Source organism: Pseudonocardia sp. CA-107938 (assembly GCF_050936315.1).
Lineage (GTDB): Bacteria > Actinomycetota > Actinomycetes > Mycobacteriales > Pseudonocardiaceae > Pseudonocardia.
In genome coordinates, this window is record NZ_JBNJNA010000001.1 from 559,458 (window position 1) to 614,746 (window position 55,289).

Below are 55,289 nucleotides of genomic sequence, written 5' to 3' on the forward strand. Positions count from 1 at the left end.
CGCTCCCCCCACCGACGACGCTCACCGAGTCCAGTGCCGAGAGACCGAGGAACGTGACCGTCCAGCTCCGCCGGGCGGGCACGACGGCGGGGTTCGACGCCGGCCCGATCGTCAGCACGTCGGCGGCGTCGTCCCAGGTCAGAGCGGTGCGGGAGGTCGGGATGTCGCGCACGGTGGTGCCGGTGCCGTCGTCCTCGACGAGCTCGCGGTGCCCGTCCGCGCCGGGGAGCAGGAGCAGCTCCAGCGCGTCGGGGTTGGTGTCCGTACGGGTGTCGGCCGACCTGGTCAGCGGCAGCACCGCGCCCGCCCTGAGCAGCGCCGGGATCGACCGTTCGTCGCGGTGCAGGGTGAGTTGCTCGCCGCCCGACCGGGCGCGGTAGACCACGCCCGTGGCGATGTCGCCCCACGTCCCCTCGGGCAGCCACGCGCGGGTCGCGCCCATCAGCGTGACCGGGTCGTCGGGGTCGGTGATCGGCGCGACGAGCAGCGAGTCGCCGAAGAGGAACTGGCGCGGCACGTCGTAGGCGACGGGAAGCTCGGGGTGGTCGTGGTACATCGGGCGCACCAGCGGGTCGCCGTGCGCCGCCCGGTGGTTCATGGAGTGCAGGTAGGGCACCAGCCGGTGGCGGAAGCGCAGCGCCTCGCCGATCACGTCGCGGGCCTGCCGCGGATAGGCCCACGGCTCCTTCTGCAGGAACGGGTTCGACGACGAGTGCAGCCGGTTGATCGGCGAGAACACGCCGAGCTGCATCCAGCGGGTGGTCAGCCGGTCGTCGCGCTCCCCGAACACGTGCCCGCCGACGTCGTGGCTCCACCAGCCGTACCCGATGTTGGCCGCGGTCGCGGTGAACTCCGGCTGGAACCGCAGCGAGTCCCACGTGATGAACGTGTCACCGGAGAACCCGACCGGGTAGCGGTGGCTGCCCGGGCCGGCAAACCGGGAGAAGGTCAGGCCGCGGCGCCCGTCCCGGCCCGAGTCGAGGAAGTGCAGGTGGTTCAGCATCCACAGCGGGTCGACGCCGGGCACCGACGAGAGGTGGCCCTGCTGCCAGTCCACCCACCAGAAGTCGACGCCCTGCGCCTCCAGCGGGTGGTGCAGGACGTCGAAGTACGCCTCCGCGAACCCCTCGTCGGCGATGTCGAAGGGGACGCCGAGATCAGCGGCCGGATCGACGCCCATCGCCTTGCACATGTCCGGGTAGGCGTCCTCGAAGGGCTGCACGCCCTCGTGCGGGTGCACGTTGAGCGTGACGCGCAGGCCCCGCCGGTGCAGCTCGCGCAGGAAGCCCTCCGGGTCGGGGAAGAGCGTCGGCTCCCAGGTGTAGCCGGTCCAGCCGGTGCCGTAGCGCTCCGGCACCGACGCCACGCGGTGCCAGTCCATGTCGAGCACGCCGACCGAGAACGGGACGCCCTCGGCGGCGAACCGGTCCATCAGCTCCAGGTACTCGTCCGCGCTGTAGGCGTGGTAGCGGCTCCACCAGTTCCCGAGCGCCCACCGCGGCAGCACCGGCTGTGCCCCGGACACCGCATACAGCGCGCGGATCGCGGCCGGGTAGTCGTGCCCGTAGGCGAACACGTAGACGTCGGCGCGGTCCTGGACCCGAGTGCCGATCCAGCCGTCCTCGGTGAACAGGAACGACGCCGAGTCGTCCACCACGGCGATCCCGTCGCGGGACACCACCCCGGGTTCGAGCGGGATGGCACCGTCGGCCCCGTCGAGGGTGCGGCCGGTCCCGCCCAGCGTCTCCGGGGTCGTCCCCCACCGCCACGTCGAGCGGTGGTCGGTGACCCGACCCCTGACCTGCACCGTCAGCCCGGCCGCGCTGAACGGCTGCAGGTCCCACGTCAGGTGCAGGCGCTCGGTGACGATCTCCAGCCGGGAGTCCGAGCGGTTGACCTCGAACTCCGGCGTGGGCAGGTCGCGGTGCACGGCGAACGTGGACGCGCGGTCCTCGAAGCCGCCGTCGGGGCTCCACTCCAGGCGCAGCAGTCCGTCGAGGAGCACGGTGATCCGCCAGTGGTCGCCGGCGAGGACGGACGCGGCCGGCGCGGCCGGTCGGGTGTCGGGCAGGGCGAAGCGGGCAGCAGGCACGCACCCGAGCTTGCCCGACGGAGCGTCAGCTCTTCAGCCAGGCCTCGAAGCCGGTCGCCGTCGTGATGTCCGGCTCGCCGGCCGGCACGAGCGACGCCGCCGCCACAAGTGTCCCGAAGTACTGCGCATCGGCGCTGGTCACGACGGTACGGCTGTCGCCGCGGGCGGCCAGGGTCGCCTCCACCAGCTCGGCCATCGGCCGGCGGTCGGGGCCGGCGATCTCCAGCGTTCCGTTCACGGGCGCCGACGTGGCGATCTCGACCAGCGCCGCGGACAGGTCCGCGGCGGCGACCGGCTGCAGCAGCGTCTCCGGCAGCGTGACGGTGTCGCCGTCGGTGGCCGTGTCGGCGATCGGCCCGAGGAACTCGAAGAACTGCGTCGCCCGCAGGATCGTGAACGGCACGCCGGACTCGCGCACCAGCTGTTCCTGGGCGACCTTCGCGCGCAGGTAGCCCGAGTCGGGCAGCCCGTCGGCACCGACGATCGACACGATGACGTGGTGCCCGACGCCGGCGGCGCGCTCCGCGGCCACCTGGTTCTCCGTCGACGTCGTGAAGAACCGCAGCACGTCGTCAGGCGCGAACGAGGGCGAGTTCGTCACGTCGACGACCGCCTGCGCCCCCTCCAGCACCTCGGCCAGCCCGGCCCCGGTGAGCGTGTCGACCCCCGTGGACGGGGCCGCCGCAACCGCCTCGTGCCCGGCGGCGCGCAGCCCGTCCACGAGCCCGCGACCGACCAGCCCGGTACCTCCGACGACGACGACCTTCATCCCGACCACTCCTCAGACTCGGACAACTTGTGTCCGAGACAATACCCGGATGACTTCTGTCCGAGTCAAGTAGGATGTGCCGATGAAGCTCTCGGGCGGCGTGGAGTGGGCACTGCACTGCTGCGTCGTGCTCACCGTGGCGGCCGAACCCGTTCCGGCCGCCCGGCTCGCCGAGCTGCACGACGTCTCGCCGACCTACCTGGCGAAGCAGCTCCAGGCCCTCTCCCGGGCCGGGCTGATCCGGTCGGCACAGGGCAAGGCCGGCGGCTACACGCTCACCCGCGCGCCCGCGTCGATCACGGTCCTGGACGTCGTGGAGGCCGTCGACGGCACGAGCGCCACGTTCACCTGCACGGAGATCCGCCAGCGGGGGCCGCTGGCCACCCCGCCCGAGCAGTGCACCGCGCCGTGCCCGATCGCCCGCGTGATGATCGAGGGCGACCGGGCGTGGCGGGCGTCGCTGCGCGGCGTCACGATCGCCGACCTCGCCGCCGACGTCGCGCGCACGTCGGGACCCGAGGCACTGCCGCGCGTCGCGGCGTGGATGGCCGGCGAGTGAGCGTCAGCTGCGGGCCGCGACCGGGGAGCGCCGCTCGAGGAGCGCGTCGACGCTGAACCGACCGGCGCCGACCGCACCGAGCACCAGGGCGAGCGCGAGGATCAGCCCGACGAGCTCCCAGCCGCCGCCGGCGACGAAGACACCGTTGCCGGCGTGCACGAACAGGAGTGCCCCGACCATGTCGAGGGCGACGAGCACGGCGACGATCGACGTCACGGCGCCGAGGAGGAGCAGCGCGCCACCGCCCAGCTCGACGACGGCGGCGTAGAGCGCGGCCGCCGGCGCGCCCGGGATGCCCATGTGCTCGAACGCCGCGGCGGTGCCGGCGATCCCGTTCTGCACGAACTTCTGCAGTCCGTGCGCGATCAGGACGACGCCGAGCACGACGCGCGCGAGGAGCAACGCGGCGTCCCGAACTGCGGGCGAGGGGGTGAAGGACATGGGCAACCTCCGGTCTGGGGAGCAGGTACGCGACCCAGCAAACCGGCGATCGGATGTGAACGCTCAACAAAGTGGCCGAGGTCATGCTGCGCCGAACGGCCGTTGACGACCCTCAGGGTGACAACTATGGTTTCCGGGCCAGGGTTTCCGCTGAAGCCCGCGCCGTGCTGAACAAGTACATAGCGGACAAGCAGTGAACCACCCGTGTGTGTTCGTCCACGGGGCCCGGCGCTCCGCCACGCGGCAGTCATCGCATGGACCGCGCCGCGGATCCGTTCACCACGCAGGCATCAGCCGCGCCGTGAACACGTCCCCATCACCATCGGCGACCAGGATCCGTCATGCCCCCCGCAGTATCTCAGGCAACAACCACGTCGTACGTGACCAGCCACATCCACGTCGACGGGCCGATCCCCGGCCCACATTCCCTGCTCACCGTCACCTCCGTCGCGCACACGGCGGACGGCGACCCGATCGGTACGTTCTCCACGAACGTACGGGAGCTGCCCGGTGCCAGCCTGCACCCCGACGCCCTCCGAGCCTGGAGGCGACGGGCCGACGACTGGCTCTGCACCCGCCGCGGCAGCCGCCCACCCGCCCAGGCGATGACCGCCTACGCCGGATGGATCTCCGATCTGCCCGGGGAGAAGGTCTTCGTCACCGACCCCGACGAACCCGACTACCTGTTCCTCCGCTGGTACCTCCAGCGCTTCGCCGGGCACTGGCCCTACGCCCGCACGAGCACCGAGGCACCAGCAGGCACGCTCGTCCCCACCGGGCTCTGCCCGCTCGGCGGCTGCAGGCTTCCTCAGCAGGCGCCGGCACTGGCCGGCACCGGTTAGGGACGCGACTCGACGGCCGGCGCGCCACCCGCGCGCCGGCCGTCGTCGTGCCACCATCTGCGCGTGATCTCCGACGACGAGCGGATCGCCCTCTTCCTCGACTACGAGAACCTCGCCATCGGCGCGCGCGACGGGCTCGGCGTGAGCCCGTTCGACTTCGGGCCGGTCGCCGACGCGCTCGCCGAACGCGGTCGCGTCGTGGCGCGCCGCGCCTACGCGGACTGGTCGGCGTTCGACCCCGACCGGCGGCTGCTCGCCCGCGCCCAGGTCGAGCTGATCGAGATCCCGCAGCGCCTCGGCGTCTCCCGCAAGAACGCCGCCGACATCAAGATGGCGGTCGACGCGATCGAGATGGCCTTCGAGCGCTCGTTCGTCACCACGTTCGCGATCGGTACCGGCGACTCCGACTTCACCCCGCTCGTGCACAAGCTGCGCGAGCTGGACAAGCGGGTGATCGGGATCGGCGTGCAGTCGTCGACGTCGCAGCTGCTACCGCCCGCGTGCGACGAGTTCCTGTTCTACGACCGGCTGCCCGGTGTCGAGCGCGCACCGGTGGAGCAGCCCGCCACTGCCGCACCCGTCGAGGCGCCGGAGGGCGATGTGGGCAAGCTCGTCGCGTCCACCCTGGCCGGACTGTCCCGGCACGCCGACGGGCCCGTGCTCGCGTCGCGGCTCAAGCGCGCGATCCTGCGCAAGGACCCCACGTTCGACGAGGCCGACCACGGCTTCCGCGCGTTCGGCGAGCTGCTGCGGCACCTCGCCGAGCAGCACATCGTCGCGCTCAGCACGGGCACCGGCCACGGCGATCCCGAAGTGTCGTTCCCCGCCGACAGCGGCGAGGACGAGGCGTTCCGGCTGCTCGTCGACGTGGTGCGCGACCTCGGCGGCACCCAGCTCTCGGGGCTCAAGGACCAGCTGCGCAAGCGCTCCCCCGGGTTCAGCGAGAAGCGGTACGGCTACAACACGTTCTCGGCGTTCGCGAAGGCGGCACAGGCCCGCGGCCTCGTCACGATGACGTTGGACGAGGCCACGGGCGACTACCGGTTGACCGTCAGCCCTTCGGGGCGGTGATCCCGCGGCCGGCCACCGCGCCGGCCACGCCCGCGACGATCGTCAGGCCGGCCAGCAGGATCGACACGACGCCCAGCCCCCCGATCAGCAGGCCGACGACGGCCGATGTGACGCCGACCGCGAGGCCGGTGCGGGCGATCGCCGCGCCACTGGAGTTGCGGCTCACGTAGCGGGCGACGCCGGCGGTCAGCAGCGGCGCGAGGACCCAGGTGAACGGGAGGAGGACGGCGACGACCTGCGCCCCGACCCCGGCGACGAGCACCGGAACGGCGGGCACCTGGGTCGCAGGCGTGCGGGAAGGGGCGGGCTGGATCGTCATGCCCCGAGCATGCGCCGCCGCAGGCACCGCGACCTCAGGGTTGCCCCGGACCGGACCCCTGGTACTGCATCGCGCCGACGGCGTTGCCGTCGGGGTCGGCGAGCCACACCAGCGTGCCGACGCCCTCGATCGCCGTCGGCTGCATCAGCACGCGACCACCGGCGACGACGGCCGACCGCATCGCCGCGCGCACGTCGTCGACGGCGAACGTGCACTCGAACCCGCGGGACGGTCCGTCGCCGAGGTCGCGCCCCTGCTGCAGCGCACCCTGCACGCCGTCGGGGCCGGAGTCGAGGTGGAAGAACCCCGGCGGCCCCCACGGCGTGCAGTGCAGGTCGAACACGGCGCCGTAGAAGCGGCGGGCGGCGTCGAGGTCGGTGGCGTTGATCGCGAAGTGGCGCAGCTCGGCGGGCATGGTGCTCAGGATGGCCGGTCTGGCACTGGCGCGCTGTCGCTGGTCCGGCGCAGACTGTCGCAGATGCGACAGCTGACGGACGACGACCTCGTGGCCCGCAGCTACGCCGTCACCCACCCGCCGGGCGCCGTGGTGCTGCCGGGTGCGTGGGGCTGGGATCAGCTGCTGCACGCGTCCAGCGGGGTGATGCGGGTCGAGGACGGCGGCAACGTGTGGGTCGTGCCGCCCGACCGCGCGTTGTGGCTGCACGACGGCGCGCGGCCGCGGATCGTCATGCAGGGCCGGGTCGCCGTCCGCACGCTGTACCTGCGCGCGACCGACGCGTTCACTCCCGGGCCGGTCGCGCTGGAGGTCTCACCCCTGCTGCACGAGCTGATCCTGCACGCCGTACGGCTCTGCCCGTTGGAGAGCGCAGAACCGGCCCACCGACGGATCGTCGACATGATCGGCGACCTGCTCGCCGTCGCGCCGGAGGCCCCCGTCGGGCTCCCGCGACCGCGTGACCCGCGCGCCGCGCGGCTCGCCGACGCGCTCGCCGCCGACCCCGGTGCGGACCGCTCGCTCGACCGGCTCGCCGAGGCGGCCGGGGCGAGCCTGCGCACGATGGAGCGGATCTTCGCCGCCGAGACCGGCGTCGGCATCGCGCAGTGGCGGCAACGGCTCCGACTGGTCCACGCGCTGGAGATGCTCGGCGCCGGCGTGCCCGTCACCGAGGTCGCCGCGGCGGTCGGCTACGCCACGCCCAGCGCGTTCACCGCCATGTTCCGGGCGCAGCTGGGCGCGCCGCCCACCCGGTACCTGCGGCTGCGAGACTGACCCGCATGCGGCTGACGCCCGGCGCCAACCTGCCCGTCCCGACGGTCCCGGTGCGCGCCGTGCTGAGCCGTGGGGCAGGGCCCGACATCGACGTGTCGGCGCTGCTGCTCGGCGCGTCCGGGACTGTTCGCGACGACGCCGACCTCGTGTTCTACAACCAGCCCCGGCACCTGTCCGGGGCCGTCCGGCTCGACGGCGGGGAGATCGAGGTCGACCTGGCCGGCGTCGAGCCGGAGATCGAGCGGATCGTGCTGGCCGCCTCCGCGGACGAGGGCACGTTCGGGCAGGTCGAGGGGCTCGTCCTGCAGCTCACCGGCCTTGACGGCGCCCCCCTCGCCGAGTTCGGGATGAGCGCGACCACCGAGACCGCGCTCATCGCCGGGGAGCTGTACCGGCGGGGCGACGGCTGGAAGTTCCGCGCGGTCGGGCAGGGCTACGACTCCGGGCTCGCCGGGCTCGCCACTGACTTCGGCATCGCGGTCGACGAGGAGCCCGCACCACCACCCGCCGCACCACCGGCACCCGCCACACCGCCCTCACCGGCCGCGCCATCGGAACCTGCCGCGCCACCCCCACCTGCCGCATCACCCCCACCTGCCGCTCCTCCGCCTGCCGCTCCACCCCCACCTGCCGCGCCGCCTCCACCCGCCGCGCCGCCTCCACCTGCGGCGCCTCCGGAACCTGCCGCGCCACCCTCACCTGCCGGACCGCCGCCGCCCACCGCTCCGGACTTCTCGGAGTGGCCCGCCCACCTCGCGCCGCTCCCGTTCGCCCAGCAGGAGGCGCCGGTCGACCCACGGCTGGAGGGACGGAAGGCGCTGGTCGCGGCCACGCTGGCGCGCAACGGTGCCCCGGACGCGCGGGCGCGGGTCGTGCTCGTGCTCGACGCGTCGGGGTCGATGTCCGTCGCCTACCTCGACGGGGTGGTGGCCAGGATCGTGGAGCGGGTCGCGCCGATCGCGGCGCAGCTGGACATCGGTGTGCTGTCCGTGTGGAAGTTCGCCGACACGGCCGCGCGCCTGCCCGACCTGCACGTCGACCAGCTCGCCAACTGGCTCGGCGGGCTGGACTACCACGGCGTCGGGCTGCAGAACGACGAGCCGGCAGCCATCGAGGCCGTGCTGGAGCACGTCGGCGCGCAGACCGACCCGACGCTCGTGCTCTTCTTCGCCGACGGTGACGTGCGGCGCAGCACCCGGACCAGCGCGCTGCTGCGCGCGGCCGCAGCGAAACCGGTGTTCTGGCAGTTCGTCGGGCTCGGCCCGGCCGACTTCACGCGGTTCGAGAAGCTCGACCGGATGTGGCTGCGCAAGGTCGACAACTGCGGGTTCGCCGCCGTCCGCGAACCCGACCGGATCCCCGACGGCCGCTTCTACGACCTCCTGCTGGCCGAGTTCCCGCGCTGGCTCGCCGCCGCGCGGGCGAAGGGGATCCTGACCCGTTAGTCCAGGTCCTAGTCCAGGTCGCCGTGGCGCATGAGCTGGCGCCCGGCCTCGGTGATCGAACCGGAGAGCGACGGGTAAACGGAGAACGTGTAGGCGAGGTCGTCGACGGTCAGCCCGTTCTGCACGGCGAGCGCGATCGGCAGGATCAGCTCGCTCGCCACCGGCGCCACCACCACGCCGCCGATCACCACACCCGTGGCCGGGCGGCAGAACAGCTTCACGAACCCGCGGCGCAGGCCCTGCATCTTGGCGCGCGGGTTTGTCGAGAGCGGCATCATGATCGTGCGTGCCGGCACCTCGCCCGCGTCGATCGCGCGCTGGCTGATGCCCACCGTCGCGATCTCCGGGCGGGTGAACACCGCCGCGGCCACGGTCTTCAGCTTGATCGGCGCCACGCCCTCGCCGAGCGCGTGCCACATCGCGATCCGGCCCTGCATGGCCGCGACCGAGGCGAGCATGAGCACGCCGGTGCAGTCGCCGGCGGCGTAGATGCCGGGCACGCTCGTGCGGGAGACCCGGTCGACCGGGATGAACCCGCCACGGCCCGTCTCGATGCCCACCGACTCCAGCCCGAGATCGGACGTGTTCGGCACCGACCCGACCGTCATCAGCGCGTGCGAACCGCTCACCTGCCGGCCGTCGGCCAGCGTCACGACCACGCCGTCGCCCTCGCGGCGCACCGACTCCGCGCGCGCCTGCGCCAGGATCTCCACACCGCGCGAGGCGAACACGTCCTCCAGCACTGCGGCCGCGTCGGCGTCCTCGCCGGGCAGGACCCGGTCACGGCTGGACACCAGCGTGACCCGGGAGCCCATCTCCACGTAGGCGGACACGAACTCCGCGCCGGTCACCCCGGAACCCACCACGACGAGGTGCTCGGGCAGCTCCTGCAGGTCGTAGAGCTGGCGCCAGGTGAGGATGCGCTCGCCGTCCGGCTTCGCGTCGTCGAGGATCCGCGGCGTGGCGCCCGTCGCGATCAGCACGACGTCGGCAGGCAGCTCCTCGCGGGCGCCGTCGGTCAGCTGCGCCACGACCGTGTGCGGTGCCCGGCTCGACGTCTCGTCGCTGAACGCCGCCGTGCCGCGCAGGATGCGCACGCCCTCCCGCTCGACGCGCGTCCGCACGTCCGCCGACTGCGCCCGGGCCAGCCCCTTCACGCGCTCGTTGACGACCGGGAGATCAACGGCGATCGCCTGCCGGTCGGCGGTGAGTCCCAGATCCGGGGCGCGGTGCAGGTCCACGCGCACCCCGGCGGAGGAGATCAACGTCTTCGACGGCACGCAGTCGTCCAGCACGCACGCGCCGCCCATGCCGTCGCGTTCGACGACGGTGACGTCACTGCCGTGCTGCGCGGCCACCAGCGCCGCCTCGTAGCCGGCCGGGCCGCCGCCCATGATCACGATGCGGGTCACCCACATACCGTACGCATCAGGCAGCGCCGTACCCTGTCCCGGTGCCGCTCTACGCCGCCTACGGGTCGAACATGGACCCGGCGCAGATGAAGGAACGAGCCCCGCACTCGCCGATGGCGGGTACGGGCTGGCTCGTCGGCTGGCGGCTGACCTTCGGGGGCGCCGACTTCGCCTGGGAAGGCGCCCTCTCCACCGTCGTCGAGGACCCGGACTCGCAGGTCTTCGTCGTCCTCTACGACGTCACCGACGCCGACGCCGCCCAGCTCGACCGCTGGGAAGGCGGCGAGCTCGGCCTGCACAAGAAGCTCCGCCTGCGCGTGCACACCCTCGAAGGCGACGTCCTGGCCTGGATCTACGTCCTGGACGACTACGAAGGCGGCCTCCCGAGCCCCCGCTACCTGGGCGTACTGGCGGACGCAGCAGAACAGGCCGGCGCCCCAGACGACTACGTCCAGGCACTGCGCAACCGCCCGAGCGGCTGACCCACCCCGCCCCGCGAGTCCCGCGTTCCGCCGGGCGAGTCCCGCGTTCCGCCGGGCGAGTCTTGCGTTCCACCGGGCGAGTCTTGCGTTCCACCGGGCGAGTCCCGCGTTCCGCCGGGCGAGTCCCGCGTTCCGCCGGATGCCGGTGGTCTGCGATCAGCCGGCGATCGGGCGGCGGATCGACGGGTAGCCGCGGAGGGCGAAGGCGGCCTCGAGTTCGCGCAGGACGCGGTAGAGGGCGCGAATGTCGTGCTTGTCCACTCGGATGACGATCCATCCTCGCTGCCGTAGGTCCGCAGCGCGCGCCTCGTCCTCCTCCGCGCGGCCCACGTGTGCCTCGTAGCCGTCGTACTCGATCGCGATCCGCAGGTCCGGCCATGCCAGGTCCACCCGCCAGAGTCGCCGGCCGTCGAGATCGTGCACCCAGTGGTTGACCTCCGGAACCGGGAATCCCTCTTCGACCAGCACGAGGCGGAGCCGGCTCTCAGGCGGAGACTCGGCGCGGGGTGACGCCAGGACGAGCAACCGCATCGCCCGAACCGTTCCACGGGGATCGGCTCGCGCTGCGATCCGCCGTGCGATCGCGCGCCTGGCCCGTTCATGGTGTTTGCCAGCCATCCGCAGCACTTCGTCCGCGACGGCGATCCCGTCCTGCGGTCTGGACGAGCAGAGCAGGTCGGCCGTGGCTCGCTCCACATTGACGACCCGCAGTCCGCGGAGCTCCACGACGTCGCCGCGCAGGAACCCACCGTGGTGGACGACCAGACCGTTCCGGCTGCGCGTCCCGCACCCGTACGGCAGCAGGATGTGCGTCCGAGAGGAGCGGACCGACCTGCACCCGTGCAGGACGGCAGCCGTCTCGAGTGTGACGACGGCTCGCGGGTCGGTGGTCAGCAGTGCGGCCGCGGCTCTCGTCCAGATGTCGGTGAATCGGGCGGACTCGACGACGACACCTCGCCACAGCGGTCGCAAGGACCCGGTGGCGAGGCCGTTGTCGAGCCATGCCCGGCCGCGAGCGGCCACGAGATCGGACCTGAGGTACGCACCATGCTGGTCAGCCGGACTCTCACCCATGCCGGAACTGTCCCGCAGATCAGCACGTCATGGGGCCGCGGAGATCAACATGTGGATAGCGGCGGGAAATGTGGACAACTCCCCGCAGCACACGAGTTCCGGTCGGTCCGGTCGGTACGATGCGCGGCCGACCGCAGGGCTCGCCCCGCGAAGCGCGCGACTCGCGCCGCGAAACGCGCGACTCGCGCCGCGGAACGCAAGACTCGCCCCGCGGAACGCAAGACTCGCCCCGCGGAACGCGCGACTCGCCCCGCGGAACGCGCGACTCGCCCCGCGGAACGCAAGACTCGCCCCGCGGAACGCAAGACTCGCCCCGCGGAACGCAAGACTCGCCCCGCGGAACGCGCGACTCGCGGAGGGAGTCGCTAGTCGGTCAGGGCCGTCAGGGCCGCGTTCGTCAGGATGCGGACGCCGAAGGGGAGGGCGCGCTCGTCCAAGTCGAACGTGGGCTGGTGGATGTCCTTCATCGGGGCGCCCTCGCCTGCCCACACGCCGAGGCGGGCCATGGCACCCGGGACCTGCTCCAGGTACCAGGCGAAGTCCTCGCCGCCGCTGGACTGCTCGGTGCCGGCGCTGGCGTCGGGGCCGAGGATGGACGCGGCGGAGTCGGCGAGCATGCGCGAGCTCGTCTCGTCGTTGACGACGGGCGGGACGCCGCGCGTGTAGATCAGCTCGTACCCGACGCCGAACGGGGCGAGGACGGACTCGACGATCGCCTTGACGCGCTCTTCGAGCTCGCCCCAGGTGTGCCGGTCGGCGGTGCGCAGGGTGCCGCGCAGGACGCCGTGCTGCGGGATGGCGTTGGCGGCCTCGCCGGCCTGCACGGCGCCCCACACCAGCACGGTGCCCGAGCGCGGGTCGACCTGGCGGGTGAGCAGCAGCGGTAGCTGGCTGATCAGCACCCCGATGGCCTCGACGAGGTCGGCGGTGAGGTGCGGGCGGGCCGTGTGGCCGCCGGGCGAGGTGAGCTTGACCTCGACGATGTCGCACGCCGAGGTGATGGGCCCGACGCGGGTGCCGAGCTTGCCGACCTCCAGCCGCGGGTCGCAGTGCAGCGCGAAGATGCGCTGGACGCCTTCGAGCGCGCCGTCGGCGACCATGTCGATGGCGCCGCCGGGCTGCACCTCCTCCGCCGGCTGGAAGATCAGCCGGACGCGGCCGGGCAGCGCGGGCGCCGACGCGAGCGCGAGGCCGGCGCCGAGCAGCATGGCGGTGTGCGCGTCGTGGCCGCAGGCGTGCATGACGTCGGGCACGGTGGACGCGTACGGCAGGTTGGTGTCCTCCTGCAGCGGCAACGCGTCGAGGTCGGCGCGCAGGGCGACGCAGCGGTCGCCGTAGCCGACGTCGCAGACGAGGCCGGTGCCGCCGGGCAGGGTGCGCGGCTCGAGCCCGACGGCCATGAGCTCGCGGGCGACGAGCGCCGTGGTGCGGTGCTCGGCGCGGCCGAGCTCGGGGTGCGCGTGCAGGGTCCGCCGCCAGGCGACGACGTCGCTGCGGTGCGCGGACAGCCACGAGTCGAGCCAGGCGGGACCGCTGCCTGCGCCCATGTCGACGACCGTCGCGGCACCGGACGCGACGAGATCGGTGTGCGCTTCTAGCAAGGTCACCGCTTCCTACCCCCCGCGGCGGGCACTGCTGTGCTGTCGTGCATCTCCCAATGGTGCTCACCCGGACGGCGGTGTACCAACCGGAAAGAGGCTCTCTCGGGGGTCTTGGCGCCAAGGGGTGGCTGATCTGCTGCGGGCGGGCCCACCCGCCGCGACGAGCGGTGGAGCGGCGTCACACGTTCGGCGTCACCGACCGTTCGTCGCGCACGAGCGGGCAACCGGGGGGTCAAGAGCGTTGGGTGATCGGTGGCTGGTCAGAATGGGTGGCGTGTCCAAGGCCGGAGCCCATGACGAGCCGCAGCGGCGGATCGGTGGTCGCTACCGCCTGTCCGCTCAGCTCGGCAGCGGCGCCATGGGCACGGTCTGGGCGGGCTACGACGAGGTCCTGCAGCGCCGGGTCGCGGTCAAGGAGCTGAAGGTGCCCCCGGGCGTGCCCACGCAGGAGGCGCTCGACATGCGCGAGCGCATCATGCGCGAGGCGCGGGCGCTGGGCGGGCTGTCGCACCCGAACGTCATCACCGTGTTCGACGTCGTCGACGTCGACGGCGAGCCGCTCGTGGTGATGGAGCTGGTGCCGTCGCGGAACCTGGCCGAGCTCATCGGCCAGACCGGCGCGTTGGACGTGCAGCAGGCTGCGGTCGTGGGGTTCGCGACGGCGGGCGGGCTGCGCGCTGCGCACCGGGCCGGCATCACCCACCGCGACGTGAAGCCCGGCAACGTCCTGATCGGCGACGACGGCCGCATCAAGCTCACCGACTTCGGCATCGCCCGCAACGTCGCCGACGCCCCCATGACCAGCGCGGGACTGGTGCTCGGCTCCCCCGCGTACATCGCCCCGGAGGTGGCGGCCGGGCAGGCGGTCACACCGGCCGCCGACCTGTGGGGGCTGGGCGCAACGCTGTTCGCCGCCGTGGAGGGCCGCCCGCCCTACGACGTGCACGGCGACCCGGTGTCCACGATCACCGAGGTGGTCGACGGAGAGGTGCCGCGCCCGCACGGCTCCGGTCCGCTCCAGGACGTCATCGCGGCGCTGATGGTGAAGGACCCGGACGCCCGCATGCCGCTGGAGCAGGTGCGGCTGCGGCTGCGACCGCTGCTGGACGACCCGGACGACCCGTCCTACCCCGCCTCCGCGGACGCGCCGACGATCGCGTCGGCGATCACGCTGCCGGCGCAGGCCGGCCGCCCGGCACCGCGCGCGGTGACGGCCTCGCAGGCTGCCCCGCTGGCGGCCGCGTCCTCGGCGCCGCTGTCGGCCGCGCCCGGCCCGCTGCCGGCGGCGCTCTCGGGGTCGCTGTCGCCCGATCCGGGCCCGCTGCCCGGCGGGTTCGGCACCGGCGGCACCCCGCGCAAGCTGCTCACGGCGGCGAGCCCGGAGCCGGAGTCGTCGGCCGGCCGGACGATCGGGCTGGTGCTGGTCGGGGCGCTGGTCGTGCTGGTGGGGATCGCCGGCGGCTGGACGGCCGTGCGGGCGGCGGGCGGCCAGTCGCCGCTCACCACGCTGAACGTCACCCACGTCTCGGCGCCGACGATCGAGCACCGCGACCAGTACGGGTTCGCCATCCGCGTGCCCACCGGGTGGACGCAGTACCGGGACGAACCGGCGGATCTCCCGCCCACGATCACGTTCGTCTCACCGGACGGCACCGAGGCGCTCAGCATCAAGCCGGCCCCCGACACGAGCACGGCGGTCGCCGCGCCGGGCGCGGAGAACGCGCAGGTCACCCCGGTCGACGGAGGAGCGTCGGAGCTCACCTGGACAGCGGACGCGCGCACGTCGTGGCGGCGCGTCGTGCCGGCCGGCCCCGGCCAGGCCCCGCGCGCGTTCTGGACGATCACCCTGACCGTGCCCAAGGCCGCCGCCGGACCGGCGTCGCGCGACCTGTTCGACCGGCTCGCCGACGGGTTCGTGCCTCCGCGGCAGCCGTGACGCAGGGGCGGCCGGCCCGCACCACATAGGCTGCGCCGCATGAACGCTCCCGACCCCGCTGCGGACGCCCGGGCGGCCGCGGCCGCCATCGCCGAGGCCACCGGACGCGACCGTCACGACGTGGCCGTCGTGCTGGGTTCCGGCTGGCGGCCGGCGGCCGACATGATCGGCACCGCCGAGCACGAGCTCGCGATGGCCGACCTGCCCGGTTTCCTCCCGCCGATCGTCGCCGGCCACGGCGGCACGATCCGGTCGGTGCTGGTCGGGGACCGTGCGGTGCTGATCCTGCTCGGCCGCACGCACCTCTACGAGGGCCGCGGGATCGACGCGGTGGTGCACGGCGTGCGCACGGCGGCCGCGGCCGGTTGCGGCACCATCGTCCTGACGAACGCGGCGGGCGGGCTGCGCGAGGGCATGGCCGTCGGCGACCCGGTGCTGATCTCCGACCACCTGAACCTGACGGCGTCGTCGCCGCTGGTGGGGCCGCGGTTCACCGACCTGACCGACCTGTACTCGCCCGCGCTGCGGAAGACGGCGCAGGAGATCGACCCGTCGCTCGCCGAGGGCGTCTACGCGGGGCTGCCCGGCCCGCACTTCGAGACGCCGGCGGAGATCCGCATGCTGCGCACGATGGGCGCCGACCTGGTGGGCATGTCGACCGTGCTGGAGGCGATCGCGGCGCGCGCCGAGGGCGTGGAGGTGCTGGGGTTGTCGCTGGTCACGAACCTTGCGGCCGGCATGACGGGGGAGCCGCTGAACCACCAGGAGGTGCTGGAGGCGGGTGCCGCAGCGGCCGGTCGGATGGGCGAGCTGCTGCGCGAGCTGGTCGCCCGGTCATGACGCTCGCCCCCGCGCTGCGCGACGCCGCGATGCGCTGGATCGCCGACGATCCCGATCCGGCCACCCGCGACGAGCTGATGCAGGTGCTGGCGGCCGCGATGGGCCGCACCCCGGGCGCCGAGGAGGAGCTGGCCGAGCGGATGGCCGGCCAGCTGCGGTTCGGCACGGCGGGGCTGCGCGGTGTGGTGCGCGCCGGTCCGGCCGGCATGAACGTCGCCGTCGTGCGCCGGGCGACGGCCGGGCTGGCCGCATGGCTGGCCCGCGGTGGCGAGCGCGGTACGGTCGTCGTCGGGCGCGATGCCCGGCACGGCTCGGCGGCGTTCGCCGAGGCCGCGGCCGGGGTGCTGACCGCAGCCGGGTTCACGGTGCGGGTGCTGCCCGGTCCGCTGCCCACTCCCCTGCTGGCGTTCGCGGTGCAGGAGCTGCGTGCGGTGGCGGGCGTGCAGGTGACGGCATCGCACAACCCGCCCGCCGACAACGGCTACAAGGTCTACCTGTCCGACGGCGCTCAGCTGGCGCCGCCGTCCGACGCCGAGATCGAGGCGGCCATCGCCGCCGCCCCGGCCGCGGTGTCGGTGCCGGTCGCCGCCGGCGCGACGCCCGTCGACGTCACCGAGGCCTACTTGGACCGGGTGGCCCGGCTCCCGCGCGGCACCGCGCGCACGCTCCGGGTCGCGCTCACCCCCATGCACGGGGTGGGCGGGGAGACCGCCGTGCTCGCGCTCGCCCGTGCCGGGTTCACCGACGTGCACGTCGTGGCGAGCCAGGCCGCGCCCGACCCGGACTTCCCCACGGTCGCGTTCCCGAACCCGGAGGAGCCGGGCGCCACCGACGAGCTGCTGGCGCTCGCCGCGCGCGTCGACGCCGACCTGGCCGTCGCGCTCGACCCGGACGCGGATCGGTGCGCGCTGGGCGTGCCGACACCCGAGGGCTGGCGGATGCTCTCCGGCGACGAGACCGGCGCGCTGCTCGGCGACCACCTCCTGCGCACCGGCACGTACACCGATCCGCTGGTCGCGACGACGGTGGTCTCCTCGTCGATGCTGCAGCCGATCGCGGCGAGCCACGGTGCCCGCTACGCCGAGACGCTCACCGGCTTCAAGTGGATCGTGCGCGGCGGACCGGGGCTGGTGTACGGGTACGAGGAGGCGCTGGGCTACTGCGTCGACCCCGACACCGTCCGGGACAAGGACGGGATGGCCGCCGCCGTCGTCGCGTGCGACCTGGCCGCCGGGCTGAAGGCGGCGGGCCGCGGCCTGCAGGACCGCCTCGACGAGCTCGCCACGGCCCACGGCGTGCACCTCACCGCCGGGGTGTCGCTGCGGATGGAACCCGCTGCCCGCGATGCGGCAGTCGCTCGGCTGCAGTCGGCGCCGCCGGAGGGATGGACGGTCGAGCGCCCGGCACCGGACGTGCTGCGGCTGCGCCGTCCCGGGGAGCGGCTGGTGATCCGCCCGTCCGGGACCGAGCCGAAGCTGAAGGCGTACCTGCAGGTCGTCGAGCCGGTGCCGGACGCGGCGGGGCTGGCGGCCGCACGCGCGACGGCGACCGAGCGCCTGGCCGCCCTCCGCGCCGAGGTGGAGCGGTTGCTGCAGGGCTGATCCTTCACGCGACTGCCTGGACGAGGACGTCGCGCAGCCGTGCGGCGAAGGCGCTCGGATGCTCGACGAACCCCGCGTGCCCGCCGGGGAACGTTACGACCGACGTACCGCGGATCCGGGCGAGCTCGGCCGCGCTGCGGGGTCCGACGAGTTCCGCGCCGACCTCACCGGCGGCCGGCACGATCCCGACGGGGCAGGCCGCGAGCGCGGCGCGATCGGGCCGGTAGCGGTGCAACGGCAGGGCCACCCGGGCGAGGAACGCCGCACGTGCCGCGTCGAGTCCCGCAGGTGGTGGCCGGCGCCGCGCGGGGTCGCCGGTGCCGGTCAGGTCGCCGAGGAGGTCGACGGCCTCGGTGATGCGCCCCGCGCGGATGCGGTCGTCGATGCCGCGCTGGGCCGCGGCGACGGCATCGCCGACCGCTGCTGGGAGGAGCGCCGGCAGCGGCGGCTCGTGGGCCACCAGCAGCCGCACCCGCTGCGGGTGGCGGATCGCCAGCTCCAGTCCCTGGACGGCGCCGTTGCTCGTTCCCGCGACCAGCGCGGGGCCGGCGGCCACGGCGGCGAGGACGGCTGCGGCGTCGTCGGCGTCCGTCCCGACCTCGACGGCCGCCTCCGGGTCGTCGGCCGGGCTGCCTCCGAGACCGCGCCGGTCGTAGGTCACCACGGTGAACGAGTCCTCGAGCAGCGTGCGGAGCTCCCCGAGCCCGCCGCCGTCCGCCGCCCCGCCGAGCAGGAGGAGCACGGGACCGGAACCGCTCGTGCGGACGCGGAGGCGGGCGCCGGGCACGACGACTGTGTGATCCATGCAGCCACGCTAGCGAAAACTGCGTGCCGCGCAAGTATGCGTGGCACGCTAGAATCGCGTCATGTCCGGACTGCGAGCGCGGAAGCGGCGCGAGACGAGGGACGCGCTCGCGCGCGCCGCGAGGTCACTGGCACTGGAGGTCGGGCCGGCGAACGTCCGCGTCGGCGACATCGCCGATCGCGCCGGCGTCGCTCCCCGCACCTACAACGGCTACTTCAGCAGCAGGGAGGAGGCGATCTGCGCGCTGCACGCCGACCGGGCCGACCGGATCGCGGCCGCACTGCGCGCCCGTCCTGCCGACGAAGGGCTGCACGACGCGCTCACGCAGGCGCTCGCGGCCGAGTTCCTCGGCCCGGAGCCGGACCGCGTCGCGTACCGGCTCATCAGCGGGGACCCGATGCTCCGCGGTGAGTTCCTGAAGGCGCTCGGCACGATCGAAGGGCCGCTCGCCGCCGCCGTCTCCGAGCGGCTCGGCACCGCGGAGGACCATGGGCTCGCGGCTGCCGCCGTGGCCGCCGCGGCGGTCGGGGCAGCCAGGGCCGCGCTGGTCCACTGGCTCGACCAGCGCGGCGACGAGCCCTTCGCCGACGTCGCCGTCCGCGCGCTGGCGGCACTCCGGTTCGCCCCGCACGACGACCCAGGAGCGCGCTGACCGCGTCAGCCGCGGACGCGCTGACGGAGGAAGAGCGCCGCCCGGTCGAGCGCCTCGCCGGCCTCGTCCAGCACGTGGGAGAACGACTGGAACACGTGCGGCACGTTCGCGGTGACGTCGAGGACGACGTCGACCTCCGCGTCGGAGGCGCGGAGGGCGAAGCGGCGGGCGTCGTCGAGGAGGATCTCGTTGGTGCCGACCTGCACGAGGACGAGCGGCAGGCCGGTCAGGTCGGCGGTGACGGCGGGGCTGAGCAGGGGGTCGCGCCGGTCGTGGTCGCCGACGTAGAGGGCGCTCCAGTGGTCGAGCGCGGCCCGGTCGAGCAGCGGGTCCGCGTCCGCCTTGGTCACCAAGGTCTCGCTGCTCCGGGTCGCGTCCACGCCCGACGAGAACGCGACGATCGCCGCCGGCACCGGGAGCCCGGCGTCGCGCGCGGCGAGCGCGCCGGCGATCGTCAGCCCACCGCCTGCGGAGTCCCCGACGAAGGCGACGGACTCGGGTGCGTGTCCCCGTTCGAGGAGTTCCCGATAGGCGGCGACGACGTCCTGCACGTCCGCCGGGAACGGGTGCTCCGGTGCCAACCGGTAGTCCAGCGAGATGCCGGGGATCCCGGTCCGGACGACCAGCCCCGCGGTGAGGCCGAGCGCCGTGCCGGGCGATCCGAACACGTGCGACCCGCCGTGGAGGTAGAGCAGCGTTCCGGAGCCGGTCGGGGCGTCCGGACTGACGCGCAGCGCGGGGCGTCCGCCCAGCGCGGTGTCCTCCACGCGGACACCGCCGGGCACGGGCATCTGGCTCATCATCGTCGCGAAGTCCGCGCGGGTCTCGCCGACGGACGATCCGGAGAGGGTGGCGGCGCCGCGCAGCTGGGTGTCGAGGCGGTCGCGCTGAATCCTGGACATGCCGCTACAGTACATGCCATGGCATGTAATGCTGCGGAAGATCCTGTGGCTCTCGACACGGTCTTCACCGACCTCGTCCGGGTCGAGACGCGGCTCTACAACGCGGTCGGCGAGCGACTGAAGGCGGAGACCGGCATCGGAGCCGGGCACTTCGAGATGCTGCGCTACGTCCGCGACCACCCGGACGCTCGGGTCGCCGACCTGGCCGCCGCGTTCGCCGTCGGCGTCGGGGCGACGAGCAAGATCGTCGACCGGCAGGAGAAGGAGGGCTGGGTGCAGCGCCGGCCGAACCCGGCGAACCGCCGCTCGTCCCTGCTCGCGCTGACGTCCGCGGGCGAAGCGGTCGTGTCCCGGGCCGAGCCCGTCTGGCAGGCGGCGATCCAGGAGCTCCTCGTCGGGTCCGTCACCCCTGGCCAGTTGCAGGCGCTAGCTCTGGCTCTCCACAGCCTGCGCGCCGACCTCGAACGACGCCGCCTGGGCCTGCCCACGGGCTAGTGGCGCGCCGCCAGGTACCGGCCGATCTCCCGGTCGAACATGCGCGCGACCAGCTCGTACCCCGCGGAGTTGGGGTGCAGCCCGTCGGCGACGTCGTCCGTGGCCAGCAGGCTCGACGTGTCGACGAACGTGACCGGGCGGCCCTGCGCGCGCAACGCACTCACCAGCGCGGCCGCGCGCATTGTGAAATCGGCCTTCGCCGCCTGCTTGGTGGCCATGGGGGCCCACACGCCCGCGACGACGACGTACGGGTCGGGCCGCCCGTCCTCGGCGTTCCAGATCGCCGTGAGGAGCTTCTGCAGCCGCGCCGCGACCTCGGCCCCGCTCGCGCCGCGGATCAGGTCGTTCGTGCCCACGTGGAGGAGCACGACGTCCGGGTGGGTGGCGGCGATCCAGCCCGGGGTCGACGGGAGGATCTCCGGGATGATCGTGCCGCCGTGACCTTCGTGGTCGCGGTCCGGCATCCACGCCGGGCCCTGCTGCTGGGAGCCCACGAAGTCGAACGGGACGCCGTCGTCGTTGAGCAGGTTCTCGAGGTAGCCGCGGTAGCCGCCGGTCTCCGGGCTGCGCGCGCCGACGGTGCTGGACGCGCCCAGCGGCATGATCTTCAACGGGGGCCCGCCCGGCATCCCGGCCTGCGCAGCCAGCGGCACCGGCGCCGGCCGCATCGGTTCGTCCGCCATCCAGCCGGCCATCAGAACGCCGGCGCACGCCGTCCAGACGAGCGCGCGCACGGCCCAGCGCAGCCGGGGCCGCCTGGCATGCTCAGCGGCGTGGCCCGCCTCCTGATCGTGCACCACACGCCCTCCCCCGCGACGGCCGACCTGCTCGACGCCGTGGTGCGCGGAGCGAGCGACCCCGACATCCCCGCTGTTGAGATCGTCCGCCGAGCGGCTCTCGTTTCCACCGCCGCCGATCTGCTGGCCGCGGACGGCGTGGTGTTGGGCACCCCGGCGAACATCGGCTACATGTCGGGGGCGTTGAAGCACTGGTTCGACACCGTCTTCTACGTGGTCGCCGACGACACGCGCGGGCTGCCGTTCGGCCTGTGGGTGCACGGCAACCTCGACGTCCGCGGAGCCGTCGACTCGGTCGGCACGATCACCGCCGCGCTGGGCTGGAACCAGGTGGCCGCGACCGTCGAGGTCGTCGGGGAGCCCGACCGGGAGGCGCGCGAGCGCTGCTATGAGCTCGGCGCCACCGTCGCGGCGACGGTGGCCGGCTGATCGCAGGCGGGGAAGCGCACCGCGACGGTCAACCCGCCGCCGGGGTTGGCGGTCACGGTCAGCGCGGCGTCGTGGGCGTCGGCGACCGCGGCGACGATCGACAGGCCGAGGCCGACGCCGGCCCTTCCCTGCATCCGCGCGTCGTCGAGCCTGCGGAAGGGCTGGACGAGGTACTCGACCTGGCCGGGCGGCACGACCGGACCCGTGTTGCGGACACGGAGACCGGACCCGTCGACCTGGACCTGCACCTGCCCGCCGGGGTCGTTGTGCCGGACCGCGTTGTCGAGCAGGTTCCTGACCAGGCGCTCGAGCAGCGCAGCATCCCCGGCGACGACGGCGGGTCGGAGCTCGGCCCGCACCCGCACGTCCGCCGGTTCCGCTTCGTCGATCAGCCGTGCGGTCAACGCGGTCAGGTCGACGGGTTCGCGTCGCTGGAGACCGCGCTGGCTGCGGGCCAGCGTGAGCAGCGCCTCGATGATCGTCTCCTGGTGGTGGTTGTTCTCCAGCAGCCGGACGCACGCTGCCCGCGCGGCAGCGGGATCGGGGTCGGCGAGAGTCACCTCCAGCAGGCTGCGCTCGAACGTCAACGGGCTGCGCAGCTCGTGGGACGCGTTGGCGACGAAGCGCCGCTGCGCCTCGAACGCGGCCTCCAACCGGCCGAGGAGCCCGTCGAACGTGTCGGCGAGATCCGCGATCTCGTCCCGCGGGCCGGCCATCGCCAGCCGCGCGTGGAGGTTCCCCGACGTGATCGCCGTGACCGCGGACGTCATCGTCCGCAGCGGGCGCAGCACCCGTCCTGCGATCAGCCAGGCCAGCCCGGCCGAGACGACGGCCATCAGCAGCAGCCCGATCACCGACGCCACCCGCAGCAGCCACAGGTCGTCCGCCCTGACCTGCACCTCGATGTCCGGCACGTCCGGCAGGTCCATGCCCGGCAGCGCCGGGACGGGCGGTCGCGCGGGCGGCTCGATCCCGAGTCCGGGCAGCGCGTGCGCGACCAGCACGTACGTGACGAGCAGCAGCGCCGCACCGGCGACCAGGAACAGCACGCCGAACCCGGCCGTCAGCCGCGCTCGGAAGCTCCAGCGCGCGACGCTCACGGGATCCGGTACCCGGCCTGCGGCACGGTCTCGACCGTGGGCGGGTCGCCGAGCTTGCGCCGCAACCTGCTGACGGTCACCTTCACCGCGGCGGTGAACGGGTCCGCCGCCTCGTCCCACGCCCGTTCGAGCAGCTCCTCCGCCGACACCACGCGACCATCCGCGCCGAGCAACAGCTCCAGCACCGCGAACTCCTTCGGGCTGAGGTCGAGCCGCCGGCCCGCCCGGCTGGCGACCCGTTGTCCGACGTCCAGGCGCAGGTCGCCGCGCACCAGCACCGGCGGGACCGCGGGTTGGGCACGGCGGGCCAGCGCCCTGATCCGCGCGACGAGCTCGGCGAACGCGAACGGCTTCGGCAGGTAGTCGTCGGCACCGGAGGTCAACCCGTCGACGCGGTCCTCGATCGTCGCGGCGGCGGTCAGCATCAGCACCCGGGACCCGACGCCGGACGCGACGACCGCGCGGCACACGTCGTCGCCGTGCAGGCCGGGCAGGTCGCGGTCGAGCACCACGACGTCGTAGTGGTTCACGGTGATCCGTTCGACCGCGGACGCGCCGTCGCCGACGACGTCGACGGCCATGGTCTCGCGGCGCAGACCGACCGCGAGGGTCTCGGCGAGCTCGCGATGGTCCTCGACGATCAGCACCCGCATCCGCCCAGCTTCACAGGCACCGGGTTGCGGCGAGGTAACAGCGATCGTTCCGCTGCTGCAACCACTCCTCCGGTGCACTCGTCGGCGTACCGACCCACGACACCACAGGAGGACCACGATGCGACTGATCACCACGGCCGTCGGCATGACCCTGCTCGCCGGACTGGCGCTGGCCTCGCCGACCGTCGCCGCGGCCGACACCCCCGCCGAGGACTTCACCGCCTGCGTGCGCACGCACGGCGTCCCCGAGTTCCCGGGCGTGACCGTCACCTCGGACGGGGCGCTGCAGCTGAAGTCGGGTGGCCGGATCGACCCGATCTCGGCCACCTACCGCGATGCCGTCGCCGCGTGCGCGGACCGGTTGCCGGCCGGCACGACGCTGCCCCGGCCGCCGTCCATCGCGGCGCCGACCGTCCCGACGCTCGCCACCCCGGCCGCACCCGCGGCACCGGCGTTGCCCGGCTGATCCCCGCACTCGGGAGGAGCCCGGACCCAACCCGTAGGGTGCGGTGATGGCCCGGCCCAAGGTCCACGACGGTGCACTTCGGGACCGCCTCCTGCGCCGCGCCGGCGAGGTGGTGTCGGCCAGCGGCATCGAGGCGCTCTCGCTGCGCACGCTCGCCCGCGCCTGCGAGACGTCCACCACCGCCGTCTACGCGCTGTTCGGCGGGAAGGACGGCCTGGTGACGGCGCTGTTCGACGAGGCGTTCGCCCGGCTGGCGCGACACCTCGACGCGGTGCCGCGCGGCGTGGACGCGCTGGAGGACCTGGTGCGGGTCGGGCTCGCCTACCGGGCCAGCGCGCTCACCGAGCCGCACCTGTTCGCGCTGATGTTCGGCAGCCGCCCCGGGCTGCCGGTCGCGGCGGCCGCGCGCACCGCGACGGGCACCGCCCTGGGCCCGTTGCGGATGGCGGTGCAACGGGCCGTCGACGAGCGGCTGCTCCGCGCCGACACCGATCCCGCGACGGCGTCGCTCACGCTGTGGACCACGGTGCACGGCTGGGCGGCGCTGCAGCTGCGCGGTTATCTTCCGCCGGGCGCGGACGGGCGGTTGGAGTCCGCGCTGCGGGCGGTGCTGGAGGGATGGCGGGCGCGATGAGGAGGACCCCATGACCCGGGTGCACGCATTCACCGACGATGCGCTGGGCGACCACGACGCCGTCGGGCTCGCCGGTGAGCTGCGCCGCGGCGCCGTGTCGGTCGCCGAGGTGCGTGCCGCCGTGGCGGCCCGCGCGGCCGCCGTGGAGCCGACGCTGCGCGGCATCCAGGTGGACCGCCTCGCCGACCCCGTCACCGGCGCCGCGGACGGCCCGCTCGCCGGGGTGCCGACGTTCGTCAAGGACAACACAGACGTCCAGGGCTGGCCGACCGGCAACGGCTCGGCCGCCTACGTCCCGCGGCCGGCGCCCGCGCACGCCCCTGTGACGAGGCAGATCCTGGCCACCGGCCTGGACGCGCTCGGCAAGTCGCGCATGCCGGAGTTCGGGCTCAACGCGAGCACCGAGTTCACGGGCGCGGAGCCGACCGTCAACCCGTGGGATCCGCGGTACTCCTGCGGCGCCTCGTCCGGTGGCGCCGCCGCGCTCGTCGCGGCCGGGGTGGTGCCGATCGCGCACGCCAACGACGGGGGCGGCTCGATCCGCATCCCTGCTGCGGCCTGCGGGCTCGTCGGGCTCAAGCCGGGGCGCGGCCGGATGGCCCCCAACGCCAACGGCGCGCGGATGCCGATCAACCTCGTCACCGACGGCGTGGTGAGCCGCTCGGTGCGCGACACCGCGGTGTTCCTCGCGGCAGCCGACCGGCACCGCCGCGATCCCGGGCACCCGCCGCTCGGGCTCGTCGAGGGCCCGGCCGCGCGCCGGCTGCGCATCGGCATCGTGCTCGACTCGCCGACCGGCGCCACCGTGGACGCCGACACGCGCGCCACCGTCGAGGACACGGCGCGGGCACTGGAGAAGCTCGGCCACGAGGTCGAACCGACCACGATCGCCATCGACCGCCGGTTCGTCACCGACTTCGTCGACTACTGGAGCATGCTGGCGGCCACCATCGCCCTCGGCGGCCGGTTCGCCTTCGGCACCACCTTCCAGGTCGCCGGGCTCGACCCGTTCACGCGGGGGCTGATCGCCCGCTACAAGCGGGTGGCGCCGCGCACGCCGGCGTTCCTGCGCCGGCTGGCCAGGGTCCGGTACGACTACGCCGCCCTGTTCACCCGCCACGACGTGCTGCTCTCGCCGGTGCTCGCGCACGTCACCCCGGAGCTGGGCTGGCTCAGCCCGACCGTGCCGTTCGACCAGCTGCTCCGCCGCCTCACCGACTACGTCGCGTTCACCCCGCTCAACAACGTGGCCGGGGCACCCGCGATGTCGCTGCCCGTCGGGACGTCGACGGGTGGGCTGCCCATCGGCGTGCACCTGTCCGTCGCGCACGGCGACGAGCGGACGCTGCTGGAGCTGGCCTACGCGCTGGAGGCCGAGCGGCCGTGGCGGCGGATCCAGGACTGACCCGTCACACGGCGCCGAACTGGCGGTCCCCCGCGTCGCCCAGCCCGGGGACGATGTACGCCGAGTCGTTGAGGCGCTCGTCGACGCTCGCCGTCACGACACGGACGGGCAGCCCGCTCTTCTCCAGGTGCGCGATGCCCTCCGGGGCCGCCAGCACGCAGATCGACGTGACGTCGGTGGCGCCGCGGTCGGTGAGCAGCTTGATGGTGTGCACCATCGAGCCGCCGGTCGCGAGCATCGGGTCCAGCACGAACACCGGGCGGCCGGCGAGCGTCTCCGGCAGCGACTCCATGTACGGCGTCGGCTGGTGGGTCTCCTCGTCGCGGGCCAGCCCGACGAACCCCATCTGCGCCTCCGGCATCAGCGCCTGCGCCGCGTCCACCATGCCGAGACCGGCGCGCAGCACCGGCACCAGCAGCGGCGGGTTCGCCAGCCGGTAGCCCGTGGTGCGGGCCACCGGGGTGTGCAGCGGCGCGGTCGCCACCGGCGCGTCGGCGGTGGCCTCGTAGATCAGCATCAGGGTGAGGTCGCGCAGGGCGGCGCGGAAGGTGGCGTTGTCCGTGCGCGCGTCGCGCATCGTGGACAGGCGGGCCTTGGCGAGCGGATGATCGACGACGCGGACGTCCATGACGCGAACCGTAGAGGACCGCCACGCGGCGTCGGCCGCGGTAGGCGGACCGGAAGGATTCCCGTGAACTCAGGGGTTGCGTCGTGGGCTGGTCACCGCCGCCGACGGCGGACGGCCCGGGCAGCGGCTCCCGCGGCACCACGGTCTCCAGCGCGAGCCGGCCGCCGGGGCGCAGATGGGTGGCCGCGTCGGCGAACAACCGCACCTGGTCGTCCTGCGAACCCAGCGCGAAGATCGAGTTGAACGCGACGAACTGCGGCCCAGCTCGTCGAAGACGTCGGCCCAGCCCTCGCCGTAGCGGCGCGCGTCGAAGGCGTCCATGGCGGTGTCCACCCCACTGCGCGCCGGGGTCGGCCCGATCGTTTCGGGCATGGGCGAAAGGTTCCGTGCTCTCGGGGGTTCAGTTTGCTGATCATGGGCAGAACGTGGGCGAACGATCTTCTTGGGAACGGTTAGCCCATGATCGGCGAAGGCTGGGGGTGGTGTGGCTCGCGTGCGCCGCGGCGGGCGGCGCGGCGGCGGGGGGCGCGGCGGCGGGCGGCGCGGCGACCGGCCGGCCCCGACCCCGGCCCACGCGCGCCGATCAAGGGCAAAAGGTCGCTCGCCGGGCGCCCCGAACGACCTTTTGCCCTTGATCACCGTCCCTGCGGGGGCGGGTGACCGCGGCGGCCGCGGCCCTGGCCCGCGATCATGGGCAAACCGCGGTCAAACGATCTCCGCCAGCAACAGTTTGCCCATGATCGGCGCAGCCCGGTCCACGCGCGCCCGATACGGCCGCGAAGCGGCGCCCAGCGACCCGCTATCGGTCGCGCGGCCGCGCGTTGCCGGCGGACAGCTGCTCGCGCACCTGGTCGACGTCCCAGCGATGGTCGCCGCCGACGTCGTCAGAACCAGCCGGCCGCCGTCCGGACGTGTCAGCCGACGGCTGCGCGCTCCCGGTCGTCGTACGCCGCGCGGGCCTCGGCGATCTGGATCTGGTGCTCCTCCGTCCACACGACGAGTGCCTGGACGGTGCGGTGCAGCGTCGCGCCCATCGGGGTGAGGGCGTAGTCGACCCGGGGTGGGACGACGGGGTGGACGGTCCGGCGGACGAGCCCGTCGCGCTCCAGCTGCCGCAGGGTGACGGTGAGCATCCGCTGGCTGACCCCGTCGATGGCGCGGCGCAGCTCGGTGAACCGCATCGACCGCGACTCCAGCAGCGCGATCACGAGCAGCGACCACTTGTCGGCGATGCGGTCGAGGATCTGGCGGACCTGGCAGTCCTCGCGGGTGTCCCACTGGTGCGGGTCCCACGGCTCGGTCACCGCGCAGGAACCGGGTTCCTCGGAAGTGCCTTCTTCCACGACGGTTGATGGTGACAGATCATGTGGTCAGTTACCAGAAGGAACCAAGGGGGATGCAGTGGCGGTGTCCGTGGCCGAGCAGAGCCTGCGCAGGTGGGCTGTGCTGGCGGTGCTGTGTGGAGCGATCTTCCTCGAGGGGATCGACGTCTCGATGATGGGAGTTGCGCTGCCCGCGATGCGCGCCGAGCTGGGGCTCGGCACGGCGGAGCTGCAGTGGGTGGTGAGCGGTTACGTGCTCGGCTACGGCGGGTTCGTGCTGCTCGGCGGGCGGGCCGCCGACTTGCTAGGCAGGCGGCGGATGTTCCTCGCCTGGTTGGTGGTGTTCGTGGCGTTCTCCGGCCTGGGCGGGCTCGCCACGGAACCCTGGATGCTGATCGTGGCCAGGTTCGCGACGGGCGTGGCCGCCGCGTTCCTCACCCCCGCCGGCCTCTCGATCATCCTGACGCTGTTCGCGCAGGGCGCCGAGCGCAACCGCGCGATGCTCGTCTACGCGGGCGTCGGGGCCGGCGGCTTCTCGCTCGGCATGGTGGCCGGCGGGTTGCTGACCGCGCTGGGTTGGCGATGGGTGTTCTTCGCTCCGGTGCTGCTCGCAGCGGCGCTGCTGGGCGCGTCGGCCGTGCTGCTCCCCCGCGACGGCGCGGCGCCCACACGGCTGCGCGACCTCGACCTGGCCGGCGCCGCCACCCTGACCACCGGGATGCTCGCGCTCGTGCTCGGCATCGTGCACGCGCCGGATGTGTCGCCCCTCGTCACCATCGGCACGCTCGCCGTCGCCGCCGCACTGCTGACCGCGTTCGTGCTCGTCGAGCGCCGGTCGCGGACGCCGCTGATGCGGCTGGGCATCCTGCGCAGCGCGGCGCTGGTGCGCGCCAACCTCGGCGCGGCGGCGCTGGTCGGGCCGATGATGGGGTTCCAGTTCGTGGTCGTGCTGTACCTGCAGGAACTGCGCGGCTGGACGTCCGTCGAGACGGGGCTCGCCCTGGCCGTCGCCGGCATCGACGCGGTGCTCGCGCCGACGCTGACGCCGCTGCTCGTCCGCCGGTTCGGCGTGCTGCCGGTGGCCGCCGCGGGGCTCACCTCGGCCGTCGGCTCCTACCTGGCGTTCACCCCGCTGCGACCGGACTGGGGGTTCGTCGACGTCCTCCCGTCGATGGTGCTGCTCGGCATCGCGTTCACCCTCGCCTACGGACCACTGTCGATCGCCGCGACGGACGGCGCCGCCGAGAGCGAGGAAGGGCTGGCCAGCGCGCTGCTCACGATGTCGTTCCAGTTCGGCACCGCGATCGGCCTCGCCGTCGTGACGGCCGTCGTGGTGGCCGCCGACGCGACGCTCACGGTCGAGGCCCTGCGCGCGGGCCTCTGGGTGGCGATCGCCGGCGCAGTGCTCGGCGCGGTGGTGGTGGCGAGCGGTATCCGGCGCCGAGTACCCGCACCGGCCTGAGCCTTCCCCTACCGCACGAACCGGACGATCTCCGCGGCCAGCGCCGGGCCGGCGTCCTCCTGGAGGAAGTGTCCGGCGCCGGTGATGGTCGGGTGCTCCCGACCGGCGGCGCCGGGCAGGGCCTGCAGCAGCGGGAGCATGGGCGCGGTGATCGGGTCGCCGTCGCTGAACGCGCAGAGCAGCGGCACGTCGAGCTCGCGCAGGACGTCCCACGCCGCCCGGTTCGGGACGGTGGCGGGGTCGTCGGGCCGCGTCGGCAGGATCGTCGGCATCGCCCGCGGCCCGGCCTTGAACGTCTCGTCCGGGAACGGCGCGTCGTAGGCGGCCAACGTGGCCGCGGACAGCGGCGTCCTGCAGCCCGAGCGCACGAGCCGGGCGACGTCGAGCACCTCCGCCGTCTCGACGGCCCGCCGGAACCGCCACCACACCTCGGGCATGTCCCGGTCGCCGGTCGGCAGGCCCGTGTTCGCGGCGACGCACGCCGCGAACCGCTCGGGGTGCTCGGCGAGCAGGCGCAACCCGATCAGCCCGCCCCAGTCCTGCCCGACGACGGTCACGCCCTGCAGGTCCAGCACGTCGAACGCGAGGGCACGCACCCACTCGACGTGCCGCGCGTAGCTGTGGTCCCCGCGATCCGCAGGCTTGTCGGAGCGGCCGAACCCGACGAGGTCGGGCGCGATCGCGCGCAGCCCGGCCGCCGCGAGCACCGGCAGCATCGTCCGGTACAGGAACGACCAGGTCGGTTCGCCGTGCAACAGCAGCACCGGCGGTCCGTCGTCGGGCCCGTCTGCCACCCACGCCATGCGCAGGGTGCCCCCGTCGGGATCGGGGACCTCGGCGTACTGCGGCGCCCAGGGGAAGTCCGGGAGATCGGCGAATCGCTCGTCGGGGGTGCGGAGGATGCGCATCGGTCGATCCTCCCAGCCCGGCCGCGCACCGCGGGTTGATCACCTACCGCGATCAGTGCGACCGCAGCGACACGCGGCCGGACCACGCCGCCAGGACCGCTCGCGAAGGACCGGCGGGCCGTCCGAGCGGCTCACGAACCGATCACCCGGTTGATCACGATGAGTACTGACATCACCACAGAACTCGCACGAACGCGTCGATGCAGAACGCAACGTCCGGCATCGAGCACGCCAGGTGACCGCTGAGATCTTTCACCCTGACCCGAACGGGTGGTCTGGACCAAACACTGTGACGCCGGAGGGCCCGCCGACGCTGTACTACATGACCAGGAGGTGATCCGGTGCCGGAGAACTCGACATCCGACGAGGCGACGCTCGTTGCCGCGGCGGAGAAGCTCACGCAATGCGACGGATACGTCGTTCTCGCCGTAGACCCACAGACCGGCGAGGTCGACGCACACGGGCCCTTCGACGGGCTCACCGCCACCATCAAAGCTGATCAACTGCGCCGCGACTTCGACCGCGGTGGACTGGAAGACGTGACCGTGGGGGTCGTCCGGCTGCACTCTGCTTAATTGCCTCCGCTCCGCTCCGGCGGCCCGAAAGTTGTGCTCGCTCCGCTCCCACAACTTTCGGGGTGCGGGTGAGACCTCCCCGGGACGCGACTCCCCCTCCCGGGGGTGCGGGCGAGACCTCCCGGAACGCGACTCCCCACCGGGCGGTGCGGGGCGAAACCTCCGCGGAACCCGACTCCCCCTCCCGGGGTGCGGGCGACACCTCCCGGAACGCGACTCCCCTCCGGGGGCGCGGTCGAGACCTCCCCGGAACACGACTCCCCCACCGGGGGCGCGCGACCAACGCTCGGACGCCACGCCTCGCCGTCCACAAGCTCCCGCGCGGCTGAGGCAACCCCGCGGGTGGCACGCTCGGCCTAGACTCGCTCCCCGTGACGAGCACCGTTCCTGCTCCCCGGCCCACCGCTGACGCCGTGCCGCGAAGCGGCGGCGTCGAGGTCGGCACCGACGAGCGTTCCCTGCGGCGGTTCCTGCACGGACTGCCGGGCGTCGACCAGGTGGGACTTGAGCGCCGGTCGGCCACGCTGGCCACCCGCAGCATCAAGCAGGCGAGCAAGCGCCAGGCCATCGACCTGGCGATCTCCATGATCGACCTGACCACGCTCGAAGGCGCCGACACCCGCGGCAAGGTCGCCGCGCTGTGCGCGCAGGCCCGCCGCCCCGACCCCGAGTACCCGGACGTGCCGCCGGTCGCCGCCGTCTGCGTCTACCCCGACCTGGCCGGGTTCGCCGTGCAGCGACTGGCCGGCAGCGGGGTGAAGGTCGCCGCGGTGGCCACGGCGTTCCCGTCGGGGCGGTCGTCGCGGGAGGTCAAGCTCGCCGACACCCGGCTCGCCGTCGAGGCCGGCGCCACCGAGATCGACATGGTGATCGACCGCGGCGCGTTCCTCACCGGCCGCTACGCCGAGGTGTACGAGGAGATCGTCGCGGTGAAGGAGGCGTGCGGCAGCGCCCACCTGAAGGTGATCCTCGAGACCGGCGAGCTCGCCGGCTACGACGACGTGCGCCGCGCCTCCTGGCTCGCGCTGCTCGCCGGCGGCGACGTCATCAAGACGTCCACCGGCAAGATCAGCCCGGCCGCCACCCTGCCCGTCGTGCAGGTGATGCTGCAGGCGGTGCGCGACTGGCACCGCCTCACCGGCGAGTACCGCGGGGTGAAGGCGGCAGGCGGCATCCGTGCCGCCAAGGACGCGATCCGCCACCTCGTCGCCGTCAACGAGGTCGCCGGGCCGGCCTGGCTCACCCCCGACCTCTTCCGGTTCGGCGCCTCCTCCCTGCTCAACGACCTGCTGCGGCAGCGTCGCTTCCAGCTCACCGGCCACTACGTGGGCGCCGACCACATCGGGAGCGCGTGATGGACTGGACCTACGCACCGGCCCTGGAGAACGCCGCGATCGCCAACCTGCAGCCGACCTACCGCCCGTTCATCGACGGCGAGTTCGTCGACGGGGGCGGCGAGCCGCTCAAGACGATCAACCCGGCCACCGAGGAGGTGCTGGCCGAGGTCGGCAGCGCATCGACGGCCGACGTCGAGCGGGCCACCGCCGCCGCCCGCCGCGCCTACGAGCAGGTGTGGGGCCCGATGCCGGGCGCCGAACGGGCCAAGTACGTGTACCGGATCGCCCGGATCATGGCCGAGCGCTCGCGCGAGCTGGCCGTGCTGGAGACGCTCGACAACGGCAAGCCGATCCGCGAGTCCCGCGACGTCGACGTGCCGACGGCGTCGGCGCACCTGTTCCACCACGCCGGCTGGGCCGACAAGCTCGAGTACGCGGGGCTGGGGCCGGCGCCGAAGCCCGTCGGTGTCGTCGGCGCGGTGATCCCGTGGAACTTCCCGCTGCTCATGGCCGCGTGGAAGGTCGCGCCGGCGCTGGCGTGCGGCAACACCATCGTGCTGAAGCCGGCCGAGACGACCCCGCTCACCGCGCTCGTGCTGGCCGAGATCGCCGCCGAGGCCGGGCTGCCGCCGGGGGTCCTCAACGTGCTGCCGGGCGCAGGCGACATCGGCGCCGCCGTCGTCGGGGCAGAGGTGGACAAGGTCGCCTTCACCGGCTCCACCGAGGTCGGCCGGGAGATCCAGCGGCGCCTCGCCGGCACCGGTCGCCGGCTCACGCTGGAACTGGGCGGCAAGGCCGCCAACGTCGTGTACGCCGACGCGGCGCTCGACCAGGCCGTCGACGGCGTCGTCGACGGGATCTTCTTCAACCAGGGTCACGTGTGCTGCGCGGGGTCGCGGCTGCTGGTGCAGGAGTCGATCGCCGAGGAGTTCGCCGAGCTGCTGCACGCCCGGATCGAGACGCTGCGCGTCGGCGACCCGCTGGACAAGAACACCGACGTCGGCGCCATCAACTCGCGCGCCCAGCTGGACCGGATCGTCGACCTCGCCGCGTCCGGCGACGACGAGGGCGCCCAGCGCTGGACCAGCTCCTGCCCGCTGCCCGAGCGCGGCCTGTTCTTCCCGCCGACGGTGTTCGAGGGCGTCGAGCAGACCATGCGCATCGCCCGTGAGGAGATCTTCGGGCCGGTGCTGTCGGTGCTGACCTTCCGCACGCCGGAGGAGGCCGTGGCGAAGGCCAACAACACGCCGTACGGGCTCTCGGCGGGCGTCTGGACCGAGAAGGGCGCCAAGGCGCTCTGGACGGCGCAGCGGCTGCGTGCCGGCGTGGTGTGGACCAACACGTTCAACCGGTTCGACCCGGCGAGCCCGTTCGGCGGGTACCGCGAGTCCGGGTTCGGCCGCGAGGGTGGCCGGGCCGGGCTCGCGGCCTACCTGAAGGCCTGACGCTCAGCGGCGCCGGTAGGAGCGGCGCGCGCTGCCCACGCCCGCCAGGTACAGGGCGACGCACAGCAACCCGGCCGTGATCAGCACCTGTGCCGTGATGACGGACAGGCTGATCGAGAACAACTGGAAGATCAGCGCGATGCCGAACAGGACGGCGGCGATCAGAGCGGTCACGGGAGGCTCCTTCACAGGTGCGGGAGCACCAGGATGAGGCCGCCGGCCGAAGATCGCCGGGCCCGATGTCGTTCCGTGACCCGCGCGTCCAGGATGGACGGATGACCGATCTCCAGCACGTCGTCCACCCGGCCGGGGTCGCGCCGGGCACCGGCTACAGCCATGTGGTGAGCGGCCGCGGGCGGCTCGTCGCGATCTCCGGCCAGGTGGCCCTGGACGAAGACGGCGAGCTGGTGGGCGCGGACGACCCGGCCGCCCAAGCGACCCAGGTGTTCGCCAACATCGGTCGCTGCCTCGCCGCCGCCGACGCCACGTTCGCCGACGTCGTCAAGCTGACGTTCTTCCTCACCGACCGCGCACAGCTGCCCGCGGTGCGCGCGGCCCGCGACGCGGTGATCGACGTCGAGCGGCCGCCGGCCAGCTCGGCGGTGATCGTCGCCGGGCTGGTCCGGCCGGAGTTCCTGCTGGAGATCGAGGCGTACGCGCTGGTGGCGGACTGACCAACCGCGGGTAGCCTCGCCCCGTGAGCACCCCCACCGACGCCCGCGTGCCCGTCGCGAAGACGTACAAGCTCTACGTGGGCGGCGCGTTCCCCCGCTCCGAGTCGGGCCGCAGCTACCCGGTGCACAGCACGAAGGGGGCGTTGCTCGCGCATGCCGCGCAGGCGTCCCGCAAGGACGTGCGCGACGCCGTCGCCGCCGCGGTGGCCGCGGGCAGGGGCTGGGCGGGGGCGACGGGCTACAACCGCGGGCAGGTGCTCTACCGGGTCGCGGAGATGATGCAGGCGCGGCACGACCAGTTCGCCGACGACGTCGTCGCGGCGGAGGGCGTGAGCCGGCGCAGGGCGACGTCGCTCGTCGACGCCGCGATCGACCGCTGGGTCTGGTACGCGGGCTGGACGGACAAGCTGGCGAGCGTGCTCGGTTCGGTGAACTCGGTGGCCGGCCCGTTCGTCAACTTCTCCACCCCGGAGCCGACGGGCGTGGTGGCGGTGCTGGCTCCGCAGGAGTCGGCGCTGCTCGGCCTGGTGGACGTGCTCGCGCCGGTGCTGGCCGCCGGCTGCACGGCCGTGGTGGTGTCGTCGTGGGAGCGGCCGCTGCCGGCGATCGGGCTGGCCGAGGTGCTCGCGACGTCCGACGTGCCCGGCGGCGTCGCGAACCTGCTCACCGGGAGCGCGGCCGAGCTGGGTCCGTGGCTCGCGGCGCACGAGGACGTCGCCGCGATCGACCTGGTCGGCGCGCCGGAGGACGCTGCGGCGACGCTGGAGGAGGCGGCCGCCGCGTCGGTGAAGCGGGTGCTGCCCCGCCCGGCGACCGAGCCGGATCCCACCGCCGTGCCGTCGCTCGCGCGGCTGCGCACGTACTGCGAGATCAAGACGGTCTGGCACCCGGTCGGGCGCTGAACGGGGCCTACTACGCTGGTCCGCCGTGGCCAGCGACATCGTCCCGATCCAGCTCTCCCTCACCGACGGGGACCTCGTCACCCTGTGGGCGCCGCGGTGGCGCGAGGACGGCGAGGAGTGGGAGGCGTTCCTCGGTGACGACGACAACCTCTTCGCCTTTCCCGAGGTCACCCAGCTCGCGGCCTTCGTGCGCACCGCTACGGGGCACGACCTGCTCGACCACCCGTCGTGGTCGGTGGTGCCGCAGCTGGGCGTCGACGAGCTGATCCCCGACGACACCCGCAGCTACGACATCATCGGTGTGCCGGAGGTGGTCGCCGAGGACCCCGACACGTGGACGATCGGGGAGCTGTCGGAGATCACCGACATGCTGCGCTCGATCGCGGAGGTCTGCGAGCTCGACGCCGTCGACGAGGTGCTCGGCGCCGCACCGGCGTTCGGGATGCTGCACCAGGGCACGCTGCCGTTCGCGGGCCGTGAGGGCGCGCGGCTGTGGGCCCAGCTCGTGGATGTCGTGGCCAAGCGCTGGGACGAGGTCGTCGATGCGCTGGACGGGCTGGTGCGCACACCGTCCGTGGACGCGGCGGCGCTGGCGGCAGCGGAGAAGGAGCTCGCCGCGCAGCAGGTCGCGGTCGCCGACGCCGACCCGGCGACAGCGGCGGTCGACGCCTCCGACGACGAGGACGAGCTCGACGACGACGCGGAGCCGGCGGGTGAGCGCACGCCCACGTTCTGGGAGGAGGTCGGCATCGACCCGATCCGGATCGCCACCGACACCGCCGAGTACGTGTCGCTGCGCTGCTACCTCAACGACAAGGCGGTCTTCCTCGGCAGCGGCGGCAGGATCGACGTCTTCCCGAACGGGCGTGCGCTGCTGCGCTGGATCGTGGAGGAGTCCGACGAGGCGAACGCGCTCGCCGTCGCGTCGACCTGGCCGGAGGTCGTCGACGCGGCCACGTCCGGCGATCTCGACGTCACCGTCGAGGACATGAACTCCTACTCCCTCGTCGGGCTCGCGTCCGACATCGCCGCCGGCACGCTCGACGTGGACGCCACCCAGCTGGAGCTGGCGTGCGAGCTGCTCGTCGACGTCGGCGACTGGGTGGGCGACGACGAGGCCCGCCGGGCGCTCGCGGAATCGCAGCCGCTGGGCTGGCTGGTGTCGTTCCTGGTGCGGCCCGACCCGACGCGGCTGGCGCCGAGCCCACCGTTCACGGCGGAGTCGAAGCGGTTCCGCGAGCTGACCGACGACCTGGTGGCCCGGCTGCGCCCGCACTGAGCGGCTCGGGGTTTGCGGTGATCAAGGGCAGAAGGTCGTTCTTGATCGATGCCGGAACGACATTCTGCCCTTGATCACGGCCACCTCGCCCGGCCGGCTACGGCGTGAGCCCCGCCTCCCGGGCCAGCAACCCCAGCTGGGTGCGGTTGCTCGCGCCGACCTTGTCCAGCGCGCGCGAGACGTACCCCTTCACCGTTGCCTCGGTGAGGAACAGCCGCTTGCCGACCTCCGCGTTGGAGCAGCCCTCGCCGAGCAGGGCCACGACCTCGCGCTCGCGGTCGGTCAGGGCCTCCAGACGGGCCAACGCCCGCCGCCGCGCCGACGCCTGCGACGCCGAGCGCCCGACGAGCTTCTGGGCCGCCGACCGCGACAGCACGGTGTGCCCCTGCGCCGCCACCCGCACCAGGCCGACGAGCTCGTCCGGCGGCGTGGACTTGAGCAGGTAGCCGGCCGCCCCGGCGCGCAGCGCGCGGTGGACGTGCTCGTCGCCGTCGAACGTCGTCAGCGCCACGACGGGCGGCGCGTCCGGCCGGCCGGTGATCCGCGAGGTGGCGGTGATGCCGTCGACGCCGGGCATGCGCAGGTCCATCAGCACCAGGTCGGGACGGAACCGCAGCACCGCCTCCACGGCTTCGGCACCGTCGGACGCCGTGGCCACCACCTCGATGCCGTCGGCGGCGCCCAGGATGGTGGAGAGGTGCGCGCACACCATCGGCTCGTCGTCGACGACGAGCACGGACACGGTCATGCCGGCACCACCGGCAGCTGCGCCCGCACCGCGAACCCGCCGCCGCTGCGCGGGCCGGCGTGCAGCTCCCCGCCCAGCAGCTCGACGCGTTCGCGCAGGCCGTGCAGGCCCCGGCCGGAACCGGAGCCGGCCAGCGCTGGATCGGCCGCCGCGGTGGGCGCGGTGTTCTCCACGAGCACCGTCACCGCGTCCGGCGCGTAGCGGACGTCCACGCACACCTCTCCTCCCGGCGCGTGCTTGTGCACGTTCGTCAGCGCCTCCTGGACCACGCGGTGCGCGGTGCGGGCCACCGCGACCGGTACGCCGTCGGCGTCGCCGCTGCGGTGCAGGCGCACCTCCACCCCGGCGGCGACGGAGGCGTCGACGAGCTCCGCCAGGTCGGTGCGGGGCGCCGCCGGCCCGACGGCGGGTGAGGCGCCCTCGCGCTCGCCGCCGAACACCCCGACGATGCCGCGCAGCTCGTCGAGGGCCTGGCGGCCGGCCTCGCGCAGCCCCGCCGCGGCTGCGCGGGTGGCCGGGTCGCGCGCGGTGACCTCCAGCGCGCCCGCCTGCAGCACCATCAGGCTCACCCGGTGGGTGACGACGTCGTGCATCTCGGCGGCGAGCCGGGCCCGCTCCTCCGCGCGCCCCTCCTCCGCGGCCCGCGCAGCCTTCTCGCGCAGTTCGGCGAGCAGCTCGGCGCGCGCGGCGAAGTAGCGGGCGAGCAGCGCCGGCACCACGGTGTAGAGCAGGCCGAGGGGGATCGTGTCCCACGCCGGCGTCCACGGCCGGGTCGCCAGCAGCACCAGCGCCGCCGTCACCGCCCACGTGGCGCGGCGTCGCGGGAACCGGCTCCACAGGGTGTAGATCAGCGCGCCGACCGTGCCCAGCGTGAGCGGGTCGCCGGTCAGCACCGGCGTCGGCACGAGCACCCCCGGCGAGACCAGCTCGGACACCTGGATGAGCACCGAACCGGCGACCACCAGCCCGGCCACGACGAACGGGAAGCGCGGGACGGCGAGGAGCGCGATGTCGAGCGCGAGCCGCAGCGCCAGCCCGGCTTCCGGCCCCCATGGGCCGGTCGTCCGCGAGCCCAGGACGTAGACCAGGAGGTCGACGGCGGCGAGGAGCGATGCGTACAGCACGACGAGGACGCCCACCGCGATCCGCCGCCAGTTCCGCACGATCATCACGGTAGCCCGGCCACCGCGGTCCGGGCACGACCTCGGGAGGGGGTCGACACCTACTTCCGTCGTACCCCCGCCCGACTGGCAGTGCTGCCATCGGAGCAGGTCAGAACGGTTGCATCGGGATCATGACGACGTTCGCCCGCGGCCCGGTCCTCGCGATCGCCACAGCCGTCGGTGCCGTGCTGGCCGTGGCCAGCACCCGCGGCACGTACTTCTTCGACGAGCTGTACTTCCTGATGGCCGGGCGGGAGCACCTGGCGTGGGGGTACTTCGACCAGCCACCCCTGGTGCCCGCCCTCGCCGCGGCCCTCGACCGGCTGGCGCCGGGTTCGCTGCTGGTGTTCCGGCTGCCCGTCACGCTCGGCGCCGCCGCGATGGTGGTGCTGGCGGCGGCCATCGCCGGGGAGCTCGGCGGCAGCCGGAGCGCGCAGGTGTGGGCGGCCGTCGCCGTCGCGGTGTCGGAGGTGTCGATCTTCAGCCACTGGCTCGGGACCTACACTCTCGACCCCCTGTGGTGGACGGTGATCCTCTGGCTCGTGGCGCGCTGGGTGCGCGTGCGCGACGACCGGCTGCTGCTGGTCGCCGGCGTCGTGACCGGCCTGTCGTTGAACACGAAGTTCCTCGTTCCGGCGCTGTGGGCGGCCGTCGTCGTCGCGGTGGCGCTGTGCGGGCCGCGGGAGCTGCTGCGGCGGCCGGCGCTGTGGGTCGGCGGGCTGGTCGCGGTCGCGATGGCCGTGCCGACGCTGCTCTGGCAGGCCGCCCACGGCTGGCCGTACCTGCAGATGGGTGAGGTGGTGCGGGCCGAGTTCGAGGGGCCGGTGGGCTTCGCCGCCGGCGCTGCGCTGGCTTTCGGGTTGCCGGGCCTGGGGCTCGCCGTGCTCGGGCTGGTGCGTCCGCCGCGCCCGCACGCGTGGCTCGCCGTCACCGGGGCGCTGGTGATCGTCGCGGTCCTCGCGCTGCACGGCCGCTCCTACTACGTGCTGTCGCTGGTGCCGGCGCTCGCCGCGCTGGGTGCGGTGACGGTCCGCCGCTGGACCGGCGTCGCCCGCGTCGTCGGGTGCGTGGCGGCGGTCGTCTCCGCGGCCGGGGTGCTCGTCACGGTGCCGGTGCTGCCGCAGTCCGTGATCGAGGCGGCCCCCGGCCTCCCCGCGCACGGGATGCAGGAGGGCGAGCGGTCGATGCTGCCCGCCGCCGCCGCCGGCGCGGCCGCCTGGGCGACGGTGCCGGCCACCGACCGCGCGCACACCGTCGTGCTGGCCCAGATCTACCCGCTCGCCGCGGCCGTCGAGAGCCGGGGCGTGCCGACGTGGAGCCCGCACCGCGGCTACGGCTACTTCGCCCCGCCCCCGGACTCCGCCACGGACGTGCTCTGGCTCGGTCTCGACGCACCCCCGCCGGCGCTGACCGAGCACTTCGGGTCGTGCGCCGAACTGCCCGGGGACGGCCTGCAGGTGTGGCGGTGCAGCGAACGCAGCGGCTCGTGGGGGCAGTGGTGGCCGGGCCTCCGCACCCGGTAGGCGGGCCTACGCCTGCAGCGCCGCGTACCCCGGCTTGATCACGTCGTTGATCAGGGCCAGACGCTCGTCGAAGCGCAGGAACGCCGACTTCATCGCGTTGACCGTGAACCACTGCAGGTCGGCCCAGTCGTACCCGAACGTCTCGACGAGCGCGGCGAGCTCGCTGGTCATCGAGACCCCGGACATGAGCCGGTTGTCCGTGTTGACGGTGACCCGGAACTTCAGCTTCGCCAGCAGCCCGATGGGGTGCTCGGCGATCGACTTGGCCGCGCCGGTGTCGATGTTGGACGTCGGGCACATCTCGAGCGGGATCCGCATGTCGCGCACGTAGGCGGCGAGCCGGCCGAGCTGCGCGTTGCCGTCGTCGTCGACGGTGATGTCGTCGACGATGCGCACGCCGTGGCCGAGCCGGTCGGCGCCGCACCACTGCAGCGCCTCCCAGATCGACGGCAGCCCGAAGGCCTCGCCGGCGTGGATGGTGAAGTGCGCGTTCTGCTGGCGCATGTACTCGAACGCGTCGAGGTGACGGGTGGGCGGGAACCCGGCCTCGGCGCCGGCGATGTCGAACCCGACGACGCCGGTGTCGCGGTAGCGCACGGCCAGCTCCGCGATCTCCAGCGAGCGGGCCGCGTGCCGCATGGCCGTGAGCAGGCACCCGACACGGATGCGCCGCCCGCGGGCCCGCGCGTTGGCGGTGCCCTGCCGGAACCCCTCCAGCACCGCCTCGACGACGGCGTCGAGCGCGAGACCCTGCTCGGTGTGCAGTTCGGGGGCGAAGCGGACCTCGGCGTAGACGACGCCGTCGTCGGCGAGGTCCTCCGCGCATTCGGCGGCGACGCGGACCAGCGCATCGGCGTGCTGCATGACGCCGACGGTGTGGCTGAACGTCTCGAGGTAGCGCACCAGCGAGCCGGAGTGGGCGGCGGCGTGGAACCATTCGCCCAGCACGTTCGAGTCACCCGGGGGCAACTGCGTGTAACCGAAACGGTCGGCGAGTTCGATCACCGTGGAGGGCCGTAACCCGCCATCCAGGTGATCGTGCAGAAGTACCTTCGGCGCATCACGGATCGTGTCCGTGGTCAGCGGAACAGCCACAATCGGCCACGCTAGGACATCACGCAACCGGGCGGAGAGCAGGCCGATCGGGCGTGCTCCGATCGGCGTAATGGCCACTCGAATGGGGGTGCCTGCGAACGCTCTGCGGTGCTCGATACGCTTTGTGTCGCACGACTGGTGCAACCCCCGGCTCAGAGGAAGCTCCCCCGCCCATGAGCAACGACGCAGTCTCCTTCGACCGCATGCGCGGCATGTTGATGCGTGCCGCGGAGATCCGCGACAGCGAGCAGCAGCAGATCTTCGACTCGCTCGACGAGATCCACGCCCGGCTCGCGGCGCTCGACGCGCTCGGCACGATGCGCAAGCGGCTGTCCGAGCTGCCGGACCGCACCGAGGTCAGCGTGCTCGCCGAGCGGCTCGACGAGACCGTCGCCAAGCTCGACGCACAGGACGCCGCGGTCGCGTCGATCGGCCGCGCGATCGAGGCGCTGCCCGACAAGCTGGCCAAGTCGTTCGCCCAGCTCGACGGCCGCCTCGACGGCATGGCCGGGCGCATGGAGGGCATCTCCGGCCGCATGGACGGGCTGGACGACCGCCTCGGCGGCCTGCACAAGCGCCTCGACGACCTGGACAACCGGCTCGACCGCCACGAGATGCGGCTCGACGCCATGCCCACCTCGGTCGGCACGCCCATCAAGGAGCGCATCGAGCAGGTCGAGCGCTTCGTGCGGGAGCAGCTCGCGGCCACCGCGTCGTCCGTCGACGAGACGGGCGAGGGCCTGCGCAACCTGCTGGGCGACACCTCGGTGGGTCTGCACCGGCGCCTCGAGGAGCTGGCGGCCCGCCCGGCCGTCGACCCGACCGAGCCGTTGAACTCGATCACCGCCAAGCTGGAGACGCTCGCCGGCCGGCTCGACGCGATCGAGCAGGACCTGGAGAAGCGGCTCGGCAGCATCGACTCCTCGCTCGAGGCTCGTCCCGACACCCCGTCGATCAAGTCGCTGGTGGCGCGCGCCAACGAGGAGAGCGAGCGGCGCACCGCCGGCCAGCTCGACGAGGCCATGGCCACGTTCGCGGAGCTCATCCTGGGCCGCGGCCCGGGCGTGCAGCAGCCGCCGCCCCCGCCCCGCCCGGCCGCCCGCCGGTCGCGCAAGGTCGCGGTGAAGAGCTCCAACGGCGCGAGCGCCGCCGACACGATCGTCGACGATCCCGACGACTGATCCGTCGTAGTCACCACGAAGGCCGGGCCCACGGGTCCGGCCTTCGTCGTTCCGGCGTCACACAGCGCGCGGCCACGTCACACAGGTTGGGCGGTGTGTGAAGTGGCCGCGCGGTGTGTGACGTCCGCGGGTGAGCGGCTGCCACGCGTCCGGTAGCGGCCCGGCGTCGTGCCGACGACCGCGGTGAACGCCGCGATGAACCCGCTCGGGTTGGCCCATCCGCAGGCGGCGGCGGTGCGGGTGGTGTCGTGGCCGTCCGCGAGCAGGACGAGCGCGTGGTAGATGCGCAGCTGGGTGCGCCACTCGTAGAACGTCATGCCGAGCTCGCTGCGGAAGAGCCGGCTGAGCGTGCGGGTGCTGGCGCCGACGGCCCGCCCGAGCTCCGCCAGCGACGCGGTGTCGGCGGGGTTCGCGGACAGGATGCGGGCGATGGCCCGCAGCCGGTCGTCGCGAGGTTCGGGCAGGTGCAACGGACGTTGGTCGGCCTCGTGCACCTCGTCGACGAGCACCCGCTGCAGGCGTGAACGTGCGGACCGGCGGTAGCCGGCTCCGGCGGGGCCGGTGAGGGCGAGCAGCACCTCGCGGGCGAGGTCGGACACCAGGAACACGGCCGGACGGTCCGGCAGCAGCCGGGCCAGCGAGGGCGGGAGGAAGACGATCCGCATGTCGGTGTCGCCGTGGGCGCGGTGGCGGTGGGCGAACCCGGCGGGCGTCCACGCGACCTGGTCGGCTGGCACGATCGACGTGCCGCGCTCGGTGTGCACCGCCAGCACGCCGCGCGCGGCGTAGACGAGGTGGCCGCGCGCGTGCGCCTGCTCCGAGCCGACCCCGCCGGACGGCCACAGGTGCCGCCCACCCGACGGCCACACGGACGACGCCACGCCGTCGGGAGCGTGGCGGCGAGCGGGCATCGGTTGGCATTCTATCGGTGGTCGGCCACTCGGCAGGCCGGTCAAGCTGACGGCATGACGACGTTCGTGCTCGTTCCCGGTGGTTGGCGCGGTGGCTGGTCGTTCGAGGCGGTGACTCCCTTGCTGGAGCAGGCCGGGCACACCGTGCACGCGCTGACCCCGACCGGGCTGCGACCCGACGACGACGTCGCGACGGTCGCTGCCGCCAACCTCGACACGCACGCCGACGACGTGCTGCGGCTCCTCGACCGCGCGCAGATCACCGACGCGACGCTGGTCGGGCACAGCTACGGCGGGATGGTGATCGCGGCGGCGGCCGACCGTGCCGGCGGACGGGTGTCGCGCCTCGTCCACCTCGACGCCTACGTGCCGCGCGACGGCGAGTCGTGCTGGTCGGCGACGACCGAGCGCTACCGGCAGCGGTTCATCGCCGGCGCGGCAGCCACCGGCTTCTCCGTGCAGCCGCCGGCCGGCTCCGACCCGCGCACCCGCCCGCACCCGCTGGCGTCGTTCGTGCAGGCGGTCCGGCTCACGGGCGTTGCCGAGCGGGTGCCGCGTCGCGAGTTCGTCTTCTGCTCGGGCTGGGACGGCAGCCCGTTCACCGAGGTCCGCGCGCGCCTGGTGCAAGACCCGGGCTGGCAGGTGCACGACCTCCCGACGGGCCACGACGCGATGAAGGAAGCTCCGGATGCGGTCGCCTCGCTCCTGCTCGCCGGCCCCGACGTCACACAGCGCGCGGCCACCGCACACACCGCGCAACCTGTGTGAGGCGGCCGCAACCTGTGTGACGTCGTCAGTGGAGGGTGTCGTGCACCAGGCGACGCGCTGCCGGCGGGGCGTCCGTGACCACATCGGTGAGCAGCGCGCGGGCGCCCGCGACCGCGTCGGGGGTGTCGGTGTGCAGCTGCAGCAGCGGCTGGCCGGCCTCGACCGGCGCCCCGTGCTCCACGAGGAGCCGCACGCCGGCCCCGGCCTGCACGGCGTCCTCCTTGCGGGCGCGGCCGGCGCCCAGCCGCCACGCCGCCACGCCGACGGCGAGCGCGTCGAACGCGGCGTACCCGGAGCGGTCCGCCACCAGGTCCTCGACGTGCGTCGCGACGGGCAGCGGCGCCGCCGGGTCGCCGCCCTGCGCCGCGATCATCCGCTCCCACACGGCGTAGGCCTCACCGGAGGCGAGCACGGCGGCCGGATCCGCGTCGATCTTCGCCAGCGCGAGCATCTCGCGGGCCAGCGCCACCGTCAGCTCGACGACGTCGGCAGGCCCGCCGCCGCGCAGCACCTCGACCGACTCCTCGACCTCCAGCGCGTTGCCGACCGCACGCCCGAGCGGCACCGTCATGTCGGTGAGCAGGGCGGTGGTCGCGAGGCCGTGGGCGCCGCCCAGCTCGACCATGGTGGCGGCCAGCTCGCGCGCCGACTCCTCGGTCTTCATGAACGCGCCCGAGCCGACCTTCACGTCCAGCACCAGCCCGCTCGTGCCCTCCGCGATCTTCTTGCTCATGATCGAGCTGGCGATCAGCGGGATGGCCTCGACGGTGCCCGTGACGTCGCGCAGCGCGTAGAGCTTGCGGTCGGCCGGGGCGAGCGTCGGGGTGGTCGCGCAGATGACGGCGCCGACGTCGGCGAGCTGGGCGGTGATCTCCTCCAGCGACAGCGACGCCCGCCAGCCCGGGATCGCCTCCAGCTTGTCGAGGGTGCCGCCGGTGTGGCCGAGCCCGCGGCCGGACAGCTGCGGCACCGCCGCCCCGCACGCGGCGACCAGCGGCGCCAGCGGCAACGTGATCTTGTCGCCGACGCCACCGGTGGAGTGCTTGTCCACGAGCGGACGCCCGAGGTCGCCGAACTCCAGCACCTCACCGGAGTCGATCATCGCCTGCGTCCAGCGCGCGATCTCGGCCGCGTCCATGCCGTTGAGCAGGATGGCCATGGCCAGCGCGGACATCTGCTCGTCGGCGACGTCGCCGCGGGTGTACGCGGCGATCACCCAGTCGATCTGCTCGTCGGAGAGACGGGCGCGATCGCGCTTGGCCATGATCACGTCACGGGCACTGAAGCTCACCGGACGACGGTAGCGCGCCGACCTCGCAGACCTTGAACACACGTCGCAGAGGTTCGAACCTCTGCGAGGTCGGCCCAACCTCTGCGAAGTCGGGCCGGGGCGCGTCAGGATGCGGCCGTTGCGCCGCCGTCCACCGGGAGGACGGTGCCCGTCACCTGGGTCGCGCCGACCAGGTAGGCGATCGCCGCCGCCACATCGGTGGCCGCCGCGATCCTGCCCGTCGGCAGCTGGCCGGCGATCGCCTCGAACTGCTGCTCGCGCTGCTCCGGCGGCAGGAACGACCACCACGGCGTGTCGACGACGCCCGGCGAGACGGCGTTGACGCGCACCGGCGCCAGCTCCACGGCCAGCGGGCCGACCATCCGCTCGACGGCGCCGTTCGCGGCCGCGAGGACGGCGGTGCCGGGCAGCGCGGCCCGCGCGCTGGCCGCCGACACGAGCGTGACCGAGCCGGTGACCTGCGCGTACCGGAGCGCCGTCAGGTACCCGATCACCTTGCCCGTGAAGGCCTCGCGCACCGCGTCGGCGGAGAGCCCGCGCAGCGGTCCGAGCGCACCCGCTCCGCCGCTGAACGCGAGGACCAGGTGATCCACCGGCCCGGTGCGCTCCAGGAAGGCCGCGACCTGCTCCTCGTCGGTGCCGTCGACCTGCTCGGCGCTCGTGACGCGGTCCTTGACGGCGGCGAGCTTCTCCGGGTCCCGCCCGGTGACGATCACCTCGGCGCCGCCCGCGGCCAGCAGTTCGGCCGTGGCCAGTCCGATCCCGGACGTGCCACCCATGACGATCACGCGCATGACTTCTCCTTACTAAGACGCTACGTCTCGAAATTAACCGAGACGCGGCGTCTTGTAAAGTGGCGCGCATGGGCAGGCGACGCAGCGAGGAGACTCGGCACGCGATCCTCGCCGCCGCGCTCGACGAGCTCACCGAACGCGGGTACGCCGGGCTCACGATCGAGGGCATCGCCGCCCGCGCCGGCTCCGGCAAGCAGACGATCTACCGGTGGTGGCCGTCGCTCGCCGACGTCGTGCTGGACGCGATGCTGGAACGGGCCGCCGACCTGATCCCCGACCCGGCCACCGGCACGCTGGCCGGTGACCTGCGCGAGTTCGTCACCGCCACCTTCCGGCAGGGTCCGCCGCAGCGCGAGATCCTGAGCGGTCTGATGGCACAAGCCGTGCTGGACCCGGATTTCGCCGCGGCCTTCCGCGAACGGTTCATCACGGCCCGCCGGACCGCGCTGCGGGCCGTGCTGGACCGCGCCGCGCTCGATCCCGACGTCGACCCCGAGCTGCTCGTCGACGTCGTGTTCGGCGTCCTGTGGTACCGGCTGCTCGTCGGCCACGCCCCGCTCGACGACGCCGAGGGCGAGGCGCTCGCCGAACTGGTCGTCCGGGCGGCTCAGCCCGGCAGGTGCTCCGGGCCGAACGCCTCCGGCAGCACCTCCGACATCGGGATGGGCCCGCGCGGGGAGTCCACCAGGCAGTCCGGGCCGCCGAACTCGTAGATCACCTGCCGGCAGCGTCCGCACGGCATCAGCAGCTCGCCCGTGCCCGAGCGGCACGCGACGGCCACGAACCGGCCGCCGCCGGTCAGCCGCAGCTGCCCGGCCATCGTGACCTCGGCGCACACCCCGAGCCCGTACGACGCGTTCTCGACGTTGCAGCCGCGCACCACGCGCCCGTCGTCACAGATCGCAGCCGCGCCCACGTTCAGGTGCGAGTACGGGGCGTACGCCGAGCCGGCGGCCTCCACCGCGGCGGCCCGCAGCGCGGGCCAGTCGACGTCAGTCACCCTCACCTCTCCGGTACTCCATCCCGTCGGCCTCGGGTGGTCGCAGCCGTTGCGACGCCACGGCCAGCACCAGCAGCGTCACGATCTGCGGCGCGAACGCGGCGAACTGGCTGGGGATCGTGTCGACGAAGAAGTACACGAGGTAGACGACCAGGCCGGCGGCCAGCGCGGCGACCGCGGCGAGCCAGTTGCGCTGCACGAACCACAGGACCGCCACCAGCACGGCGACGATCGTGCCGCCGTAGAGCAGGGCGTGCACGGCATCGCCGCCGGCCCGCAGCTGCAGGCCGTCGACGTAGCCGAAGAGCGCCGAGCCGGCCAGCAACCCACCGGGTCGCCAGTTGCCGAAGATCATCGCAGCGAGGCCGATGTAGCCGCGCCCGCCGGTCTGACCCTCCAGGTAGCCCAGCTGGCCCGGGTTGAGCACGAGCGCGGCACCGCCGAGCCCGGCCAGCAGGCCCGACACGACGACCGCGGCGTACTTGTGCGCGTACACCGAGACGCCGAGCGACTCGGCCGCCACCGGGTTCTCCCCGCAGGCGCGCACGCGCAGCCCGAACGCCGTGCGCCACAGCACCAGGTACGTGACCGGCACGGCGAGCACGCCGAGCAGCACCGTCGGCGTCAGGCCGGAGAGCAGGCCCTGCAGGATCCCGGCCACGTCGGTGACGAAGACGGTGTTGCTCTTCACGAGCCCGTCCAGCGCGTCGGTGAGCGGGGTGATCGTGAACGCGTCGAACCCCTTGAGCGGTGGCGACTGCCGCGGGTTGGCCGAGATCGGCAGGAACACCAGCGTCGAGAGGTACTTCGTGACACCCGCCCCGAGCAGGGTGATCGCGACGCCGGAGACGATGTGGTTGACGCCGAACGACACCGTCGCCACAGCGTGCAGCAGGCCGCCCAGCGCCCCGAGCAGGGCCCCGACGAGCAGAGCCGCCCATGGCCCCCACTGGTAGCCGGCCCAGGCGGCGCCCCAGGTGCCGAGGATCATCATGCCCTCGAGCCCCAGGTTGATCACGCCGGAGCGCTCGGCCCACAGGCCGCCGAGGCCGGCGAACAGGATCGGCAGCAGCAGCTGCAGCGCGGCCTGCGCGGTGCCGGCCGAGGTGAGCTGCAGCTGCCCGGTCAGCGTCGCCACGATCGACAGGACGAGCAGCCCGACGAACACGACGAGCATCGAGACCGCCCAGCTCGGCAGCCGGCGGCGGGCGGGCGCCTTCTCCAGGGTCGTCACGACGCCGCCCCCTCCGCCACCGGCGCGTTCTGCGCCCGCAGCTCGGCGGCGACCCGGCGCTGCTCGGCGGCCAACGAGTAGCGGCGCACGATCTCGTACGCCACGACCACCGACAGCACGATCACCCCTTGCATGATCAGCACGATCTCGCGCGGCACCCCGATGTTGTCCAGCGCCAGCGCCGACTTGTCGAGGAACGCCCACAGCAGCGCACCGATCGCGATGCCGCCGGGGTGGTTGCGGCCCAGCAGCGCGATCGCGATGCCGGTGAACCCGTACCCCTGCGGGGCGACGATCGTGTACACGTGCTCGCGGCCGAGCACCTCGGGCAGCCCGATCAGGCCCGCCACCGCGCCCGACATCAGCATCGCGATCAGCACCATGCGGCGCGCGTCGACGCCGCCCGCCGTGGCCGCCGTCGGCGACTCCCCGGAGGCGGTGAGCTCGAACCCGAACCGGGTGCGGCCCAGCAGGAACCAGTAGCCGAGACCGAGCGCCGCGGCCACGACGACCATGCCGAAGATCGTGCCCCCGGAGCCGAGGCTGATCCCCGGGAACCAGCCGCTCGGGGCGATCGGCGGCGTCGAGATGTTGTTGCCCTGCACGACGCCGAACGCGTCCGGGCTGATGAGGAACGCGATCGCGCCGGTGGCGACGGCGTTCAGCATGATCGTCGAAATGACCTCGCTGACGCCCCGGTAGGCCTTCAGCAGCGCCGGGACGAGCGCCCACAGCATGCCGACGACCGCACCGGTCACCAGGATCACGATCACGTGCAGCACCGGCGGCAGCGGCAGCAGCCCGCCGACGATCGCCGCGACGCACGCCGCGATGCGGAACTGGCCCTCGACGCCGATGTTGAACAGCTTCATCTTGAAGCCGACGGCCACGGCGAGACCCGCGATGTAGTAGACGGCGCCGGTGTTGAGCACGTCGACGGCGGTGGTGCCGGTGCCGAGCTGGGTGACCATCACGGCGAGCGCGGCGCCCGGGTTGTCGCCGGAGATCAGCAGCGCGATCGAGCTCAGCAGTGCAGCGAAGACGACGGCGAGCAGCGGCGGCACGATCGCCGTACGCAGGCGGCTCACGAGCCCCCCTCCTTCCGCTCACGCACACGTTCGTGCGGCCACGCACATGTCCGGACGTGTGCGTCGGCACATGACGCTGTGCGCGGGCTCATGAGTCGGCCCCGGTCATCGCGGCGCCCAGTTGCTCCGGCGTCACCGTGGCCGGGTCGGCGTCCGCAACCAGGCGGCCGCGCAGCATCACCTTGATCGTGTCGGACAGGCCGATCAGCTCGTCGAGGTCGGCGCTGATCAGCAGCACCGCGAGCCCGCGGGCCCTGGCCGCGCGCAGCTCGTCCCAGATCCCGGCCTGCGCGCCGACGTCGACGCCCCGGGTCGGGTGCGAGGCGATGAGCAGCTTCGGGTTGCCGGAGAGCTCACGGCCGATGACGAGCTTCTGCTGGTTGCCGCCCGACAGCGCGGCCGCCGGCACGTCGACGCCCGGGGTGCGCACGTCGAACTCCTCGACGATCCGCTCGGTGTCGCGGCGCGCGGCTGCCCGGTTGATCAGGCCGATGAGGCCACGGCGGGCCACCGGCGGACGGGTCTGGTAGCCGAGCACCCGGTTGGCCCACAGCGGCTGGGTGGCGAGCAGCGCGTGCCGCGTGCGGTCCTCGGGGATGTAACCGATGCCGGCCTCCCGGCGCTCCAGCGTGCTAGCCTTGGTGATGTCGCGCGCGGTGGCGGAGTTGCCGAGCTTGACCGCGCCGCCGTCGGCCCGGCGCATCCCCATGATCGTCTCGACGAGCTCGGTCTGCCCGTTGCCCTCGACGCCGGCGATGCCGAGGACCTCGCCCTCGTGCACGACGAGGTCGATCCCGTCGAGCAGCGCGGCGCCGCCGGGGGCCAGCAGGCGCAGCCCTTCGACGCGCAGGACCTCGCGGTCGGTGACGGTGGAGTCGCGGGTCTCCGGGCTGGGCAGCTCGCTGCCGACCATCATCTCGGCCAGCTTGCGGGTCGTGACCTGCCGCGGGTCGGCCGTGCCGACGTAGGTCCCGCGGCGGATCACCGTGATCGAGTCGGCGATGGCGCGCACCTCGTCGAGCTTGTGGGAGATGAACAGGAACGTGTACCCGTCGGCCTGCATGCCGCGGATGGTGGCGAACAGGTCGTCCACCTCCTGCGGCACGAGCACGGCGGTCGGCTCGTCCAGGATCACGATCTTCGCGCCGCGGTAGAGCACCTTGATGATCTCGCAGCGCTGCCGGTCGGCCACGCCGAGGCTCTCCACCAGCGTGTCGGGATCGTCGTCGAGCCCGACGGTGGTGGCGAGCTCGGCGATGCGGGCCTTCGCCTTCGCGCCGATGCCGAGCTGCGCCTCCGCGCCGAGCAGCACGTTCTCGGCGATCGTCAGGTTGTCGGCCAGCATGAAGTGCTGGTGCACCATGCCGATGCCGACCTTGATCGCGTCGGACGGCGAGCGGAAGGTGACCTGCTCACCGTTGACCGAGATCGTGCCCTCGTCGGGTCGCTGCTGGCCGTAGAGGATTTTCATGAGGGTCGACTTGCCCGCGCCGTTCTCCCCGCACAGCGCGTGCACCTCCCCCTGGCGCACCCTCAGGTCGATGTCGCGGTTGGCGACGACGCCCGGGAACCGCTTCGTGATGCCGGCCAGTTCCACCGCGTACGGCTGCGCTGGTGCGGCGGTGTCGGTCACGGAGTTCCACCTCCTGGATGTGCGAGGGCGCGCCGATCACCGAAGTGACCGGCGCGCCCGCGCCCGAACCCTACTGACCTGCTACTTCGTCGCCTTCACCGTGATGGCGCCGGAGATGATGCCGGCCTTGTAGCCGTCGAGCTTGGCCTTGATGTCGTCGACCTTCCCACCGCTGGTGGCGTAGCCGACACCGTCGACCTTGAGGTCGAAGACCTTCGGCAGCGTCGACAGGTTGCCGGCCGCGGTGGCCCCGATGTAGTCGTACACGGCCACGTCGACGCGCTTGAGCATCGAGGTGATGATCACGTCGCGGACCGCCGGGTCGGCCGTCTTGTACTGGTCGGAGTCGACACCGATCGCGTACTTCGGCGCGTCGGCGGTGCTCTTGGCCTTGACCGCGTTGAACACACCGGCACCCGAGGCACCGGCCGCGGCGTAGACGACGTCGGCGCCGGCGTCGAGCTCACCGGTGGCGACGACGTTGCCCTTCGCCGGGTCCTGGAACCCGGTGAAGTCACCGGCCGGGGTGATGTACTTGCTCTCGATCTTGATGTTCGGGGCGACGGCCTTCGCGCCCTGCGTGTAGCCGGCCTCGAACTTCTGGATCAGCGGCACGTCCACGCCGCCGACGAAGCCGATGTGGCAGGCCTTCGACTTCAGCGCCGCCGCGACGCCCACCAGGTAGGAGCCCTGCTCCTCGGCGAACACCAGCGACGTGACGTTCGGCAGGGTGATCGAGTTGTCGTCGACGATCGCGAACTTGGTGTTCGGCAGCTCGGCGGCGACCTTGCCCAGCGGGGTGGCGTACTTGAAGCCGACCGCGATGACGGGGTTGTAGCCGTCGTTGGCGAGCTGGCGCAGCCGCGTGGCGGCAGCGTCCTCCGGCTCGTTCGGCGAAGCGGTGAGCTCCTTGACGTTGGCCTGGGGCAGGCCGAAGTCCGACACGGCCTTCTCGACACCGGCGTAGGCGGCGTCGTTGAACGACTGGTCGCCGCGGCCACCGATGTCGTAGGCGACACCGACCTTCAGCGAAGCCGCGTTCGGCTTCGTGGCCGCCGCGCTCGTCGGAGCAGCGGCACCCCCGCCGCCCGGTGCGGTGCCCGTCGCGCAGGCCGCCGCGCCACCGCCGGAGGGCGCGCCGCCGCCGCCCGCGCCGGTGTCGCGCGCACACCCGGTGACCACCAACGCGCTGGTCAGCAGCGCGGCCCCCACCACGTAACCTCGTCTGATCCGCACTGATGATTGCCCTTCGTTGTCACCGGGACGACCCGGGTCGCCGACCGTCCGGCACGACCGGGGAACCGTAGTCCAGGATCGGGGCCGATCACACTGTCGACATGACGGCGTGACCGAATCGTGGACTTCGGTCGGTGAGCAGCACGTGACCGCTCGCATACGGTGAGGACACAGACGAGAGGACGGCCAGGACGTGGACGAGGCAACCGTGGTGATCGACGCACCCGCGCCGGCGATCTGGGAGCTGGTCACCGACGTCACCCGAATGGGCAGGTGGAGCCCGGAAGCCCGCGGCGCCCGCTGGTTCGGCGGGGCACGCGGGCCGGCGGTCGGCGCCCGGTTCGTCGGGTTCAACCGGCACGGCCTCGTCTGGTGGGCCACCCGCTGCACGGTCGTGGAGTGCGACGAGCCGCACCGCTTCGCGTTCCAGGTCGCAGAGAGCGGAATGACGTGGGGGTGGCGCCTCGAGCCGGTCGACGGCGGCACCTCGGTGACGGAGTGGCGGGACCAGACCCGCTCCACCAACGTGCTGATCAAGGCCGTGCAGCGCAGCGGCATCATCGGGCGCGACCGCGAGCGGCTGATGGTGGACGGCATGCACCGCACGTTGGGCGCGGTCAAGGCGTACCTGGAAGGGGCGGCGGCGGCGTAGGCCTGGCCGCTCGGGGTCGCGTTGATCATGGGCAGAACGTTGCGCCGGATCGGTCCAGGAGCGACGTTCTGCCCATGATCGCGGGGCTCAGGCGCCGGCGGGTGCGGCGGGCGGGGCCGGGGAGTGTCGTTGATCAAGGGCAGAACGTCGTTCTGGACCGATTCCGCAACAACATTCTGCCCTTGATCGCGGAACGCCCCGGTCGCCGTACCACCCGGCCCCACCTCGCAGCGGGCCGCCTCTCTGCCTCGCGGCCCGGACCCGCCCGTCGATCATGGGCAAACCGCGGTTCTGGATCGATCCCGCAACGACGTTCTGCCCATGATCACCGCAACCCGGCAGGGCGACGGCCACGGCCGGCTGCACCCGCGGGCGCCCCGGCCGCTCGGCGCCGCTGGTCGTCGATCAAGGGCAAACCGTCGTTCTGAACCGATCCGGGAACGACCTTTCGCCCTTGATCACCGAAGTCCCCTGCGGTGACGGGGCTACTGTTCCGCCGTGCGCACGGGGCGGGCGGCGGTGGGCGCCGCGGTGGGCGCGCTCGTCCTCCTGTGCGCCGACGCGCGCGCCGTCCGGCTCGACGCCGCCGCACCCACCGCACCCCCTCCGGCTGTCGTGGCCGCCACCACTCCCACCTGCCCCGGTCAGGAGTCACCGCCCGGGCCGCCGGCCGTCGAGGAGACGGTCGCGGTGGCGCCGCTCCCCTGGCCGGCGGAACCCGTCGGCGGGCCCGGGCTCGGGGGCTGCGGCGATCTCGGACCACCGGGCGTCCCGCCGGTGGGAGCCGCCGCCTACGTCGTCGCCGACCTCGACGACGGCACGGTGCTGGCCGCGCGGGCCCCGCACGCGCGGCACCGGCCGGCGTCGACGCTGAAGATGCTGCTGGCCCTCCTCGCCGCCCGCGCTCTCGGCCCGGACGACGTCGTCGAGGGCACCGCCGACGAGCTGCGCGTCGACGGCAGCAAGGCCGGTATCGGGCCCGGCGGGCGCTACACGGTCCGGCAGCTGATGGCCGGCCTCCTGCTCAACTCGGGCAACGATGCCGCGCAGGTGCTGGCCAGGGCGATGGGCGGCACGGAGGCGACGGTCGCGGCGATGTGCGACGTCGCGGCCGAGCTCGGCGCCCACGACACCCGTGCGGCCACCCCGTCCGGGCTCGACGGGCCCGGCATGGCGATGTCCGCCTACGACCTCGCCCTCCTGTTCCGGGACGCGCTGCGCGAGCCGCTGGTCGCCGAGACGATCGGGCTGCGCGCCGTGCCGTTCCCCGGCTACGGCGACCACCCGGGCTTCACGCTCTCCACCACCGAACGCCTGCTGCTGCGCTACCCGGGCGCGCTGGGGTCGAAGTCCGGGTTCACCGACGCCGCGCGGCACACGCTGGTCGGGTTCGCCGAGCACGGCGGGCGCCGGCTGGTGGTGGCGCTGATGCGGGGTGAGCAGCGTCCGGTCGCGATGTGGCAGCAGGCGGCGGCGCTGCTGGACTGGGGTTTCGCCCAGCCACCCGGGCCGGGGATCGGCCGGCTGGTCGATCCCTAGGAGACTGCTGAAAATCGCGGATGTCGGTTCGGTTGTTGATCTCGGCGGGCTGGGACGATCTGGTGTGTGCAGGGTCGGTTTGATCCGCAGCGTGAGCTGCTCGATGTCGAGTCCGTAGCCGGTCATCTGCTGCCGCCGGGCGGGGTGTTCGCGTTCCTGGCCGCGCACCGCCACGAGCTGTTCCCGGACGAGCTGTTCGCGGATCTGTTCGCGAGCGGCCGGGGGCGTCCATCGGTGCCGGTCGAGCACGTCGCCTCGGTGTTGGTGTTGCAGACCCTGCATGGGCTGTCGGACCGGGAAGCGATCGAGGCACTCACCTTCGATCTGCGGTGGAAGGCCGCGTGCGGACTCGCGATCACCGACACGGGTTTCCACCCGACCACGCTGACCTATTGGCGGCGCCGCCTGAGCGCCTCACAGCACCCGGAACGGATCTTCGACGCGGTCCGCGCGGTCGTGGATGCGACCGGCGCGCTGGCCGGTAAGCACCGGCGCGCGTTGGACTCCACGATCCTCGACGACGCGGTGGCCACCCAGGACACGGTCACCCAGATCATCGCCGCGATCCGCCGCGTCGCCCGGGAAGTCCCCGACGCCGCGCACGTGATCGCCACCCAGGCTCGCGGACACGACTACACCCAGCCCGGGAAGCCCCGCATCGCCTGGGACGACGAGCAAGCGCGGGCCGAGCTGGTCGACGCTCTGATCGGTGACGCCCACCGGGTCCTGGGACATCTGCCTGACCAGGAACTGGGCCCCGCTGCGGCAGAGGCGGTCGGGTTGCTGGCGCTGGTCGCGGGTCAAGACGTCGAACCCGCGCAGGGCTCAGACGGCACTGACGGGCGCTG

The 55,289-nt window shown here is 73.4% G+C and carries 57 protein-coding genes (2 of these 57 cut by a window edge); 29 read left to right on the forward strand and 28 right to left on the reverse strand.

All coding sequences use genetic code 11. The features are described 5' to 3' along the window. Both ACQEVB_RS02785 and ACQEVB_RS02790 read right to left on the reverse strand, forming a co-directional pair. Positions 1–2,092, reverse strand: the 5' portion of a protein-coding gene (locus tag ACQEVB_RS02785; protein ID WP_432964456.1) for a TIM-barrel domain-containing protein. 293 nt of this gene lie to the left of the window's left edge; the window shows 2,092 of its 2,385 coding nt (coding positions 1–2,092); it begins with the start codon at positions 2,090–2,092; the stop codon falls past the left edge of the window. 25 nt (positions 2,093–2,117) lie between these two features. After that, positions 2,118–2,861: an SDR family oxidoreductase gene (locus ACQEVB_RS02790; RefSeq protein WP_432964459.1), complete on the reverse strand. Its 744-nt coding sequence runs from the start codon at positions 2,859–2,861 to the stop codon at positions 2,118–2,120. 82 nt (positions 2,862–2,943) lie between these two features. Between ACQEVB_RS02790 and ACQEVB_RS02795 the strand changes: the two genes are divergently transcribed. Continuing rightward, a complete protein-coding gene (locus ACQEVB_RS02795; protein WP_432964462.1) occupies positions 2,944–3,420 on the forward strand; it encodes an RrF2 family transcriptional regulator in 477 nt (158 codons plus the stop codon). Between the two features lie 3 nt (positions 3,421–3,423). Here the strand turns inward: ACQEVB_RS02795 and ACQEVB_RS02800 are convergent, their stop codons facing one another. Further along, complete coding sequence (locus ACQEVB_RS02800; protein WP_432964465.1) at positions 3,424–3,861, reverse strand: DoxX family protein; 438 nt, start codon at positions 3,859–3,861, stop codon at positions 3,424–3,426. 380 nt (positions 3,862–4,241) lie between these two features. On the opposite strand from ACQEVB_RS02800, the gene ACQEVB_RS02805 reads away from it, so the two are divergent. Next, a complete protein-coding gene (locus ACQEVB_RS02805; protein WP_432964468.1) occupies positions 4,242–4,703 on the forward strand; it encodes a hypothetical protein in 462 nt (153 codons plus the stop codon). A 63-nt stretch (positions 4,704–4,766) separates the two neighbouring features. Then, the gene (locus ACQEVB_RS02810) at positions 4,767–5,774 is read left to right on the forward strand and encodes an NYN domain-containing protein (RefSeq protein WP_432964471.1); all 1,008 of its coding nucleotides are present in this window, start codon (positions 4,767–4,769) and stop codon (positions 5,772–5,774) included. Here the strand turns inward: ACQEVB_RS02810 and ACQEVB_RS02815 are convergent. Together ACQEVB_RS02815 and ACQEVB_RS02820 are read right to left on the reverse strand one after the other, a co-directional pair. Beyond that, positions 5,755–6,093 carry a hypothetical protein gene (locus ACQEVB_RS02815; RefSeq protein WP_432964474.1) on the reverse strand — a complete coding sequence of 113 codons (339 nt, stop codon included), beginning with the start codon at positions 6,091–6,093 and terminating at the stop codon, positions 5,755–5,757. The genes ACQEVB_RS02810 and ACQEVB_RS02815 overlap by 20 nt on opposite strands. Positions 6,094–6,127: 34 nt before the next feature. Then, positions 6,128–6,508 (reverse strand): VOC family protein, encoded by a 381-nt coding sequence (locus ACQEVB_RS02820; RefSeq protein WP_432964477.1) that lies wholly within the window; start codon positions 6,506–6,508, stop codon positions 6,128–6,130. Positions 6,509–6,571: 63 nt separating this feature from the next. Between ACQEVB_RS02820 and ACQEVB_RS02825 the strand changes: the two genes are divergently transcribed. Continuing rightward, a complete protein-coding gene (locus ACQEVB_RS02825; RefSeq protein ID WP_432964480.1) occupies positions 6,572–7,324 on the forward strand; it encodes an AraC family transcriptional regulator in 753 nt (250 codons plus the stop codon). Positions 7,325–7,329: 5 nt separating this feature from the next. Next, positions 7,330–8,769 (forward strand): VWA domain-containing protein, encoded by a 1,440-nt coding sequence (locus ACQEVB_RS02830; protein ID WP_432964483.1) that lies wholly within the window; start codon positions 7,330–7,332, stop codon positions 8,767–8,769. A gap of 8 nt (positions 8,770–8,777) precedes the next feature. Here ACQEVB_RS02830 and ACQEVB_RS02835 read toward each other — a convergent pair whose 3' ends face one another. Continuing rightward, a complete protein-coding gene (locus tag ACQEVB_RS02835; RefSeq protein WP_432964486.1) occupies positions 8,778–10,181 on the reverse strand; it encodes an NAD(P)H-quinone dehydrogenase in 1,404 nt (467 codons plus the stop codon). 41 nt (positions 10,182–10,222) lie between these two features. Here ACQEVB_RS02835 and ACQEVB_RS02840 point away from each other — a divergent pair, with 41 nt between their 5' ends. After that, positions 10,223–10,663: a gamma-glutamylcyclotransferase gene (locus ACQEVB_RS02840; protein ID WP_432964489.1), complete on the forward strand. Its 441-nt coding sequence runs from the start codon at positions 10,223–10,225 to the stop codon at positions 10,661–10,663. Between the two features lie 156 nt (positions 10,664–10,819). On the opposite strand, the gene ACQEVB_RS02845 is transcribed toward ACQEVB_RS02840, so the two are convergent. After that, the gene (locus ACQEVB_RS02845) at positions 10,820–11,389 is read right to left on the reverse strand and encodes an endonuclease domain-containing protein (protein WP_432964492.1); all 570 of its coding nucleotides are present in this window, start codon (positions 11,387–11,389) and stop codon (positions 10,820–10,822) included. Positions 11,390–12,102: 713 nt separating this feature from the next. Beyond that, positions 12,103–13,284 carry a M20 family metallopeptidase gene (locus ACQEVB_RS02850; protein WP_432980088.1) on the reverse strand — a complete coding sequence of 394 codons (1,182 nt, stop codon included), beginning with the start codon at positions 13,282–13,284 and terminating at the stop codon, positions 12,103–12,105. 328 nt (positions 13,285–13,612) lie between these two features. Here ACQEVB_RS02850 and ACQEVB_RS02855 point away from each other — a divergent pair, with 328 nt between their 5' ends. The 3 genes from ACQEVB_RS02855 to ACQEVB_RS02865 are packed head-to-tail and all read left to right on the forward strand — an operon-like array spanning position 13,613 to position 17,715. Then, positions 13,613–15,274, forward strand: a complete 1,662-nt coding sequence (locus tag ACQEVB_RS02855) for a serine/threonine-protein kinase (RefSeq protein WP_432964495.1) — start codon at positions 13,613–13,615, stop codon at positions 15,272–15,274. 39 nt (positions 15,275–15,313) lie between these two features. Further along, on the forward strand, positions 15,314–16,114 hold the full coding sequence (locus tag ACQEVB_RS02860) for a purine-nucleoside phosphorylase (RefSeq protein WP_432964498.1): 801 nt from the start codon (positions 15,314–15,316) through the stop codon (positions 16,112–16,114). Then, entirely contained in the window at positions 16,111–17,715 is a 1,605-nt protein-coding gene (locus ACQEVB_RS02865; protein WP_432964501.1) for a phospho-sugar mutase, read from the forward strand. The genes ACQEVB_RS02860 and ACQEVB_RS02865 overlap by 4 nt, the downstream gene beginning before the upstream one ends. A gap of 4 nt (positions 17,716–17,719) precedes the next feature. On the opposite strand, the gene ACQEVB_RS02870 is transcribed toward ACQEVB_RS02865, so the two are convergent. After that, positions 17,720–18,520 carry an alpha/beta fold hydrolase gene (locus tag ACQEVB_RS02870; protein WP_432964504.1) on the reverse strand — a complete coding sequence of 267 codons (801 nt, stop codon included), beginning with the start codon at positions 18,518–18,520 and terminating at the stop codon, positions 17,720–17,722. 61 nt (positions 18,521–18,581) lie between these two features. Between ACQEVB_RS02870 and ACQEVB_RS02875 the strand changes: the two genes are divergently transcribed. Beyond that, positions 18,582–19,172 (forward strand): TetR/AcrR family transcriptional regulator, encoded by a 591-nt coding sequence (locus ACQEVB_RS02875; RefSeq protein WP_432964507.1) that lies wholly within the window; start codon positions 18,582–18,584, stop codon positions 19,170–19,172. Positions 19,173–19,177: 5 nt separating this feature from the next. Here the strand turns inward: ACQEVB_RS02875 and ACQEVB_RS02880 are convergent, their stop codons facing one another. Continuing rightward, positions 19,178–20,074 carry an alpha/beta hydrolase gene (locus tag ACQEVB_RS02880; protein WP_432964510.1) on the reverse strand — a complete coding sequence of 299 codons (897 nt, stop codon included), beginning with the start codon at positions 20,072–20,074 and terminating at the stop codon, positions 19,178–19,180. Positions 20,075–20,119: 45 nt separating this feature from the next. Here ACQEVB_RS02880 and ACQEVB_RS02885 point away from each other — a divergent pair, with 45 nt between their 5' ends. Then, entirely contained in the window at positions 20,120–20,569 is a 450-nt protein-coding gene (locus ACQEVB_RS02885) for a MarR family winged helix-turn-helix transcriptional regulator (RefSeq protein ID WP_432964513.1), read from the forward strand. On the opposite strand, the gene ACQEVB_RS02890 is transcribed toward ACQEVB_RS02885, so the two are convergent. Continuing rightward, positions 20,566–21,366, reverse strand: coding sequence for a GDSL-type esterase/lipase family protein (locus ACQEVB_RS02890; RefSeq protein WP_432964516.1), 801 nt, complete (start codon positions 21,364–21,366; stop codon positions 20,566–20,568). The two genes, ACQEVB_RS02885 and ACQEVB_RS02890, sit on opposite strands and share 4 nt — an antisense overlap. Between ACQEVB_RS02890 and ACQEVB_RS02895 the strand changes: the two genes are divergently transcribed. After that, positions 21,343–21,795, forward strand: coding sequence for a flavodoxin family protein (locus tag ACQEVB_RS02895; protein ID WP_432964519.1), 453 nt, complete (start codon positions 21,343–21,345; stop codon positions 21,793–21,795). The two genes, ACQEVB_RS02890 and ACQEVB_RS02895, sit on opposite strands and share 24 nt — an antisense overlap. Here ACQEVB_RS02895 and ACQEVB_RS02900 read toward each other — a convergent pair. Then, positions 21,753–22,895 carry a sensor histidine kinase gene (locus ACQEVB_RS02900; RefSeq protein WP_432964522.1) on the reverse strand — a complete coding sequence of 381 codons (1,143 nt, stop codon included), beginning with the start codon at positions 22,893–22,895 and terminating at the stop codon, positions 21,753–21,755. The two genes, ACQEVB_RS02895 and ACQEVB_RS02900, sit on opposite strands and share 43 nt — an antisense overlap. Then, the gene (locus tag ACQEVB_RS02905; RefSeq protein ID WP_432964525.1) at positions 22,892–23,548 is read right to left on the reverse strand and encodes a response regulator transcription factor; all 657 of its coding nucleotides are present in this window, start codon (positions 23,546–23,548) and stop codon (positions 22,892–22,894) included. The genes ACQEVB_RS02900 and ACQEVB_RS02905 overlap by 4 nt, the downstream gene beginning before the upstream one ends. Positions 23,549–23,666: 118 nt before the next feature. Here ACQEVB_RS02905 and ACQEVB_RS02910 point away from each other — a divergent pair, with 118 nt between their 5' ends. The 3 genes from ACQEVB_RS02910 to ACQEVB_RS02920 are packed head-to-tail and all read left to right on the forward strand — an operon-like array spanning position 23,667 to position 26,053. Beyond that, positions 23,667–24,014: a hypothetical protein gene (locus ACQEVB_RS02910; protein WP_432964528.1), complete on the forward strand. Its 348-nt coding sequence runs from the start codon at positions 23,667–23,669 to the stop codon at positions 24,012–24,014. A 46-nt stretch (positions 24,015–24,060) separates the two neighbouring features. Beyond that, positions 24,061–24,648 (forward strand): TetR/AcrR family transcriptional regulator, encoded by a 588-nt coding sequence (locus ACQEVB_RS02915; protein WP_432964531.1) that lies wholly within the window; start codon positions 24,061–24,063, stop codon positions 24,646–24,648. A gap of 10 nt (positions 24,649–24,658) precedes the next feature. After that, complete coding sequence (locus ACQEVB_RS02920; protein WP_432964534.1) at positions 24,659–26,053, forward strand: amidase; 1,395 nt, start codon at positions 24,659–24,661, stop codon at positions 26,051–26,053. A gap of 4 nt (positions 26,054–26,057) precedes the next feature. On the opposite strand, the gene upp is transcribed toward ACQEVB_RS02920, so the two are convergent. Both upp and ACQEVB_RS02930 read right to left on the reverse strand, forming a co-directional pair. Next, a complete protein-coding gene (upp, locus tag ACQEVB_RS02925; RefSeq protein ID WP_432964537.1) occupies positions 26,058–26,681 on the reverse strand; it encodes a uracil phosphoribosyltransferase in 624 nt (207 codons plus the stop codon). A 914-nt stretch (positions 26,682–27,595) separates the two neighbouring features. Beyond that, a complete protein-coding gene (locus tag ACQEVB_RS02930; RefSeq protein ID WP_432964540.1) occupies positions 27,596–28,024 on the reverse strand; it encodes a winged helix-turn-helix transcriptional regulator in 429 nt (142 codons plus the stop codon). A gap of 58 nt (positions 28,025–28,082) precedes the next feature. Between ACQEVB_RS02930 and ACQEVB_RS02935 the strand changes: the two genes are divergently transcribed. After that, positions 28,083–29,465 (forward strand): MFS transporter, encoded by a 1,383-nt coding sequence (locus tag ACQEVB_RS02935; protein ID WP_432964543.1) that lies wholly within the window; start codon positions 28,083–28,085, stop codon positions 29,463–29,465. A gap of 8 nt (positions 29,466–29,473) precedes the next feature. Here ACQEVB_RS02935 and ACQEVB_RS02940 read toward each other — a convergent pair whose 3' ends face one another. Continuing rightward, a complete protein-coding gene (locus tag ACQEVB_RS02940) occupies positions 29,474–30,373 on the reverse strand; it encodes a haloalkane dehalogenase (protein WP_432964546.1) in 900 nt (299 codons plus the stop codon). 341 nt (positions 30,374–30,714) lie between these two features. Between ACQEVB_RS02940 and ACQEVB_RS02945 the strand changes: the two genes are divergently transcribed. The 3 genes from ACQEVB_RS02945 (at position 30,715) to ACQEVB_RS02955 (ending at position 33,730) form a co-directional block, all read left to right on the forward strand. Beyond that, entirely contained in the window at positions 30,715–30,948 is a 234-nt protein-coding gene (locus ACQEVB_RS02945) for a hypothetical protein (RefSeq protein ID WP_432964549.1), read from the forward strand. 413 nt (positions 30,949–31,361) lie between these two features. Further along, positions 31,362–32,303, forward strand: a complete 942-nt coding sequence (gene deoC, locus ACQEVB_RS02950) for a deoxyribose-phosphate aldolase (protein ID WP_432980091.1) — start codon at positions 31,362–31,364, stop codon at positions 32,301–32,303. Next, on the forward strand, positions 32,300–33,730 hold the full coding sequence (locus ACQEVB_RS02955) for an aldehyde dehydrogenase family protein (RefSeq protein ID WP_432964552.1): 1,431 nt from the start codon (positions 32,300–32,302) through the stop codon (positions 33,728–33,730). The genes deoC and ACQEVB_RS02955 overlap by 4 nt, the downstream gene beginning before the upstream one ends. Before the next feature lie 3 nt (positions 33,731–33,733). On the opposite strand, the gene ACQEVB_RS02960 is transcribed toward ACQEVB_RS02955, so the two are convergent. Next, entirely contained in the window at positions 33,734–33,904 is a 171-nt protein-coding gene (locus ACQEVB_RS02960; protein WP_432964555.1) for a hypothetical protein, read from the reverse strand. A 101-nt stretch (positions 33,905–34,005) separates the two neighbouring features. Between ACQEVB_RS02960 and ACQEVB_RS02965 the strand changes: the two genes are divergently transcribed. The 3 genes from ACQEVB_RS02965 to ACQEVB_RS02975 are packed head-to-tail and all read left to right on the forward strand — an operon-like array spanning position 34,006 to position 36,585. Further along, positions 34,006–34,404, forward strand: coding sequence for a RidA family protein (locus tag ACQEVB_RS02965; RefSeq protein WP_432964558.1), 399 nt, complete (start codon positions 34,006–34,008; stop codon positions 34,402–34,404). A 23-nt stretch (positions 34,405–34,427) separates the two neighbouring features. Continuing rightward, positions 34,428–35,306, forward strand: coding sequence for an aldehyde dehydrogenase family protein (locus ACQEVB_RS02970; RefSeq protein ID WP_432964561.1), 879 nt, complete (start codon positions 34,428–34,430; stop codon positions 35,304–35,306). A 25-nt stretch (positions 35,307–35,331) separates the two neighbouring features. Further along, complete coding sequence (locus tag ACQEVB_RS02975) at positions 35,332–36,585, forward strand: primosomal protein (RefSeq protein ID WP_432964564.1); 1,254 nt, start codon at positions 35,332–35,334, stop codon at positions 36,583–36,585. Positions 36,586–36,682: 97 nt separating this feature from the next. Here ACQEVB_RS02975 and ACQEVB_RS02980 read toward each other — a convergent pair whose 3' ends face one another. Beyond that, positions 36,683–37,333 (reverse strand): response regulator, encoded by a 651-nt coding sequence (locus ACQEVB_RS02980; RefSeq protein ID WP_432964566.1) that lies wholly within the window; start codon positions 37,331–37,333, stop codon positions 36,683–36,685. Then, positions 37,330–38,496 (reverse strand): sensor histidine kinase, encoded by a 1,167-nt coding sequence (locus ACQEVB_RS02985; protein WP_432964569.1) that lies wholly within the window; start codon positions 38,494–38,496, stop codon positions 37,330–37,332. The genes ACQEVB_RS02980 and ACQEVB_RS02985 overlap by 4 nt, the downstream gene beginning before the upstream one ends. A gap of 131 nt (positions 38,497–38,627) precedes the next feature. On the opposite strand from ACQEVB_RS02985, the gene ACQEVB_RS02990 reads away from it, so the two are divergent. Further along, on the forward strand, positions 38,628–40,019 hold the full coding sequence (locus ACQEVB_RS02990; protein WP_432964572.1) for an ArnT family glycosyltransferase: 1,392 nt from the start codon (positions 38,628–38,630) through the stop codon (positions 40,017–40,019). Positions 40,020–40,025: 6 nt separating this feature from the next. Here the strand turns inward: ACQEVB_RS02990 and ACQEVB_RS02995 are convergent, their stop codons facing one another. Further along, positions 40,026–41,114, reverse strand: a complete 1,089-nt coding sequence (locus ACQEVB_RS02995; RefSeq protein ID WP_432964575.1) for an adenosine deaminase — start codon at positions 41,112–41,114, stop codon at positions 40,026–40,028. Between the two features lie 173 nt (positions 41,115–41,287). On the opposite strand from ACQEVB_RS02995, the gene ACQEVB_RS03000 reads away from it, so the two are divergent. Further along, a complete protein-coding gene (locus ACQEVB_RS03000) occupies positions 41,288–42,295 on the forward strand; it encodes a PA containing protein (protein WP_432964578.1) in 1,008 nt (335 codons plus the stop codon). A gap of 77 nt (positions 42,296–42,372) precedes the next feature. Here the strand turns inward: ACQEVB_RS03000 and ACQEVB_RS03005 are convergent, their stop codons facing one another. Then, a complete protein-coding gene (locus ACQEVB_RS03005) occupies positions 42,373–43,206 on the reverse strand; it encodes an AraC family transcriptional regulator (RefSeq protein WP_432964581.1) in 834 nt (277 codons plus the stop codon). A 54-nt stretch (positions 43,207–43,260) separates the two neighbouring features. Between ACQEVB_RS03005 and ACQEVB_RS03010 the strand changes: the two genes are divergently transcribed. After that, positions 43,261–43,974 (forward strand): alpha/beta fold hydrolase, encoded by a 714-nt coding sequence (locus ACQEVB_RS03010; RefSeq protein WP_432964583.1) that lies wholly within the window; start codon positions 43,261–43,263, stop codon positions 43,972–43,974. A 25-nt stretch (positions 43,975–43,999) separates the two neighbouring features. On the opposite strand, the gene ACQEVB_RS03015 is transcribed toward ACQEVB_RS03010, so the two are convergent. Further along, positions 44,000–45,238 carry a thymidine phosphorylase gene (locus ACQEVB_RS03015; protein ID WP_432980094.1) on the reverse strand — a complete coding sequence of 413 codons (1,239 nt, stop codon included), beginning with the start codon at positions 45,236–45,238 and terminating at the stop codon, positions 44,000–44,002. Positions 45,239–45,369: 131 nt separating this feature from the next. Further along, positions 45,370–46,059, reverse strand: a complete 690-nt coding sequence (locus ACQEVB_RS03020; protein ID WP_432964586.1) for an SDR family oxidoreductase — start codon at positions 46,057–46,059, stop codon at positions 45,370–45,372. A 68-nt stretch (positions 46,060–46,127) separates the two neighbouring features. On the opposite strand from ACQEVB_RS03020, the gene ACQEVB_RS03025 reads away from it, so the two are divergent. Next, on the forward strand, positions 46,128–46,772 hold the full coding sequence (locus ACQEVB_RS03025) for a TetR/AcrR family transcriptional regulator (RefSeq protein WP_432964589.1): 645 nt from the start codon (positions 46,128–46,130) through the stop codon (positions 46,770–46,772). Here the strand turns inward: ACQEVB_RS03025 and ACQEVB_RS03030 are convergent. From ACQEVB_RS03030 to ACQEVB_RS03050, 5 genes are all read right to left on the reverse strand, one after another. Continuing rightward, complete coding sequence (locus tag ACQEVB_RS03030) at positions 46,667–47,059, reverse strand: cytidine deaminase (RefSeq protein ID WP_432964592.1); 393 nt, start codon at positions 47,057–47,059, stop codon at positions 46,667–46,669. The two genes, ACQEVB_RS03025 and ACQEVB_RS03030, sit on opposite strands and share 106 nt — an antisense overlap. Beyond that, positions 47,052–48,236 carry an ABC transporter permease gene (locus ACQEVB_RS03035; protein ID WP_432980096.1) on the reverse strand — a complete coding sequence of 395 codons (1,185 nt, stop codon included), beginning with the start codon at positions 48,234–48,236 and terminating at the stop codon, positions 47,052–47,054. Before ACQEVB_RS03035 ends, ACQEVB_RS03030 begins: the two co-directional genes overlap by 8 nt. 53 nt (positions 48,237–48,289) lie before the next feature. Beyond that, on the reverse strand, positions 48,290–49,381 hold the full coding sequence (locus ACQEVB_RS03040) for an ABC transporter permease (RefSeq protein ID WP_432964595.1): 1,092 nt from the start codon (positions 49,379–49,381) through the stop codon (positions 48,290–48,292). Between the two features lie 88 nt (positions 49,382–49,469). Further along, the gene (locus tag ACQEVB_RS03045) at positions 49,470–51,014 is read right to left on the reverse strand and encodes an ABC transporter ATP-binding protein (protein WP_432964598.1); all 1,545 of its coding nucleotides are present in this window, start codon (positions 51,012–51,014) and stop codon (positions 49,470–49,472) included. An 81-nt stretch (positions 51,015–51,095) separates the two neighbouring features. Then, a complete protein-coding gene (locus ACQEVB_RS03050; protein ID WP_432964601.1) occupies positions 51,096–52,226 on the reverse strand; it encodes a BMP family lipoprotein in 1,131 nt (376 codons plus the stop codon). A gap of 217 nt (positions 52,227–52,443) precedes the next feature. Here ACQEVB_RS03050 and ACQEVB_RS03055 point away from each other — a divergent pair, with 217 nt between their 5' ends. From ACQEVB_RS03055 to ACQEVB_RS03065, 3 genes are all read left to right on the forward strand, one after another. Beyond that, positions 52,444–52,902, forward strand: a complete 459-nt coding sequence (locus ACQEVB_RS03055; protein ID WP_432964604.1) for an SRPBCC family protein — start codon at positions 52,444–52,446, stop codon at positions 52,900–52,902. 498 nt (positions 52,903–53,400) lie between these two features. Further along, positions 53,401–54,441: a D-alanyl-D-alanine carboxypeptidase family protein gene (locus ACQEVB_RS03060; protein WP_432964607.1), complete on the forward strand. Its 1,041-nt coding sequence runs from the start codon at positions 53,401–53,403 to the stop codon at positions 54,439–54,441. 66 nt (positions 54,442–54,507) lie between these two features. Continuing rightward, a protein-coding gene (locus tag ACQEVB_RS03065) for an IS1182 family transposase (RefSeq protein WP_432964610.1) crosses the window boundary here: on the forward strand, positions 54,508–55,289 show its 5' end (the start). The gene runs 799 nt beyond the window's last position; only the first 782 of its 1,581 coding nucleotides appear in the window; the start codon lies at positions 54,508–54,510; the stop codon falls past the right edge of the window.

Excerpts from the sequence above, each read along its gene's own strand:
- ACQEVB_RS02790 (WP_432964459.1), bottom strand. The coding sequence starts at position 2,861 with ATGAAGGTCGTCGTCGTCGGAGGTACCGGGCTGGTCGGTCGCGGGCTC.
- ACQEVB_RS02795 (WP_432964462.1), top strand. The coding sequence starts at position 2,944 with ATGAAGCTCTCGGGCGGCGTGGAGTGGGCACTGCACTGCTGCGTCGTG.
- ACQEVB_RS02800 (WP_432964465.1), bottom strand. The coding sequence starts at position 3,861 with ATGTCCTTCACCCCCTCGCCCGCAGTTCGGGACGCCGCGTTGCTCCTC.
- ACQEVB_RS02815 (WP_432964474.1), bottom strand. The coding sequence starts at position 6,093 with ATGACGATCCAGCCCGCCCCTTCCCGCACGCCTGCGACCCAGGTGCCC.
- ACQEVB_RS02820 (WP_432964477.1), bottom strand. The coding sequence starts at position 6,508 with ATGCCCGCCGAGCTGCGCCACTTCGCGATCAACGCCACCGACCTCGAC.
- ACQEVB_RS02825 (WP_432964480.1), top strand. The coding sequence starts at position 6,572 with ATGCGACAGCTGACGGACGACGACCTCGTGGCCCGCAGCTACGCCGTC.
- ACQEVB_RS02830 (WP_432964483.1), top strand. The coding sequence starts at position 7,330 with ATGCGGCTGACGCCCGGCGCCAACCTGCCCGTCCCGACGGTCCCGGTG.
- ACQEVB_RS02850 (WP_432980088.1), bottom strand. The coding sequence starts at position 13,284 with ATGGGCGCAGGCAGCGGTCCCGCCTGGCTCGACTCGTGGCTGTCCGCG.
- ACQEVB_RS02860 (WP_432964498.1), top strand. The coding sequence starts at position 15,314 with ATGAACGCTCCCGACCCCGCTGCGGACGCCCGGGCGGCCGCGGCCGCC.
- ACQEVB_RS02865 (WP_432964501.1), top strand. The coding sequence starts at position 16,111 with ATGACGCTCGCCCCCGCGCTGCGCGACGCCGCGATGCGCTGGATCGCC.
- ACQEVB_RS02870 (WP_432964504.1), bottom strand. The coding sequence starts at position 18,520 with ATGGATCACACAGTCGTCGTGCCCGGCGCCCGCCTCCGCGTCCGCACG.
- ACQEVB_RS02875 (WP_432964507.1), top strand. The coding sequence starts at position 18,582 with ATGTCCGGACTGCGAGCGCGGAAGCGGCGCGAGACGAGGGACGCGCTC.
- ACQEVB_RS02880 (WP_432964510.1), bottom strand. The coding sequence starts at position 20,074 with ATGTCCAGGATTCAGCGCGACCGCCTCGACACCCAGCTGCGCGGCGCC.
- ACQEVB_RS02905 (WP_432964525.1), bottom strand. The coding sequence starts at position 23,548 with ATGCGGGTGCTGATCGTCGAGGACCATCGCGAGCTCGCCGAGACCCTC.
- ACQEVB_RS02910 (WP_432964528.1), top strand. The coding sequence starts at position 23,667 with ATGCGACTGATCACCACGGCCGTCGGCATGACCCTGCTCGCCGGACTG.
- ACQEVB_RS02915 (WP_432964531.1), top strand. The coding sequence starts at position 24,061 with ATGGCCCGGCCCAAGGTCCACGACGGTGCACTTCGGGACCGCCTCCTG.
- ACQEVB_RS02920 (WP_432964534.1), top strand. The coding sequence starts at position 24,659 with ATGACCCGGGTGCACGCATTCACCGACGATGCGCTGGGCGACCACGAC.
- upp (WP_432964537.1), bottom strand. The coding sequence starts at position 26,681 with ATGGACGTCCGCGTCGTCGATCATCCGCTCGCCAAGGCCCGCCTGTCC.
- ACQEVB_RS02940 (WP_432964546.1), bottom strand. The coding sequence starts at position 30,373 with ATGCGCATCCTCCGCACCCCCGACGAGCGATTCGCCGATCTCCCGGAC.
- ACQEVB_RS02965 (WP_432964558.1), top strand. The coding sequence starts at position 34,006 with ATGACCGATCTCCAGCACGTCGTCCACCCGGCCGGGGTCGCGCCGGGC.
- ACQEVB_RS02980 (WP_432964566.1), bottom strand. The coding sequence starts at position 37,333 with ATGACCGTGTCCGTGCTCGTCGTCGACGACGAGCCGATGGTGTGCGCG.
- ACQEVB_RS02990 (WP_432964572.1), top strand. The coding sequence starts at position 38,628 with ATGACGACGTTCGCCCGCGGCCCGGTCCTCGCGATCGCCACAGCCGTC.
- ACQEVB_RS03000 (WP_432964578.1), top strand. The coding sequence starts at position 41,288 with ATGAGCAACGACGCAGTCTCCTTCGACCGCATGCGCGGCATGTTGATG.
- ACQEVB_RS03005 (WP_432964581.1), bottom strand. The coding sequence starts at position 43,206 with ATGCCCGCTCGCCGCCACGCTCCCGACGGCGTGGCGTCGTCCGTGTGG.
- ACQEVB_RS03010 (WP_432964583.1), top strand. The coding sequence starts at position 43,261 with ATGACGACGTTCGTGCTCGTTCCCGGTGGTTGGCGCGGTGGCTGGTCG.
- ACQEVB_RS03015 (WP_432980094.1), bottom strand. The coding sequence starts at position 45,238 with ATGGCCAAGCGCGATCGCGCCCGTCTCTCCGACGAGCAGATCGACTGG.
- ACQEVB_RS03020 (WP_432964586.1), bottom strand. The coding sequence starts at position 46,059 with ATGCGCGTGATCGTCATGGGTGGCACGTCCGGGATCGGACTGGCCACG.
- ACQEVB_RS03025 (WP_432964589.1), top strand. The coding sequence starts at position 46,128 with ATGGGCAGGCGACGCAGCGAGGAGACTCGGCACGCGATCCTCGCCGCC.
- ACQEVB_RS03035 (WP_432980096.1), bottom strand. The coding sequence starts at position 48,236 with ATGCTCGTCGTGTTCGTCGGGCTGCTCGTCCTGTCGATCGTGGCGACG.